This window comes from Leisingera sp. ABD4_442 (assembly GCF_056160905.1).
The window spans coordinates 1-51,194 of record NZ_JBSWYB010000033.1 but is presented as its reverse complement, the minus strand read 5'-3'; the positions used below and the strand labels follow the sequence as shown (position 1 = coordinate 51,194).

The window sequence follows — 51,194 nt, the reverse complement described above, 5'->3', positions numbered from 1 at the left end:
GCGGAGGGAGATTTCTCGTTTTGTTTCTGTTTTCCTTTTTTTTTTTTTTTTTTTCTGCTCTCCTCTCCTCCCCCCCCCCCCTGTGCCCAACCGGGACGGTGCATTCTTTGAATGTGCCGGAGCGGGCGGGAGCCGCCGCCCGCTTTGTGTTCCGCCCTGCTTCAGGCCTTGCGCAGGAAGACGGGTTTGTCCGGCTCCGAGATCTGCGGCTGGTAGGCATAGCCGCCGGCATCAAAATCCTTGAGGCTCTCTGCATCCGTCAGCCGGCCTTGGATGATGTAGCGCGCCATCGCGCCGCGGGCGCGTTTGGCATAGAAGCTCACCACTTTCGGCGTGCCGTTTTTGTCTTCCATGAACACCGGCGTGACCACCTGCGGCTTCAGTGCCGCCAGATCCACCGCGCCGAAATACTCCTGGCTGGCGCAGTTCACCAGCACCTCCGCACCCACGGTCTCAGCCTGCGCATTCAGGGCCTCGGAAATCCGGCTGCCCCAGAACTCATAAAGGTTCTTGCCGCGCGGGTTTTTCAGCCGCGACCCCATCTCCAGCCGGTAGGGCTGCATCGCGTCCAGCGGGCGCAGCACACCGTAAAGCCCTGACAGGATGCGGAAGTGTTCCTGCGCCCAGGCCATTTCGTCCGCATCCAAAGACCCGGCTTCCAGCCCCTGGTAGGTATCGCCGGCAAAGGCCAGCGCCGCCGGGCGGGTGGCGTCTGTCTTGGGGTCGGCCGCAAACTCCTGGAAACGGGTATGGTTCAGCTTGGCCAGATCCTCGCTGATGTGCATCAGCTTCATCAGACCCGCCACGGATTGCCCGCGCGCCACCTCCGCCAGTGCCACCGCGTCATCGTGCAGCGCGGGCCAGGTCATTTCCTGATCCCGTTCTGCCCAGTCCAGCTTCTTGGCTGGAGAGGTCACTACCAGCATTTCCTGCCCCCTCAGATTTCAGGCGTTGTTCTTGGCGCGACCCTAGCCCGCGCCGCGCAGGACGTCCAGAAACGCCGAGGCAAAACGTTCGGCGCGGCGCTCCCCTAACAGTCTTGTGATGCCCGCCTCGTCATCGCTGCGCATCTGCGCAACCTTGGCCAGCAGCGAGGCTGAACAGCTGAGCGGCTTCAGGGTGCCGCATTCGCCGCGGGCCAGTTGCGCCTGCACCTCAAGCAACCCGTCATAAACAGAGCCGGATTCGCGCCCTGCCAGCTTGCGCCTGGCAGGGTGCAGCTGCTCGGCAGCGCCGGTGATCACGCCCAGGAAATCATCGCCGTAGCGTTCCAGCTTCTTGGCGCCGACGCCGTTGATGCGGGCCATCTGGTCCAGCGTTTCCGGGCGCACCTCAGCCATCTCAATCAGAGTGCGGTCGGGGAAGATCACATAGGCCGGTACTTTCTGCGCCTCGGCCAGCGCCCGGCGCTTGGCCTTCAAGGCCGACAACAGCGGCGCGTCTTCTTCGGAGACCAGCGCCTTCACGGCCGGGCGGCGCTCCGCTGATTTGATGGTATCGCGGCGCAGGTCAATGGACTGCTCGCCGCGCAGGATCGGCAGGGCGGCTTCGGTAAAGCGCAGGGCGCCGTGGCGTTCCGGGTCGGGGCGCAACAGGTCGCGGCCCATCATCTGCCGGAATACCGCCTGCCACTGGCGCTTGCCGAGTTCCTTGCCGCAGCCGTAGACCGACAGTTCGTCATGGCGTTTGGCGCGGATGCGCTCGTTGTCGGCGCCCAGGAGGATGTCGATCAGATGGCCGGAGCCGAACCATTCCTCTGTCCGCAGAACCGCCGACAGCGCCTTCCTCACCACGGTAGTGCCGTCGAACACTTCGGCAGGCGTGTCGCAGAGGTCGCAATTGCCGCAGGGTTCCGCCTCCTCGCCGAAGTAGCCCAGCAGTTTCTGGCGGCGGCAGTGCAGCGCCTCGGCCAGGCCCAAGAGCGCATTCAGGCGCGCGTGGTCGGCGGCGCGGCGTTCGGGCGGGGCGAGGCCCTCGTCAATCTGGCTGCGGCGCAGGCGGATATCGTCGGGGCCGAACAGGGTGAGGGTTTCCGCAGGCGCCCCGTCGCGGCCAGCACGGCCGATTTCCTGATAATAGGCCTCGATGCTTTTCGGCAGGTCGGCGTGGGCGACCCAGCGGATGTCGGGCTTATCTATCCCCATGCCAAAGGCCACGGTGGCGACCACGATCAGCCCATCTTCGCGGGCGAAGCGGGTCTCGACGATGCGGCGGTCCTCAGCCTCCATGCCGCCGTGGTAGAAACAGGCGCTGTGACCTGCTTCGCGCAGGGCCGCTGACAGTGCTTCGGTCTTGGCGCGGGTGCCGCAGTAGACGATGCCGGATTGCCCTTTGCGGGCGGCGGCGAATTCCAGGATCTGGCGGCGCGGGCTGTCCTTGGCGCCAAAGGCCAGATGGATGTTGGGCCGGTCAAAGCCACGCAGAAAACTGCGGGGGGCCTCACCGTCGAACAGTTTCTGGACGATCTCTTCCTGGGTTTCCTGATCCGCAGTTGCGGTGAAGGCCGCCAGCGGTACGTCCAGGGCGCGGCGCAGCTCGCCGATGCGCAGGTAGTCAGGGCGGAAGTCATGGCCCCATTGGCTGACGCAATGCGCCTCATCCACCGCAATCAGGCTGACACCGATACGGCGCAGCATCCCCATGGCGGCACCGGAGGCAAGACGTTCGGGGGCCATGTAGAGGAGTTTCAGGCGCCCGGCCTCGATGGCTTCCCAGACCATTTCGGTCTCTTCGTCGGTATTGCCGGAGGTGAGCGCGCCTGCATTGACGCCGGCCTCCTGCAAGGCGCGGACCTGGTCGCGCATCAGGGCGATGAGGGGGGAGATCACCACGGTGATCCCGTCGCGCAGCAGCGCGGGCAGCTGGTAGCACAGGGATTTGCCGCCGCCGGTGGGCATGATTGCCAGCACGTTTTCCCCGGCGGTCACGGCATCGACGATTTCCTCCTGTCCGGGGCGGAAGGCGTCAAAGCCGAAAATCTCGCGCAGAATGGGAGTCGCGCCGCTGAGGGCGGTCATATCCGTCATGGGGGCGGAGGGCCTCGTGGTCAGTGCTGCTCTTCTTTGGCAGGCACAATCCCACAGGAGGCATTGGGCGGCAAGGCCCGCAGGTTAAAAGCCCGGCAGGAAATGCCGGGCCGGAGATTTTCAGATCAGTAGAACGCCGAGACGTTGTTCACCAGGATGATGCGCAGCGCGTAGACGCCGATCAGCACCACCAGCGGCGCAAGGTCCAGCCCGCCCATGTTGGGCATCAGCCGGCGCACCGGAGCATAGAGCGGTTCCAGGATCCGGTTCAGCCCGTACCAGATCTGCGCCACCAGTTGCTGGTGCAGGTTCAGCACCTGGAAATTGATCAGCCAGCTCATGATCACATGGGCAATGATGAAGAACCAGACAATGTCCAGGATCAGCATCAGGATTTGGAACAGCGATACCATCGGTATTTCCCTCTTTCGAACAGCCACACAGGTAAGCAGCCCGCAGGAAATACGCAAGGCTTCCGCGAGGTTGCGGTTGACGCGCTGTAAACCGGTGGCATCACGGGCACATGCCATCAAGGAGCCCGCGCCGATGTACCCGATTGTCCGCCTGATCAAGGATACCGTTCTGGCCAGCCGGATGGCGCCGCTGCCGATCACCGGCATGCATGTCTCCAGCCACATCTGCTGGCCCTGGGATCTGGACATGTGGATGGAGCTGAACAACGGCCGCACCATGACGCTGTATGATCTGGGGCGCACCATGCTGGCGCAGCGGGTCGGGCTGATCAAGGCGCTCCGGCAGAAACGCTGGGGGCTGACGGTGGCGGGATCTTCGGTGCGCTACCGCCGCCGCATCCGCGGATTCGAGAAGTTCGAGATGCGCAGCCGCACGGCGGGCTGGGACGAGAAATTCATCTATGTCGAACAATCCATGTGGAAGAAGAACGGCGATTGCGCCAGCCATGTGATGCTGCGCACCGCGGTGACGGACCGGAACGGCATCGTGCCGCCCGCCAAAGTGCTGGAGGCACTGGGGCAGGACGCGGAAACCTCGCCCGAGCTGCCCGGCTGGATCAGAGACTGGTGCGCGGCGGATGGCGGCCGGCCCTGGCCGCCGATGCAGGACGGGCTTGCCTAGGCCCCTGCCCGCCTGCCATACCTGAAGGCAACAAGAAAAAGAGGCCGGGTATGCAGCAGGTGTCCACGCGCAAGCGGATCTGGGGATGGTGGTTCTTTGACTGGGCCAGCCAGCCCTACCAGACGCTGCTGGTGACCTTTGTGTTCAGCCCGTTCTTTGCCGCTGTGGCCGCCGAGCATTTCATGGGCCAGGGCCTGGACAGCGAGGCCGCCAAGGCGCAGGCGCAGACCGTCTGGTCGATGTGCCTGACCATAACCGGGCTGATCATCGGTTTTGGCGCGCCGTTCCTGGGGGCGCTGGCGGATATCACCGGGCGGCGGCTGCCCTGGATCATGATGTTTTCGCTGATGTATCTGATTGGCGCCTGGGGGCTTTGGTTCATGGACCCGGGCGGCAGCAATCTGTGGTGGATGCTGGTCAGTTTCGGCTTTGGCTTCATCGGCGCAGAATTTGCGCTGATCTTTGTCAACGCGCAGCTGCCGACGCTGGCCAGCCGCGAGGATGTGGGCGATATCTCCGGCTCTGGCTTTGCCTTTGGCTACCTCGGCGGGGTGATCGCGCTGTTTACCATGCTCCTGTTGTTTGTTGAGCAGGGCACCGGCAAGACGCTGGTTGGCCTCAGCCCGGCCCTGGGCCTGGATGCGGAGGCCAAGGAAGGCACCCGTGCGGTCGGCCCCTTTACCGCGATCTGGTTTGCCGTCTTCATGATACCCTACTTCCTGTGGGTGAAGGACCGCGGCGCGACCGGGCGCAAGGCCAGCCTGGGCAAAGCCTGTCAGATGGTGGTCAAGCTGGTCGCGGGTCTGGGCAACCGGCTGAGCCTGGCAAGCTACCTCGGCTCCTCGATGATGTACCGCGATGCGCTCAACGGGCTTTACGGGTTCGGCGGTGTCTATGCCAAGCTGGTGCTGGGATGGGAGATCACCCAGATCGGCATCTTCGGCATTGTCGCTGCCTTTGCCGCCACCCTGTTCAGCTGGCTGGGCGGCAAGGCAGACCGGCGGTTCGGGCCGAAACCGGTGATCATCGCCTCGATCCTGATCCTGTCCCTGGTCTGCCTGGTGATTGTCTCCATGTCGCGGTATCAGATTTTCGGGGTGCCGCTTGCTGAGGGCTCCACCCTTCCGGACACGGTTTTCTTTGGCTGCGGCGTGCTGATTGGCGGCTTCGGCGGCATCCTGCAAGCGGCCAGCCGCAGCCTGATGGTGCGCCACACCAGCCCCAGAGACGCAACCGAGAGCTTTGGCCTATATGGCCTGTCCGGCCGCGCCACCGCGTTTTTGGCGCCCGCGCTGATCGGCGTTGCAACCACCGTGACCGGCAGCGCCCGGCTTGGTATCACGCCGGTGATCGGCCTGTTTCTGGTCGGATTGGTACTGTTATTCTGGGTTCAAGGAGAAGGAGATCAGGGTTGAGACTGTTACTTGCCATATGTTTAGCGGTTGCTGGGTTATCAGTTCCGGCAAGCGCGCAGACCCCAGCCAAGGCGCTGTTCGGGGCCAAGCCCAGCGCCTCGCAGCAGAAACCCGCGCCCTTCGGCTCCTACGCCAAGGGCTGTGTTGCAGGGGCTGAGCAGCTGCCCGAAACCGGCCCCACCTGGCAGGCGATGCGGCTCAGCCGCAACCGCAACTGGGGGCATCCGGCGGCCATTGATTTTGTGAAGGACCTCAGCCGCGTGGCCGCCAGGCAGCGCGGCTGGGAGGGGCTTTATATCGGTGACATCAGCCAGCCGCGCGGCGGGCCGATGCTGTCGGGCCACCGCAGCCACCAGATCGGTCTCGATATCGACATCTGGATGCGCCCGCCGGACCGGCTGAACCTCAGCCGCAATGCGCGGGAGAACATCTCCTCAATCTCCATGCGGCGGGCCAAGGGTGCCTACGTGAACAGCAGCTGGACCCGGGCCCACCACGAGATCCTCAAGGCCGCCGCGCAGGACAAGCGGGTGGCGCGGATTTTCGTCTTCCCGGGCGCCAAAGTGCAGATGTGCAATGACGAGAAAGGCAGCCGCAAATGGCTGCGCAAGATCCGGCCATGGTGGGGGCATCACTACCATTTCCATGTGCGGCTCAACTGCCCGCGCGGCGCCCGCGGCTGTGTTGATCAGGCGGCCCCGCCCAAAGGCGACGGCTGCGCCGATGCGCAGCAATGGGTGAACAACATCCTGAACCCGCCGCCGCCGAAACCGGTTGACCCGAACGCGCCAAAGCCTAAACCGAGACGGGATTACACCCTTTCGGACCTGCCCAAGCAATGCGCCGCCGTTCTGCAATCCAACTGATCCTGGCCCTGGCCGCTGCTGCCGGCCTGGCAGCGGCAGCTGTTGCCGCCAGCCGGCCAGGTGCGGCGGCCGGCAAGGCCGAGTATCTGGGCAGCTATACCTGGAGGCTGGACCTGCCCTGGTTCGGAGGCTTCTCGGCACTGAAAGTCACCGGCGGCGGCACCGCAATGCTGGTCTTGAGCGACCGCGCCACCCTGGTGGCAACGGAAATTCAGCGCCGCGGCGGCCTTATCGCCGGCATCACGGCGCAGCGGGCCCATGGGCTGCGCGCCTCGACCGGCAAAATGCTGCGGGGGTTCTCCGGCGACAGCGAAGGCCTGGCCGTCGCGCCGGACGGCTCCCGCTACATCTCCTTTGAGGGCGCCGCACGGGTGGCCCGCTACCTCCACCCAGAGGGCCGCGCCAAGGTGCTGCCGCGCCCCAAGGCCTTCCGCAAGCTGCCGCCAAACAAGTCGCTGGAAACCTTGGCGATCGACGCCCGCGGTTGGCTTTACACCCTGCCGGAGCGCGCCTTTGACAAACACGGGCAGATCCCGGTCTGGCGCTGGAACGGCCGCCGCTGGAGCCGGCCCTTCAACCTGCCGCCCAAGGGTAATTTCCTGCCGGTCGATGCGGATTTCGGCCCCGACGGGCGGTTCTACCTTCTGGAACGCGACCTGACCCTGCTGGGCTTCCGCAGCCGGCTGCGCCGATGGGACATCACCGGAGCCGGGCCAGAGAATGAAACCGTGCTGCTGCAGACCCGCGCCGGCACCCATGACAATCTAGAGGGCCTGTCGGTCTGGACCGACGGCAGCGGCCGCCTGCGCGCCACCATGGTGTCGGACGACAACTTCCTGGCGCTGCAGCGTACCGAACTGGTGGAGTACGCCCTGCCGCGCTGACCCGCGGGACCGCGCCGCGCCAGCGGCGCCCGGCCCAACCGCATGGGGGCATTCCCCGAATGCATCCGGCGCGGGCGGGAGCCCTCCCCCGGGCCTGAACGCCGATAGCCTGCCCGCACCAGGCCGAATACCCCTGGCCCGAAACTTGCAGCCCGGCCTGGACCGCGATAAAGGAGCCGGTCTTTTGCCCGCCCCGCGGCCCCGAAATAAACGGATCCAGCGCATGACCCGCTCGCATATTCCCGGCATTCTTGCCATGGCCGCAGTTGTGGTGGCCTCCAACATCCTGGTGCAGTTCCTGTTTGGCAACTGGCTGACCTGGGGTGCCTTCACCTATCCGGTGGCCTTCCTGGTCACCGATGTGATGAACCGCGTCTATGGCGCCGCAGCCGCGCGCAGGGTCGTGGCCGCGGGCTTTGTCACCGGGGTGATCTGCTCGCTGATCGGCACCCAGGTCATGCTGCAAGGCGACGGCTTCTCCTATCCGGCGGTAACGCTGCGCATCGCGCTTGGCTCCGGCCTCGCCTTCCTGACCGCGCAGATGCTGGACGTCGCCATCTTCTCTGCCCTGCGGGAGGGAAAATGGTGGCGGGCGCCGCTGGCCTCCACCCTGATCGGCTCCACCGTGGATACTGCGATTTTCTTCACCGTCGCCTTTTCCGCCTCGCTGGCCTGGATCGAACCGGGCAACGATACCTCCTGGGCCGGCGACATGCTGCCGCTGATCGGCCACGGCCCTGTGGTGCCCTATTGGGTGTCGCTCGCCTTTGCCGACTGGCTGGTGAAACTATCGCTGGCGCTGCTCGCGCTTGTGCCCTTCCGCATCATCGTGCGTAAGCTCTCCGTAAAGACCACATGATTTTGTTTTGACATTAACCGAATCTGTGGCAGGCTGGACTTACACGAAACATCAGAAAGGAGGTGCCCATTGTCTAGAGAAGCTATGGAGAGCAGTGCCGGAACAGTTCAGAAGGAGTGCGGCCGAGGCAGCCCTTGGTACGTATAGACCCCTGAATTGGTGCTGACCTAACCGGTGCACCTCCTATCATCTCGAAGGGCTGTTCCCCGCGTGTGGAACAGCCCTTTCGATTTTAAGACCGCTTTCCGCAAACCGCCGCAGCCATGATCCGCATCAACGAGCAAATCACCCTGCAGAACTGGGAAATGACCGAGAGCTTCATCCGCGCCTCGGGCCCCGGCGGGCAGAATGTGAACAAGGTGGCCACCGCCGTGGAGCTGCGGTTCGAGGCTGCGCGTTCGCCTGCGCTGGCGCCTGCGGTCAAATCCCGGCTGAAGCGGCTGGCGGGGCGGCGCTGGACCAAGGAAGGCGCGATCATCCTGCAGTGCGACGAGACGCGCTCCCAGCAAAGGAACCGCGAAATCGTGCGCGAACGGCTGGCGGAACTGGTGCGCAAGGCGCTGGTGACGCCCAAGCGGCGCATTGCCACCAAACCGACCCGCGGTTCGGTCAAGCGGCGGCTGGACGCCAAGAAGCAGCGCGGCGAATTGAAAGCGACGCGCGGTAAGATCGCCCCGGACTGACTTGGGATTGCGCCGCCGCCCGGAGCGTCCCATGCTGGCGTCAAACAGTTCGGGAGGGAAATCATGCGTCTGGACGGAAAAACCGCCATCGTGACCGGCGGCGCCTCGGGCTTTGGTGCGGGCATTGCGCGCAAGTTCCTGGCAGAAGGCGCCCGGGTGATGATTGCCGACATCAATGGCGCCGCGGCGGAGGCGATGGCGGCGGAGCTGGGCAGCAATGCTCTGGCTCAGGCAGTGGATGTTTCGGACCGGGCTTCGGTCGATGCCATGGCCAAGGCCGCGCTGGCCGCCTTCGGGCGCCTCGACATTCTGGTCAACAACGCAGGCGTCACCCATCTGCCCGCCCCGCTGGAGGAGATCAGCGAAGACGATTTCGACCGTGTGCTGGGCGTCAACGTCAAATCCGTCTACCTGACCGCCCGCGCACTGGTGCCGCATATGAAGGCCAACCATCGGGGCGCAATCCTGAATGTTGCCTCCACCGCCGGGGTGTCGCCGCGCCCCAACCTCAACTGGTACAATGCCTCCAAGGGCTGGATGATCACGGCCACCAAGACCATGGCGGTGGAGCTGGCGCCGCATGGGGTGCGGGTCAATGCGATCAACCCGGTGGCGGGGGAAACGCCGCTGCTGAAGTCGTTCATGGGCGAGGACACCCCGGAAATGCGCGCCAAGTTCCTTTCAACCATCCCGATCGGCCGCTTTTCAACACCGGAGGACATGGGAAATGCCGCCTGTTTCCTGTGCTCGGACGAGGCCAGCATGATCACTGGCGTCGCAATGGAAGTGGACGGCGGGCGCTGCATCTAGCCTCCCTGTTTTCATCTTTCCGGAAAATACTCCCGCCGGAGGCAGCGCGCGCCAGCGCGCTTTTATTGAGAAGGACATCCCGCCATGCTCCCCGGCCCCAGAAACCTGATCACCGACGTGCCCGGCCTGCTGGTCGGCAACGCACAGGACGCCGCGCTGAAATCCGGCACAACGGTGCTGACCGCGCAACAGCCCTTCACTGCTTCCGTGCAGGTGATGGGCGGCGCGCCGGGCACGCGGGAGACCGATCTGCTGGCGCCGGACAAATCGGTCGCCAGGATCGACGCGCTGGTGCTGTCGGGCGGCTCTGCCTTTGGGCTGGACGCCTGCTCCGGTGTGATGGATGCTCTGCATGGCGAGGGCAGAGGGTTTCCGGTTGGCCCCGCACGGGTGCCGCTGGTGCCCGGTGCGATTATTTTCGACCTGCTGAACGGCGGGGACAAGGATTGGGGCGAAAACCCCTACCGCACCTTGGGCCGGGCCGCGTTTGAAGCTGCGGCTGAGGATTTCGAGCTTGGCACCGCCGGCGCCGGCACTGGTGCGCTGACCGCGATGCTGAAGGGCGGGCTGGGATCAGCGTCATTGGTGCTGGAGAGCGGTGCCACGGTGGGCGCCTTGGCGGCAGCCAATCCGTTGGGCGCCGTCACCACCCCGGGGGAGCGGCATTTCTGGGCGGCGCCGTTTGAAATCGGCTATGAGTTCGGCGGCATCGGCCCCGACCCGGCTGCCGGGCTGGGCCGGAACCAGCCCAGCCGCAAGATTGAGGCCATGCAGAAATTGGGCAACACCCCGCTGCCGCCGGAGCGCGCCAATACCACCATTGCCATCGTTGCCACCGATGCGGCGCTGACCAAGGCGCAGTGCCAGCGGCTGGCCACGGCCGCCCATGACGGCATCGGCCGCGCCATCGTGCCTGCTCATTCCCCCGGCGACGGCGATCTGGTCTTTGCCGCCAGTACCGGCGCCAGGGCGCTGGCGGCCCCGGACGCAGAGCTGGGCCTGCTGTGCCATGCCGCCGCGCTGTGCCTGAGCCGTGCGATTGCCCGCGCAATCTATCATGCCCGCCCGCAGCCTGGCGATTTGCTGCCCTGCTGGACCGCCCCCTGAAACGCTGCGGCATCCTGCCGGAACTTTGATGCGCGTCAAACTGCCGGTTGACACTGCGGGCTATTGGATCATGAGTCACATCTGCCAACTCAAAACTGGAGCAAGCAATATGAAACCTCTTTTGACCGCCGCCATTTTCGGCCTCCTCGCCACCCCTGCCTTTGCCGAAGGCGATCCGGCAGCTGGCGAGAAGGGGTTCAACAAATGCAAGTCCTGCCACATGGTGGTGTCCGACGCAGGCGACGTAATCGTCAAGGGCGGCAAGACCGGCCCGAACCTGTGGGGCCTGGCAGGCCGTCAGGCGGGCACCGCCGAAGGCTTCAAATACGGCGCTGACCTGGTCGCAGCCGGCGAAGCAGGCCTGGTGTGGGACGAAGAGAAGTTCGTCGCCTTTGCCGCCGATCCCAAGAAGTTCCTGCGGGCCGAGACCGGCAACAGCAAGGCCAAGTCGAAAATGTCCTTCCGCCTGAAAAAGGGCGGCGAAGACATCTATGCCTTCCTGGCCAGTCATGGCCCTGCCCCGGCAGAGGAAGCCGCAACCGAGGAAGCCGCGGAAGCCGTCTCCGAATAAGCCGGCCTGCTGGTTTGAACATCACAAAGCCGCGGCATTTTCGCCGCGGCTTTTCGCGTAATTGCTTTCCGAATCTTCAGGCGTTAGCGGTAGGAGGCAGGCCATCGCAATTGCGGCAGGCCGCATATCGGAAACCCGCCACGGACACAGCATGAGCCATATGATCCCCGCCTGGGTGAACGGCGAATTGACCCCTGTCGACAAGCTGGCCGCGCATGAGCGCGGGCTGAAGCACAAGGCGGTGTCCGTCTTTGTGGTGAAAGGCGTGGAAATCCTGATGCAACGCCGGGCGATGGGCAAGTACCACACCCCCGGATTGTGGGCGAATACCTGCTGCACCCATCCGATGTGGGACGAGCAGCCATCGGCCTGTGCGGTGCGGCGTATGCGGGAGGAGCTGGGGCTCACCGGGCTTTACCCTGAATTCCGCCACCACCTGGAATACCGCGCCGACGTCGGCAATGGCCTGGTGGAGCATGAAGCGGTCGATGTGTTCCTGGCCCATGCGCACCGCCCCCCCAAGGTCGCCCCCAACCCTGAAGAGGTGATGGAGACCCGCTGGGTCGACTATCACGACCTGCTGGCCGAGGTGAGCCGCCATCCCGAACGGTTCACTCCCTGGCTGAAGATCTACCTGCACAATTACGCCGACGTGATCTTTGGCCCCGACCTGATCATCGCTGGCCGCCGCTGAGCCCCCTATCGACGCAGGCTTGCCCCTTGTTGCGCGCCGTGGTTATCTGCCCGCGCAAATAGGGAGTATACTTACCATGTCCATCCTGATCGCCGGCGGCGGCATTGCCGGGCTGACCCTGGGTCTGACGCTGCATCAGATCGGGGTGCCGTTCCACATCTTCGAGGCCGTGTGCGAACTGAAGCCGATGGGGGTTGGCATCAACCTGCAGCCCAATGCGGTGCGGGAACTGTTCGATCTGGGACTGGAGGCAGACCTGGACGCAATCGGCGTCCGGACCCGGCAACTGGGGTTCTACAGCAAGCTGGGCAAGACCATCTGGGAGGAGCCGCGCGGCACGGGCGCGGGCTATGCCTGGCCGCAATATTCGGTGCACCGGGGCGAATTGCAGATGATGCTCTGCAGGGTTCTGGCAGAACGTGCCGGGGCGGACTGCATTGAAACCGGTGCGCGGGCTGCTGGGTTTGAGAACATGGACGGCGCCGCCGCGCTGCATCTGGCGGACGGGCGGCGGATCGGGGGATCGCTGGTCATTGCAGCGGATGGCATCCACTCCGCCCTGCGCGCGCAGATGGTGCCGGACGAGGGCGCGCCCATCTGGAACGGCCGCATCCTGTGGCGGGCCACCACAAGGGCGCCCGAATTCAAGGGCGGCGCGGCGATGGCGATGATCGGCCATGACCAGCTGCGGCTGGTGGCCTATCCGATCTCGACGCCGGATGCCGACGGTTGCGTCACCATGAACTGGATCGCGGAAAAGAGCTTTGATCCCTCCGCGCCCTGGCGGAAGGAAGACTGGAACCGGCCCGCGGATATCCAGGAGTTCCTGCCGGATTTCGCCGACTGGCAGTTTGGCTGGGCCGACGTCCCGGCCCTGATCCGAGGGGCGGAGGCGGTCTATGAATACCCGATGGTGGACCGCGACCCGCTGGCGCGCTGGACATATGGCAACGTCACCCTGATCGGCGACGCCGCGCATCCGACCTATCCGGTGGGATCGAACGGCGCCAGCCAGGCCATTGTGGACGCGCGGGTGATTGGCGCCAAGCTGCTTGAGCACGGCATCAACGCAGCTGCGCTCAGGGCTTACGAGGCGGAAGTGCGCCCGGTGACAACGGCAGTGGGCCTGGCCAACCGCGCAGGCGGCGGGCCGGACGGGGTGCTGCAGCGCGTCGAGGATCTTTGCGGCGGCGACTTTGCGGACATCGGCGAGGTAATCCCCAAATCTGAACTGGCCGCCCATGCTGCCAAATACAAATCCATTGCGGGCTTCTCCATCGAAGAGCTGAACGCCCGCCCCGCAACCATCCAGGCAGGCGCCCGCGTCAGCTGAGGCCCCGCCCGTGGCCGGCCACGGGTCAAGGGCGGCACAGCCGCCGTGCCGCAGGCGCGGCTTTGCCAGGGCTCCGCCCCTTCGCAAGCGAAACGCTCCCCCGGAGCGTTTCCAGGCAGCTTGCTCACCCATGAAGCGCGGATGGCCGCAAACGGCGTGTTTATGGCCAGGCCTGCCCATAAACCGCCTCTTTGCAATAAAGAAAACGCCGCGCAAAGCGCGGCGACACGCCCAACTGTGAGGCGCATTCTGCGAATGCGGCGGAGCAGGCGGGAGTGCCCCGCCCTGTCCGATCCCGCAGCGGTCAGACCCCGATCACCGCCTGCACCGCGCGCTGCCAGCGGGCATAAGAGGCCTGCCGCGCGGCAGGCTGCATCAGCGGCACAAACTGGCGGTCGAGCTTCCAGGTATCCGCAAACCCCGTCTGATCCGGATAGATCCCGGCCCGCATCCCCGCCAGCCAAGCAGCGCCCAGCGCGGTGGTTTCCTGCATCACCGGGCGGTCGACGGCCGCGCCCAGGATGTCAGACAGGCTCTGCATGGTCCAGTCACTGGCACTCATACCGCCATCCACGCGCAAGGTCACGGTGTTGTGGCTGTCGTCCTCCCAATCGGCGCGCATCGCCTCATAGAGGTCGCGGGTCTGGTAGGCGACACTTTGCAACGCGGCGCGGGCAAACTCCGCCGGGCCGGAATTGCGGGTGAGGCCGAACATGCCGCCGCGGCATTCCGGCTCCCAATAGGGCGCCCCGAGGCCGGTGAAGGCGGGCACCAGGATCACGTCCTGACCCGGGTCGGCACGCAGCGCCAGCTCGCCGGACTCCGACGCCTGCTCGATAATGCCCAGCCCGTCGCGCAGCCATTGGACGGCGGCGCCGGCGATGAAGATCGAGCCTTCCAGTGCATAGGTCGGCTTGCCGTCCAGCTGATAGGCGATGGTGGTCAGCATACGGTTCTTGGAGACCACCGGCGCATCCCCGGTGTTCAAAAGCGCAAAACAGCCCGTGCCGTAGGTGGATTTCATCATCCCCGGCTGGAAACAGGCCTGACCGATGGTGGCCGCCTGCTGGTCACCGGCCACGCCCAGGATCGGGATTGCACCGCCCAGGATCTCCGGATCAGTGGTGCCAAAATCAGCGGCGCTGTCCTTGACCTCCGGCAGCATCTGTTGCGGCACATCCAGCAGATCGCTGATCGTGCGGCTCCAGCGGCCCTTGCGGATGTCATACATCAGCGTGCGCGCCGCGTTGGTGGCGTCGGTCACATGCGATGCGCCGCCGGTCAGGCGCCAGATCAGGAAGCTGTCGACGGTGCCGAACAGCAGATCGCCTGCCGCGGCGCGGCCGCGCGCGCCCGGAACGGTGTCGAGGATCCATTTCACCTTGGTGCCGGAGAAATAGGGATCGAGCAGCAGACCGGTGCGGTCGGTGACCATCTCCTCGTGCCCCGCCGTGCGCAGTTCCTCGCAGATGGCGGCGGTGCGGCGGTCCTGCCAGACGATGGCGTTATGAATGGCTTTGCCGCTGGACTTGTCCCAGACAACGATGGTTTCACGCTGGTTGGTGATGCCGATGCCGGCGATATCCGCGGCGGAGACATCCAGGTCCACCATCACCTGGCGGCAGACGGCAACAGTGGTTGACCAAATCTCTTCCGGATCATGCTCCACCCAGCCCGCTTGCGGGTAGTGCTGGGTGAACTCCTGCTGCGCGGTGCCTGCAACCTGCATGGCATCGTCAAACAGGATAGCCCGGGTCGAAGTGGTGCCCTGATCAATCGCCAGAATATAGGTCATCTACTGCCCTCCAGTCTCCTTTGACCGCGGACAATAAACGCAAATCCGGTACCGCTACCAGCCCTTACTAAGCGTTTAGTTCAGGAACTTCGATATTGTCGATCAGCCGGACGCCCTCCATCCAGGCAGCGGCCAGCAGCCGGGCGGGGCGGGAGGGCGTGTCCAGCGCCTCCAGCGTTTCGGCACAGCGCAGGTCGAAATACTCGACATCGCCAAAACCGGCATCCGCCAGCCCCTGCCGGGCAGCGGCTTCCAATGGCGCCCAGGGTTCGCCTGCCGAAGCCTTGGCGGCGGCCTCCCGCATCGCTGCGTTCAAGGCGGCCGCCTTGGCCAAAGCCGCATCAGACAAGAGCAAATTGCGCGAGGACATGGCGAGGCCCGAAGCCTCACGCACCGTTTCGCAGCCGACCACCTCGATCGGGATATCCAGATCGCGGGCCATGCGGGTGACCACCATCAGCTGCTGGTAGTCCTTCTGGCCAAAGAACGCCTTGTCGGCGCTGGTCTGCAGGAAGAGTTTGGCAACAACCGTTGCCACCCCGTCGAAATGGCCGGGGCGGAAGGGGCCCTCCATCACCGCGGTGATGCTGCCGCCGACCGAGACATTGGTGGCATAGCCGTCAGGATAAATCTGGTCCGGGTCCGGGCAATAGATCAGGTCGATGCCCAGATGCGCGAGTTTTTCGGCATCTTCGTTTTCGGTGCGCGGGTAGTTCGCCAAGTCTTCCGGTTTGTTGAACTGCTTGGGGTTCACGAAGATGGTCACGATCACCCGGTCGCAGACCTGTTTGGCAGCAGCAGCCAGCGACAGGTGGCCTGCGTGCAGCGCGCCCATGGTCGGCACCAGGCCGATGGTTTCGCCGTCGCGGCGCCATTCGGCTGTCTTGGCGCGCAGGTCGGACAGGCGGCGCAGGATCGGTGCGGTCATTTCGGAAGTCATCCTTTGGAGGGCGCCTGATCGGCAAAGACATGTTCGGCAGCGGGGAAGCTGCGGGCCCGCACCTCGGCCGCGTATTCGGCAATCGCAGCCTCAGCCAGCGGGCCAAGGTCGGCATAGCGTTTCACGAATTTCGGTTTGAAGGCGGTGAAGAAGCCCAGCATGTCGTCAACCACCAGGATCTGCCCATCGCAGCCCGCACTGGCGCCGATGCCAATTGTGGGGATGGCCACCTCGGCGGTGATCTTGTCGGCCAGCACTTGCGGCACCTTTTCCAGCACAACCGAGAACGCTCCGGCCTCAGCCACGGCGCGGGCATCGGCCAGCACGGCTTCGGCCTGCTCCTCGCGGCCCTGCACCTTGTAGCCGCCCAATGTGTTGATCGACTGCGGCGTCAGGCCGATATGCGCCATCACCGGGATGCCGCGCTTGACCAGGAAACGGATAGTCTCTGCCATCTCAACGCCACCTTCCAGCTTGACCGCGGCGCAGCCGGTCTCGGCCATCAGCCGGGCGGCATTGCGGAACGCCTGCTGCGGGCTTTCCTCGTAAGAGGCAAAGGGCATGTCGATGACCAGCATGGCCTTGTCCAGCCCGCGTGCCACCGCCTGGCCGTGCAGGATCATCATCTCCATGGTGACGGACAGGGTCGAGGTCAGCCCGTGCAGCACCATGCCGACGCTGTCGCCGACCAGCACAAAGTCGCAATGGGCGTCCATCAGCCGCGCCATCGGCGTGGTATAGGCGGTAAGGCTCACCAAAGGCGTGCCGCCCTTGCGGGCCCGGATGTCTTCGGCGTTGGGCGCCTGTTTCTTGGCTGTTGCGCTCATGGCTTCCTGTCCGCGGTTCCTTAAGTGCACACGGATTATCAATTAACGCCGCGTGCTTCCAGTGCGCGAAATGTCCCTAGCCCTTGATTACGCCCGGGAAAGCGGGAAACTCGTTTCCCATAAGCGCCGTTCCGGGCCCGAGTATAGCACATCAGGGAGTTTTCAAATGGCATTCAAATCATTCGTTCTTGCGGCGGGTTCCGCTCTGGCGCTGATGGCGGGCAGCGCCTGGGCCAAGGACAGCGTCACCATCGGCCTGCAGCTGGAGCCGCCGCATCTGGACCCGACCAGCGCTGCGGCGCAGGCCATCGACTCGGTGGTGTACAGCAACATCTTCGAAGGGCTGACCCGCTTCATGGGCGACGGGTCCGTGGTGCCGGGGCTGGCCGAGAGCTGGGAGATCTCCGGGGACGGCACCGTCTATACCTTCCGCTTGCGCACGGGCGTGACCTTCCACGACGGCAGCGCGATGGATGCGGAGGATGTGAAGTTCTCGCTCGACCGCGCCCGGGCCGAGGACAGCACCAACGCGCAGAAAGCGCTGTTTGCCGGGATCACATCAGTGGAAGCAATGGACCCGCAGACGGTGAAGGTCTCGCTGGATGGGCCAAACGGCAGCTTCCTGTTCAACCTGGCCTGGGGCGACGCGGTGATCGTGGCGCCTGAGAGCATCGGGGATATCAAGACAAACCCCATCGGCACCGGCGCCTATACCTTCCGGGAATGGGGGCAGGGCGACCGCATCACCCTGGCGCGCAATCCGGACTACTGGGGCGACCAGCCCGCCCTGGCCTCAGCCACCTTCAAGTTCATATCCGACCCCACCGCAGCCTTTGCCGCGATGATGGCTGAGGATATCGACGCCTTTGACAACTTCCCGGCGCCGGAGAACCTGCCGCAGTTCGACGCCGACCCGCGGTTCCAGGTACTGGTCGGCTCCACCGAAGGCGAGACGATCCTGTCGACCAACAACAAGCAGCCGCCGTTTGATGACCTGCGCGTGCGCCAGGCGGTGGCACATGCCATTGACCGCCAAGCTATCATCGACGGGGCGATGTTTGGTTACGGCACTCCCATCGGCACCCATTTCGCGCCGCACCACCCGGCCTACAAGGATCTGACCGGCGCGTCTGCCTATGATCCGGACAAGGCCAAGATGCTGCTGGCGGAGGCAGGATTCCCGGACGGGTTCGAAACCACCCTGCACCTGCCGCCGACGTCATACGCCCGCCGCGGCGGCGAGATCGTTGCCGCACAGCTGGCGGCGGTGGGGATCAAGGCCGAGATCATCAACGTCGAATGGGCGCAATGGCTGGAAACCGTGTTCCGCGGCAAGAGCTTTGGCCTGACCATCATCAGCCATACCGAGCCGATGGACATCGGCATCTACGCCCGGCCCGAGTATTATTTCCAGTATGACAGCAAACCGTTCCAAGGGCTGATGGCGCAACTGAACACCACCACCGATCCAGACGCCCGCACCGCGATCCTGCAAGAGGCGCAGGAGATGATCGCAGCGGATTACGTGAACGGCTACCTGTTCCAGCTGGCCAAGCTGGGCGTGGCCAAAGCCGGGTTGCAAGGGTTGTGGGAGAACGCGCCGACAGCCGCAATCGACCTCAACGCGCTCAGCTGGGCGGAGTAGCTTGACATTAGTGTCTTGCCCGGCGGCACCGCCGGGCAGCGCCCGCCCCTCCCCACAGGAGGGCGCTTCGCACCCACCCAGGGCCGGACGCTGCCCTCACCGCGTTACAAGCCCTGTCTAACCCGCAGATACTGCACACGCTCACGGATAACTTCTCTGACCTCCCCGCCGCGCGGCTGATCCCGCAGCGTGGTGAACCAATGCTCCGGCGGGTTGCGGCCCAGGCGGTTGCCGTTGAACTCCAGTTCGCGCAGGACCTTTTCGCCCGCCGCAGGCAGGCGGTCCAGCACGTCAAACCCGTTCAGCGTGGCCCAGACGCCGGTCCAGAGCCGCCCGACGGACCACGGGTTATAGCCGCCCCCGCCAAGCACCAGATAACGCGGCGCTATCCCCATCAGCGCCTGCACCACCGCCCAATGGGCGTTGTTCGACAGCTCCAGATGCGGCAGCGGGTCCTCTGACACTGCATCCGCCCCGCATTGCAGCACGATGGCATCCGGTTGAAACGCCTCCACTGCGGGCAGGATCAGCGCGTCGCGGATATGGGCCATCTCATCATCGTTGAAGCCGCGCGGCACCGGCAGGTTCAGGGCTGATCCGCCCGCATCATCGCTCAGCCTGCCGGTCTTGGGCCAGAGGTTTTCCTCATGCACCGAGATCATCAGAACGTCCGCATCGCCGGCAAAGCCATGCTCCACCCCGTCTGAATGATGGGCGTCGATGTCCACATAGGCGATCCGCTGCGCGCCGTAATGCCGCAGCGACAGCATCGCCAGGACGGGATCGTTCAGATAGCAAAACCCGTTGGCGCGGTCCGGCATCCCATGGTGAGTACCGCCTGCCGGGTTGTAGACAATGCCGCCATCCGCCAGCAGTTCGCCTGCCAGGATCGATCCGCCCGCGGCGGTGGCCGGACGGCGGAAGATTTCCGGGAAGACCGGATTTGAAATTGTGCCCAATTGGTGCCGCGCACGCACTTCTTCGCTCACCGCCTGCGCCGCCTCCGCAGCCTGCAGCGCCGCGACATATTCCGGCGTGTGCCAGGCAGTCAGCGCCGCAGGTTTGGCGCGGGGGGAATTCACATAGACCTCATCCGGCAGCCAGCCCAGCGCACGCGAGAGGTCCATCACGGTCGAAACCCGCGGCACCCGCAGCGGATGGGTGCGGCCATAAGACGAGCCGCGGTAGATTTCCGATCCGATGAACAGGGGGCGGGACAGCATGGCACAGTGATAGCTGGTTTCGGCCGGATGCCAAAGGGCATACCTCAACCCTTTGACGTTGCGCCTTTTTGCGTGCCCGGTCAGGTTTCCTTCTGTCGCCTACTAGACCCTTCCCCCGTCGGCTCCTAACGTGGCTTCCATGCTGCGTTATACCCTGAAACGCCTGGTGTCGCTGATCCTCAGCCTGGCCGTTGCCTCGCTGGTGATCTTCCTCGTGGTGGAGGTGGCGCCGGGCGATCCGGCTTCCTTCATGCTGGGGGTCAATGCGCAGCCCGATACCGTCGCCGCGCTGCGCACGGAGCTGGGGCTGGATCAGGGCAAGCTGGCCCGATACCTCAGCTGGGCGGCGGGCATGCTGAGCGGCGATTTCGGCACCTCCTACACCTACCGCACACCGGTTGCAGGGATGATCGCGGACCGGCTGTGGGTGTCGCTTCCGCTGGCGCTTTATGCGCTGACACTGTCGACCCTGATTGCCTTTCCCGCAGGCATCTACGCCGCCGCCCGGCGCGGCAAGCCGGGCGACATGGCGGTGATGGGCGCGACCCAGCTGGGCGTTGCGGTGCCGAACTTCTGGTTTGCGATGATGCTGGTGCTGATCTTTGCCATCAACCTGCGCTGGTTCGGGGCCGGCGGCTTTCCGGGCTGGGAGGCAGGCGTATGGGCCGGCCTCCATGCGCTCACCCTGCCCGCCATCGCGCTGGCGCTACCGCAGGCGGCGATCCTGACCCGCGTCATGCGCTCTGCCCTCCTGGACATCCTGGGCGAGGATTTCATGCGCACCGCCCGCGCCAAGGGGCTGACCCGGAATCAAGCGCTTTGGCGGCACGGGGTACGCAACGCGCTGATCCCGGTGCTGACCATCATCGGGCTGCAGTTCTCCTTCCTGCTGGCCGGCGCCATCATCATTGAACAGGTGTTCTACCTGCCCGGCCTTGGACGGCTGGTGTTCCAGGCGATTTCCTCGCGCGATCTGATCGTGGTGGAATCAGTAGTGATGCTTTTGGTCTTTGCCGTCATCACGGTGAATTTCCTGGTCGACCTTGCCTATGCGCTGGTCGACCCGCGCCTCAGGAGCCGGACATGACACGGAAACTTGGAAATCCAACTCTGTCTCTTGGCCCGGCAACGCCGGGCCGCGCCCTCCCCTCCCCCCGGGAGGGCGCTTCGCACCCACCCAGGCTCGGGCGCGCCCCTCAGTTCCTTGACATCGTTGAGGGCGAAAAGAAATGACCCGCAACCTGATCCTTGGCGCCGTGCTGTCCTCTCTGGTGCTGCTGGCGGCGGCGGTGTCGTTTGTGTGGACACCGTTTGACCACGCAGCGATGAACATCCCGGCCAAGCTGCAGATGCCAAACGCGCAGCACTGGCTGGGCACCGATCATTTCGGCCGCGACCTGATGTCGATGATCATGGTGGGTGCCCGCACCTCCATCGCCGTGGCGCTGGTGGCGGTTGGGATCGGCATGGGCGCAGGCGTGCCGCTGGGGCTGGCCGCTGCGGCGCGCAAAGGATCCTGGCTGGATGAATTGATCATGCGCGGCAACGATCTGGTCTTTGCCTTCCCCTCGCTGGTGATCGCCATCCTGATCACCGCCGTCCTGGGCGCCGGCGCCGTCAACGCCATTATCGCCATCGGCATCTTCAACATCCCCGTCTTTGCCCGCATCACCCGCGGCGCGGCGCTGTCCCTGTGGGAGCGGGAGTTCATCCTGGCCGCGCGGGTGGCGGGCAAGGGCGCGGCGCGGATCTCAGCCGAGCATATCCTGCCCAACGTGATGAACCTGCTGATCGTGCAGGGCACCATTCAATTTTCACTGGGCATTCTGGCAGAGGCGGGCCTCAGCTACGTCGGACTTGGCGCCCAGCCGCCCACCCCCAGCTGGGGGCGGATGCTGGCCGACGCCCAGACCATGGTCAGCTTTGCGCCGCATCTGGCGCTGGTCCCGGGCATGGCCATCATCCTGACGGTGCTGGGGCTGAACCTGCTGGGCGACGGCCTGCGCGACCACCTCGACCCGAAGCTGAGGGTGGCCCGCGCATGACCCTGTTCGATGTCACTAGCCTGTCGGTGAACATCGGCGCCTTTCAGGTGCTAAAGGACCTGTCCTTTCACGTTGATCCGGGTGAGATCGTGGCAGTGACCGGCGAGAGCGGCTCTGGCAAGTCGATGACCGCGCTGGCCATCATGCAGCTGCTGCCGGATCTGGCGGAGGCCAAGGGCTATATCACCCTGGAGGGCACCCAGCTGCTGGAGCAGTCCGAGGACCGCATGTGCGCCCTCCGCGGCCAGTCCATCGGCATGGTGTTTCAGGAGCCGATGACCGCGCTGAACCCAGTGAAGACCATTGGCGAACAGGTGATGGAAACGATCCTGATCCACAAGGCGATGCCGCGCGGGCAGGCCGAGGCCCGCGCGCGCGAAGTGCTGGAGCGGGTCGGCCTGCCTCAGGACCGTTTTCCGCTCAGCCGCTATCCGCATGAATTGTCAGGCGGCCAGCGCCAGCGGGTGGTCATCGCCATGGCCATCGCCCTGCGCCCGAAACTGCTGATCGCGGATGAGCCGACCACGGCGCTGGACGTGACCACCCAGGCGCAGATCCTGGCGCTGCTGAAGGATCTGGTGCAGGACTATGGCATGGGGCTGCTGATCATCACCCATGACCTGGCCGTGGTGGCAGATCTGGCCGACCGGATTGTGGTCATGCGCCACGGCGAGGTGGTGGAGACCGGACACACCGGCTGGCTCTTGCGCAACATGCGCCACCCCTACACGAAGATGCTGTTTGAGGCGTCAAACCATCAGGTGGCTCTGCCGGAACCGCCTGCCCCCGCTCCGCTACTGGAAGTCAGGAATGCGGTGCGCGACTACAAGACCCCGCGCCCGTCGCTGTTTGCCAAACCCGGCACATTCCGCGCCGTGAACAATGTCTCTTTCACCCTGAACCACGGTGAGCGGCTAGGCCTGGTGGGTGAGTCGGGCTGCGGAAAATCGACCCTAACAAAGGCGATTTTAGGATTGGAGCCGTTGCAAGGCGGGGAGATTCGTCTCGATGGCCAGCCTGTGACGACTCACCTTTCTCCCGCGATTCGGCGGAAAGTTCAGGTGGTATTCCAGGACCCCTACGGCAGCTTCAACCCGCGCCACCGGGTGGAGCGGCTGATCACCGAACCGTTCCATACGCTGCCTGATCCACCGGCTGGCACCGCACTCAGGGATTTGATTGCAGAGACCCTCACCGCCGTGGGCCTGTCGCCTGACGACGCGCAGAAATACATCCACCAATTCTCCGGCGGCCAACGCCAGCGCATCGCCATCGCCCGCGCCCTGATCACCCGGCCGGAGCTGATCATCTTCGACGAAGCGGTCTCAGCCCTCGATGTCTCGGTCCGCGCCCGCATCCTCGACCTGCTGGCAGAACTGTGTGACGCCTATTCGCTGACCTATCTGTTCATCAGCCACGACCTGAGCGTGGTGCGCACGATCACCGACCGCTGCCTGGTGATGAAACAGGGCGAAATCGTCGAGCAGGGCGAAACCGAAGCCGTGTTCAGCAATCCCCAGCACCCCTACACCCGCCAGCTGATCGCGGCAGCCCCGGTGCTGCCTGATCTCACCGATCCCGAAAGGAGCCCCCAGCATGTCTGACCCCCTCTGGTTCGATCCCGCGCTCTGCCTGATTGGCGGCAAGTGGCAACCCGCTGCCAGCCGCGAAACCCTGCCGCTGGTGAACCCGTCGGACGGCAGCGAAATCTGCCGGATCGCCCGCGGCGGCGCGGCGGATATCGAGGCCGCGGTGCTGGAAGCACAGGCGGCGCTGGACGGAGACTGGGGCCGCATGACGGCGCTGGAGCGGGGCCGTGTCCTGACCCGGATCGGCCAGTTCGTGCTGGAGCGGGTGGAGCTGCTGGCCGCGATTGAGGCGATGGACGTGGGCAAGCCGCTGACCCAGGCGCGGGCCGACGCGGTGGCGCTGGCGCGCTATTGCGAGTTCTACGGCGGCGCGGCGGACAAGGTGATGGGCGAGACCATCCCCTATCTGGACGGCTACACCGTCTATACCCTGCGGGAGCCGCATGGGGTGACGGGGCATGTCGTGCCCTGGAACTACCCGATGCAGATCATCGGGCGGTCTGTCGGCGCGGCGCTGGCAATGGGCAATGCCTGCGTGCTGAAACCCGCCGAGGAGGCTTGCCTGACGGCGCTGGCATTCGCCCATATCGCCATGGAGGCCGGGCTGCCCGCAGGTGCCCTGAACGTAGTGCCGGGACTGGGGGCAGAGGCCGGCGCGGCGCTGGCCGGGCATCCTGGCGTGCATCACATCTCCTTCACCGGGTCAGTGCGCACGGGCGCGCTGGTGCAGCAGGCAGCCGGCGCCAATGTGGTGCCGGTGACGCTGGAGCTGGGCGGCAAGTCCCCGCAGCTGGTGTTCGACGACGCCGATCTGGAAGCCGCGCTGCCGTTTCTGGTGAATGCGGGCATCCAGAACGCAGGGCAGACCTGTTCCGCCTCCTCGCGCATCCTGGTGCAGCGCGGGGTTTATGAGGATGTGCAGACGCGGATGGCAGCGGCCTATGACGCCCTGACCGTGGGGCCGGCAGCAGAGGACCTGCGGGTCGGGCCGCTGATTTCTGCCCGCCAAAAGCAGATTGTCGAGGACTATCTGAAGCAGGGCGCGGACCTGACGGTGGCGGCGCAGGGAACAATCGTGGAGCACGCGCCGAAAAGCGGCGCCTATGTGCGCCCCACCCTGTTTGCGGATGTGCCGGAGGATCATGTGCTGGCGCGCGAGGAGATCTTTGGCCCGGTGCAGGTGCTGATCCCGTTCGACACCGAAGACGAAGCCCTGCGGATCGCCAATGCCACCGACTATGGCCTGGTTGCCAGCGTCTGGACCCGCGACGGGGGGCGGCAGATGCGGCTGGCGAAGAAACTGAAAGCCGGCCAGGTGTTCCTCAACAACTACGGCGCCGGCGGCGGGGTGGAACTGCCGTTTGGCGGCGTCGGGAAATCCGGCCACGGGCGGGAAAAAGGCTTTGAGGCGCTTTACGGGTTCTCTCAGCTGAAGACCGTGGCGGCGCATCACGGCTAGTGTCTGAAAATAGGTCAGCCATTATGCCCAAATGTTTCGCGCGCGAAACAATTGGGCAGAAGCTCTGCCACAAATTGTATTACTTTGCAGACTACCCGGCGCAATACCGGCGAAGTGTTATCAAACGATTACCGCCTGCCGCTCCTGCTGGCCGACGCCGAAAACGCGCTTGTAGCGGGCGATTTCCTCCGCCGGACCCATCGCCTTTTCCGGGTTGTCGGACAGTTTCACCGTTGGCCGTCCGTTGGCCGCAACCGCCTTGCAGACCAGCGAGAACGGCGCCAGCGCGTCATCCGGCACCAGCTTGCGGAAGTCGTTGGTCAGCAGCGTGCCCCAGCCGAAGGAGACCTTGGTGCGGCCTGAGAACTGCGCGTGCAGGTCCTGGATCTGCTGCACATCGAGACCATCGGAAAAGATCACACGTTTCTCTGCCGGATCCTCACCGCGGTCCCTCCACCAGTTGATTGCCACCTCAGCGCCCTTGGCCGGGTCGCCGCTGTCGATGCGGATGCCGGTCCAGCCGGCCAGCCAGTCGGGCGCACGGTCGAGGAAGCCTTGGGTGCCATAGGTGTCGGGCAGGATGATGCGCAGGTTGCCGTCGTGCTCGTCATGCCAATCGGACAGCACGTCATAGGGGGCCTGCGCCAGTTCCGCGTCGCTTTCGGCCAGCGCGGAATAGACCATCGGCAGCTCATGGGCATTGGTGCCGATCGCCTCCACCTCGCGGCGCATGGCAATGAGGCAGTTGGAGGTGCCGGTGAATTTCTCGCCCAGCCCCTCGATCATCGCCTGCACGCACCAGTCCTGCCACAGGAAGGAGTGGCGGCGGCGGGTGCCGAAATCGGCAATCGTCAACCCGTCCACCTCGCGCAGGCGCTCGATCTTTTCCCAGACCCGGGTCATGGCGCGGGCATAAAGCACCTGCAGCTCGAACCGGCCCATGCTGTTGATCACCGCGCGGCTGCGCAGCTCCATCAGCACAGCCAGTGCCGGAATTTCCCACAGCATCACCTCGTGCCACTTGCCCTCGAACGTCAACTCATACTGATCGCCCTTGCGCTCCAGATGGTAAGGCGGCAGGCGCAGGCCCTCGAACCACTCCATGAAATCCGGGCGGAACATCTGCCGCTTGCCATAGAAGGTGTTGCCGCGCAGCCAGGTGCTTTCGCCGCGGCTGAGCGACAGCGAGCGGATATGGTCCAGCTGTTCGCGCAGCTCTCCCTCCTCGATCAATTTCGCCAGCGGCACATGCGCCGAACGGTTGATCAGCGAGAAGGTCACCGTGGTGTCAGGCTTGTTGCGGAACACCGACTGGCACATCAGAAGCTTGTAGAAATCCGTGTCGATCAGCGACCGGACAATCGGATCAATCTTCCATTTGTGATTGTAGACGCGGGTTGCGATATCCACCGGCGGCCTCGTGCATTGGGGTCACTGATTGATAGGACAGCCCGCTGGCAGGAGCAAAGGAAATCAGCCCGCGCGGCGCGCCTGTGCCTGCGGGGCCAGCCGGCCCAGCAATTGCAGCAGCTTATCCCGGCTGACGGGTTTGCTCATGAAATCATCCATGCCGGCAGCCAGGCAGGCCTTGCGGTCGGAGTCAAAGGCGTTGGCGGTCAGCGCCACGATTGCGGGCTGCGGGCGGGACAGGGCGCGGATTGCACGGGTGGCTTCCAGCCCGTCCATTTCCGGCATCGACATGTCCATCAGAATGATATCTGGCGAAAAATTTTCGAACTGCGCCACCGCCTCGCGGCCATTCAGGGCAAACGCGAGTTCGACTGGCGCGGATTGCAGGAATTTCTCGATCAGCACCCGGTTTACGGCGTTGTCTTCTGCCACCAGCACCCGCAGCCCGTCCAGCGCGGGCGGGCAGTCCGGTTGCGGCGGAGGAGGCGCGGCCTCAGCGGCCTGGCCGGTCTCTGCCTGCGATGGCTGCAGGCACAGGCGGACCGTGAAACAGGAGCCGCGGCCCAGCTCGGACGTGACGGAAATGCTGCCGCCCATAGCCTCCGCCAAGCGGCGGGAGATAGCAAGGCCCAGGCCGGTGCCGCCAAAGCGCCGGCTGATCGCGGCATCCGCCTGCGAGAACCGGTCGAACACCTTGTCCAGTTTATCCCCGGCGATACCGATGCCGGTATCGGCAACCGAGAACGTCAGATCATGGCCGCCGCCGGCCGGTTCCGCGTCCAGCGTCACCAGCACCCGGCCCCGGTCGGTAAATTTGATGGCATTGCCCGCAAGGTTCATCAGGATCTGCCGGATCCGCCGGTCATCACCCCAAATCTGCGCCGGCACCTGCGGGGTGATGACGAGCGCAAGCTCCAGCCCCTTGGCATCCGCCTGCGCCTGCAGCAGGCGGACGGTTTCCTCAAAACAGCTGCGGGGGTCGAAGTTCGTCTTGCTGAGGGCCAGTTCCTCAGCGTCCATTTTCGAGAAGTCGAGCACATCGTTGATCAGAGCCAGCAGGGTATCAGCCGAGCTGAGGATGGTGCCGGCGTACAGCTCTTGCTCCTTGGTGAGGCCGCTGTCGCGCAGCAGCTGCGCCATGCCGATCACCCCGTTCATCGGGGTACGGATTTCGTGGCTCATGGTGGCCAGGAAATCCGCCTTGGCGCGGGCGCCCTCCTCTGCGGCGATGCGGGCCTGCTCCAGCTGCTGGGCGTGTTCCTTAGCAGCGCTGATGTCACGCTCCACCGCGATCAGGGTTTCCAGCTCTCCGGCGGCATTCAGCATTGGCACCTGGCTGGTCTCGATCCAGACCAGCCGCCCGTCCTTTCGGCGGTTGCAAATTTCAACCCGCACCGGGCGCGCATGGCGGACACTGTCCTGCAGCAGGCGGATGGTTTCCGGATCCGTCTCGCCGCTGTTCAGAAGATCCCCGGGCAGCTGGCCCGCCGCCTCCTCGAAAGAATAGCCGGTCAGGCGGGTAAAACTGTCGTTGACCCAGGTTATCCGCCCCTCCCGGTCCATCAGCATCACGCTGTCATTGGCATTTTTGGCGACCAGCGCCAGGCGTTTTGCCTCCATCTGCTGCTCGGTCAGCCGGGCATAGGCGCCTTCAAGCTCCTGCTGCTGCAGCGCCTGGGCCAGCATGTTGCTGCGGGTGCGGCCAAAACTGCGCATGACGAAGACAAGAAACCAGAAGAACGATGCATAAAGCACCAGAAGCCCGGCCAAGTGCAGATTGTACATGGAGGCCAGAACCGGGGTTTCCACGATTTCAACCGCCAGGAAGGCAACCGGCAGCACCGCGAATGTGACGAGTTTCACAATGACTGCACGCGGATGATACGGCAGCACAAGCCCGGCGTTGATCGCCGATCCGGCCAGCAGGCCGACGGTGAACAGCGGCTCGTTATGATTGTGGGGCAGCAGCGATGGCATTTCGACCCAGAAGGGCGCCGAAGCCGCGGCGCTGAGTGTCAGAGCGTGAAAGAAGGCGGTCAACGCGGTCAGCCGCCGTAACCCCTGTTCGCTCATCCCGCGGCGGATCAGGGTGTCTGCTTTGCGCAACACCAGGCAGTCGGCGGTATCGCCGGCAACCGCCAGGCCAAAGGCCAGCAGCGCAAAGAACGGCGGAACCACCAGCCCAAGCGCGGCAAAAGCAAGAACCATGAAAAGCTGGCGCGCCCAGAACGCACGGACACGGCCGCGGCAATAGCGCAGAAGCAGCTCCAGCGCGCCATACCGCTTGTAATAATTGGCCAGTGGGCCGGATTGCGCCCCGTCCGCAGTCTCCATCAGTCAGCCTTGCCGTTCAGGTTACGGCACAGCATAGCAAAACGTGTGTTAATTTTTTGCCTCCTCGCCTCAGGATTGCAAATGCACGCCTGCGCTCTCCATGTTTTTCAGTGCCTTTTTTAGTGACCCATCCAGATCAATGGCGCGGCAGGCGGCCAGTTCGACCGTCACCGCGAAGCCAAGCCGCGCCGCATCCAGCGCAGTGAAGGCGACGCAGAAATCTGTGGCCAGCCCGGCCAGGGTCAGGTGTGTGATGCCGCGGTTGCGCAAGTATCCCTCCAGCCCGGTTGGCGTGGTCTGATCATTTTCGAAAAAGCCAGAGTAGCTGTCTATGCCTGCCCGGAACCCTTTGCGGATGATGAGATCGCCATCGGTGCGCAGATCCTTGTGAAACGCCGCACCGTCAGATCCCTGGACGCAGTGATCCGGCCACAGGACCTGGGTGCCATAGGGCATTACCACTGTTTCAAACGGTGCCTTGCCCGGATGCGCAGAGGCAAAGGAGGAATGCCCCGCCGGATGCCAGTCCTGGGTCAGGATCACGGTATCGAACTGGTCCATCATCACATTGATGGAGGCCACGATCTCATCCCCGCCCGGAACAGCCAAGGCGCCCCCGGGGCAGAAATCGTTTTGCACATCGACAACAATCATGGCCTGGGACATGGGCTGCTCCTTTGCTGGCTTACACAATATGTAGCGGTGGCAAACGGGCTTGGGAACTGCTGCTTGGGCCTAATCGTGCGATAGAGCGGAAATCATGCATTCCGGACCTACTTTAACGGGGCGGGGCGGCGGGGCTTGCCCTTGAAAACCGCGCGCCGGGGTTCTAAGGGCGGGTCATGTACACGATTGCTGCCCTCTATCATTTCACCCGTTTCCCCGATCCCGCCGCGATCAAGCCGGCGCTGCTGGACCTGTGCCAGGCGCAGGACGTCAAAGGCTCCTTGCTGCTGGCGCAGGAGGGGATCAATGGCACCATTGCAGGCCCGCGGGCAGGCATTGACGCGGTGCTGGCGCATATCAAGGCGCTGCCCGGCTGTGCGGGGCTGGAATGGAAAGAGGCCACCGCCACTGAGCCGCCCTTTGGCAAGATGAAGGTGCGGCTGAAGAAAGAGATCGTGACCATGGGCCAGCCGGATGTGAATCCCCTGGCCTCTGTCGGCCACTACGTTGAGCCCGGGGAGTGGAACGACCTAATCCGGCAGGATGATGTGGTGCTGATCGACACCCGCAACGATTACGAGGTGGCCATCGGCACCTTTGAGGGTGCGATCGACCCCAAGACCGAGAGCTTCCGCGACTTCCCCGCCTGGTGGGAGGAGAACAAGGACCGTTTCCACAACAAGCGGGTTGCGATGTTCTGCACCGGCGGCATCCGCTGCGAGAAATCCACCAACTACCTGCTGGGCCAGGGGGTGGAGGATGTCTATCACCTGAAGGGCGGCATCCTGCGCTATCTGGAGGAAATGCCCGCCGAGAGCAGCACCTGGGAAGGCGAATGCTTTGTCTTTGATAACCGGGTGTCGGTCGGCCACGGGCTGGTGGAAGGCCCGCATGAACTGTGCCACGGCTGCCGCCGCCCGATCCTGCCGGAGGACAAGGCGCGGCCCGAGTTCGAGCAGGGCGTCAGCTGCCACCTGTGCATTGATCAGACCTCGGAAGAGGACAAGGCGCGGTTCCGCGAGCGGCAAAAGCAGATGAAGCTGGCGCGGGAGCGCGGCGAGGATCATCTGGGCAGCATCCCGCTGTAAACCTACTCTTTCAGCCCAGCCGCAACGGTAGGTTCGCGCCCGGTCCCGAGGGTGGGCTCGGTGCCGCCTGGGGCGTGGTGTCAGACAAACGCCAACCATTCAGCCTGTTGCAACCGCAGTTGCATTCGCGCCCGCCCTGGGGGGCGGGGCCGGGCGCGAACCGGATCGCAGGCGATCCGGGGACGTATTCAGCGCATCAACAATAAAAACAGGCCGCTGCCCGTTAGGACAGCGGCCTTTTCTATTGTGTGCAAGGCTGGCAGCGTCAGTCGCTGCTCAGGCCCAGGTAGCTGCGGGTGCTGGCCAGCAGGCCCTCGCCATGGGCCGGGGCCGGTGCCAGCAGGCCTGCGTGATCTTCGCCTTCAGCTGCGGCCATGTCGGGCAGCTGGTGGGCGATGCCCTTGTGGCAGTTGATGCAGGTCTTCTCGCCGGTGAACAGGAAGCGCTCATGCGCATCCGCGGCCCGCTTGGACTGGCGGGTGATGTCCATCGACTCATCCGAGTGGCAGTTGCGGCATTCCAGCGAGTCATTCGCCTCCAGCCGCGCCCATTCATGCTGCGCCAGTTCCAGCCGGTGCTCCAGGAATTTCTCCCGCGTGTTGATGGTGCCGAAGATCTTGCCCCAGACCTCCTTGGAGGCCTGCATCTTGCGGGCGATCTTGTTGGTCCAATTGTGCGGCACGTGGCAGTCCGGGCAGGACGCGCGGACGCCGGAGCGGTTGGAATAGTGGATCGTCGGCTTCAGCTCCTCGAACACGTTGTCGCGCATTTCGTGGCAGCTGGTGCAGAAGGCCTCGGTGTTGGTGACTTCAAGCGCGGTGTTGAAACCGCCCCAGAAGATGATCCCCATCACAAAGCCGCCCATGGTCAGAAAGCCGAGCGAGAAATAGGCGCTGGGACGCCTGATGATCCACCAGAGCCGTTTGATGAAACCCCACATCAGTCCGCCCCGCCCTGCTGCGAGTGCACGTAGTCGAGCACCTTGTCCACATCGACGAACTCATTCTCGACCAAGGGCCGGGCGTTGGTCTGCACCACGTGGCACTGGTTGCAGAAGTAGCGCCGCGGGCTCACCGCACCGAGGGTCTGGCCCTCGCGGTTCATGAAGTGGGTGACCGAGATCATCGGCGCCTGGCTGACCTCCACCGCGGTGCGGCTGTGGCAGGTCAGGCATTTGTTCGAGTTCAGATCGACCTGGTAGTTGTCGGTCTTATGCGGGATCAGCGGCGGCTGATCCGGGTAGTTGCGCACCTGGCGGATGTCAGTGTTGACGATGCCGGGGATCTGGGTTGCTTCGCCCTCTTGGTCCAGCGGCGCAGTGTTGCGCAGCGTGGCGACCTGGTTCTGGGCGAAGGCTGCTGTGGCCATAAAAACCGGAACAGCCAGGATAGCGAGACGGAGATGTTTCATGACGGGCCTCACACTGCTTCGATACGGACTGCGCATTTTTTAAAGTCCGTCTGTTTCGAGATCGGATCGGTGGCATCCAGCGTGACCTTGTTGATCAGCCGGCGCGCATCGAACCAGGGCACAAAGACCAGGCCTTTGGGCGGTTTGTTGCGGCCGCGGGTTTCCACCCGGGTGCGCATCTCTCCACGGCGCGAGATGATCTTCACCTCGGTGCCGCGCCGGAAGCCCATTGCCTTGGCATCATCCGGGTGCATATAGCACAGCGCGTCGGGAACAGCCTGATACAGCTCGGGCACCCGCTGGGTCATCGAGCCGGAGTGCCAGTGCTCCAGCACGCGGCCGGTGGCCAGCCACATCGGGTATTCCTCGTCCGGGCTTTCAGCAGGCGGCTCGTAAGGCAGCGCAAAGATCACCGCCTTGCCATCGGGCTTGCCGTAGAACTCGTAATCCGAACCCGGGGTCACATAGGGGTCGGAGCCTTCCTTGAAGCGCCACTGGGTTTCCTTGCCGTCCACAACAGGCCAGCGCAGGCCGCGGACCTCGTGGTAACGGTCGAAGGGCGCCAGATCGTGTGCCTTGCCGCGGCCGAATTCGGCGTATTCCTCGAACAGGCCTTTCTGGATGTAGAAGCCAAAGTCCTCGGATTCGTGGTTGCCGTATTCTTTGGCCTTTTCAGACAGCTCGAACTGGTCGACCTTGCCGTTGGCAAACAGAACCTCGAACAGGGTCTTGCCCTTGTATTCAGGGTTGGCGTCCAGGATTTCGGCCGGCCAGACCTCATCGGTGGTGAAGCGCTTGGAAAATTCCGCCAGCTGCCAGAGGTCGGATTTCGACTCGCCCGGCGCGTTGACCAGCTGATACCAGAACTGGGTGCGGCGCTCAGCGTTGCCATAGGCGCCTTCCTTCTCGACCCACATGGCGGCCGGCAGGATCAGGTCGGCGGCTTCTGCTGTCACCGTCGGATAGGCGTCCGACACCACGATGAAGTTGTCGGGGTTGCGGTAGCCCGGCAGCCCTTCCTCCATCATGTTGGGGGCGGCCTGCATGTTGTTGTTCACCTGCACCCAGTAGCAGTTGATCTTGCCGTCCTTCAGGTCGCGGTTCTGCTTCACCGCGTGGGAGCCGACCCAGCCCGGAATGGTGCCCTCGGGCAGTTTCCAGATCTTTTCGGCATAGGCGCGGTGTTCCGGGTTCTTGACCACCATGTCGGCGGGCAGGCGGTGCGAGAAGGTGCCCACCTCGCGCGCGGTGCCGCAGGCCGAGGGCTGGCCGGTCAGCGAGAACGGCGAGTTGCCGGGAGTGGAGATTTTACCGGTCAGCAGGTGGATGTTGTAGAGCAGGTTGTTCACCCAGACACCGCGGGTGTGCTGGTTGGTGCCCATGGTCCAGAGCGACATCACCTTGGTGTTCGGATCGGCGTAGAGCTTGGCGATCTTCTCCAGGGTTTCAGCCGGAACGCCGGACATTTCCTCAGTTTTTTCCAGCGTGTACTCGGAGACGAACTCGGCGAACTCCTCAAAGCTCATCGGCTCGGAGCCGCCTGCCTTGCCGGCATTCTCAGCCGCCTGCTCCAGCGGATGCTCAGGGCGCAGGCCATAGCCGATATCGGTATTGCCGCGGCGGAAGTTGACGTGCTTGCCGACGAAGTCCTTATGCACTGCATCATTCTGGATGATGTAGTTGGCGATGTAGTTCAGGATCACCAGGTCGGAATGCGGGGTGAACACTGCCGGGATATCGGCCAGATCAAAGCTGCGGTGGGTGAAGGTCGACAGCACCGCGACCTTGACGTGCGGGTGGCTGAAGCGGCGGTCGGTGATGCGGGTCCACAGGATCGGGTGCATCTCCGCCATGTTGGAACCCCAGAGCACGAAGGCGTCGGCGTTCTCGAAGTCGTCATAGCAGCCCATCGGCTCGTCGATGCCGAAGGTGCGCATGAAGCCGCCCACGGCCGAGGCCATGCAGTGGCGCGCGTTGGGGTCGATGTTGTTGGAGCGGAAGCCCGCCTTCATCAGCTTGGAGGCCGCATAGCCTTCCCAGACGGTCCACTGGCCGGAGCCAAACATGCCGATACCCTCGGGGCCTTTTTCGGCCAGGGTCTTCTTCCACTTCTCGGCCATGATATCGAAGGCTTCATCCCACGAGACCGGGGTGAATTCGCCGTTCTTGTCGTATTCGCCGTTGGTCTTACGCAGCAAAGGCGTGGTCAGACGGTCGGCGCCATACATGATCTTCGACAGGAAGTAGCCCTTGACGCAGTTCAGGCCGCGGTTGACCTCTGCCTGGGTGTCGCCGTGGGTGGCGACGACACGGCCGGCCTTGGTGGCAACCATGATCGAGCAGCCGGTGCCGCAGAAGCGGCAGGCTGCCTTGGACCATTTGAGTTCAGTCACATTGGCGTCGGTTACAAGGTTCTGCGCTGCCGCGGGGATCGGCAGCCCGGCAGCAAGCGCCGCGGCTGCAGCGGCCTGCGCCTTGATGGCGTCACGGCGTGTAATTCCGGTCATTGGGGGGTTCCTTCTTCAAGGGCGAGGTCCTGGGCATCGCAGGTCTGATGGAAGACAAGCGCCGCGCTGGCGACACCGTCGAGGAGCTGGATTTTGGCCAGGGCATCGCCAATGGCACGATCACTGTCCGCTTCGAACAAAACGACAATTTTGCCCGAGGGATCACTTTGCGAAATCTCGGCGTTGGGCATGGCTTTGATGGTTTCCAGAACGGCCTCCATGCAGGCCGGGTTGCTGCGCACCAGCAGACTGGAAATATGAAGCTCTTCAGTCACGCGGGGCTCCTTTGCTGGCGGGGATCGCGGAGTGCGATCGCGTTGTTCGGACAGGTTGCAAGACAGGCGCCGCAGCCGGTGCAGGCCTCAGCGTCGGTTTGGATGGCGCCCATTGGACGGACCGACAGATCCATGCGCAGGGCGCGCGGGTCGCAGATGTCGGTGCACAGCTGGCAGGTGATGCCGGCGGACAGCAGGCAACTGCTGCCGATCTCCACTGTCACCGGCCAAGGAGCGGGCTGCTGCAGATCGAACACCGGCTCAGGGCAGGCCTCGGCACAGGCGTGGCAGAACGTGCATTCGCCGCCGCGGAAATTGATCCGCGGGCGGTTCCGGCTGTCGAATTCGATGATTTGTTCCGGGCACGCCTCCACGCAGGCATTGCAGCTGGTGCAATGTTGCTGCACCCGGTCCTCATCCGTCCAGGGCGGACGGAATTCCGGGTCCGGGCGGGCGACCCTGCCGGTCAGGAAGGCGCGCCGCGATGGTTCTGTGCTGGCATGTGCTGGCATCGGCCTGGACCCTTATCCTGCGGGCGGCCCCAGGAAGATCTGGGAGATCCAGATGATCAGGCCGTATCCGCCGACGATTCCCACTGCGAGAACGGGGGCCAGGATGACAGCGAGAAACAGGAAAGTGTTCCGTTCCTCGGCTTTGCTTGGCTGTTCGGACATGATGTCCTCCTTGGCTCAGATAAACGTAGTGCGCCAAGCCAGGAGGAACAGCACCGCCTCTGATTCCAAGTTCCCTGCCAGCTGCACTTAGCTGGCCGGAGAATGCGAAGGACAGCCGCCTTGTACTTTGATCTGAATCATTTCCCGGGCAGTTGATTTGGAAAAACTAAATATTCAAAAAATCGAAAGTGAAAATAGCTTTGGCATCAACCTGTTCTAGGGCCGGTTCTTGCAATTTCTGAAACTTGCGACACCGGCTGCGGCCTGCAGCAAAGAAATACCAATTTCAGATGTCATGCTGTTTATTGAAGTGATTGCCATTGCCTGCGGTTTCTAAGCCCGTGATTGCGCTGAGGTTTCAATTGCAGGCCAGACTTGCTGGATCAGCCGGTCGGGTTTCACCAACGAACTGGGCTGGGAGGTCTATCTGCTGCCTGATACGGATATCCCGGCCATCGGCGACAAAATCATGGAGGTAGGCGCGGCCTTCGATATCCTGCTGACCGGCACACCTGTTTTCCGCGCCCGGAGGATCGAGGCCGGCCTGCTGACTGCCGGATCCGATTTCGGAGCGGAGACCACACCTTTCGACGCTGGCCTTGGCGCATTCGTTGAGTTCGATGAGGCGGCTGATGAGATGGAACAATAGCTGACCCCCGGTTTGTGCGAAGGGGAAATAGCCAAGCTCGTCGAGGATCAGGAAGTCGAGGCGGCACAGCAGATCTGCCGTGCGTCCCTGTCGGTCGGCGCGGGCTTCCGCATCGAGTTTGTTCACCAGGTCCACAACGTTGAAGAAGCGCCCCCGTCTGCCGCGGCGGATGCACGCCCGGACGATGCTGACGGCCAAGTGGGATTTGCCAGTCCCTGTCGCGGCCAACGAAGATCGTGTCTACCGCCGTCTTCGCGTCCATTGTCCTCGGACCAATGGCGGACAATTCCCGCTGTCGTAGATCCTGCGCGTGCAGGCCCCGCCGAAGAAGGCGAAGGCCTTGTCATGGGCATCGAACACCATCTCCTGCGTCTCGCGCGGATAGGCCCGGACAAACAGCATGCGGCTGCGGCAGAGCCGGGCATGCGCCACCTTCACAGTGGTGGTCGCACCGTCGATCACGACAATCTCGTGGCTCCAGTCAAATTGGTAGGCCTCGCCCGGATCGAAAATCTGCGGGACATAGGCGGCCGCGGCGGCCTCTTGTTCTTCCTTGGACCACGTGGCCGCGCAACGCCGAACAGCGTCATAGCCGCCGTCATATCCAAGGGCTCTCAGTTCTTCGAAGATCCGGATGCGGGTTAACCGCTCGCGCTTTGGCTTCCTCGCATTCGCCGCCAACATCTCTTCGAGCTTTTCCATGGCCCGATCTTTGGCAGAGGCTGAACGCGGCGTTCGTAGGTTGCTTCCGTCACACCAGACCGGATCACCTTCCGCACCGTATTCCGCGATACCCGCATTTCCCGGCAGATTTGCTTGATCGGCTTCCTGTCCTGAAAAAACGCCCGCCGGATCTTTGCTATCGTCTCCACGACCAACATCCCACTCTATGCTCCCGATAACTTCGGGGGCATCATTCACATTAAGTGTAAGGGGGTCATTTTTGGACGCCGGTTACCCCGTTACGGGGTCAAAGTTGCATGCCTGTTCACTGTCGGCAATATATGTATGTTTGGGCCGGGATGATGACGCGCGCAGCGTGATAAACGAGTTTCTGGCGGAAGAACCTAGTTACAGCATCACTGAGATGCGGTCCTACCTAGACCGCGAATTCGCAGTAAAGGAGCCCTTGGAACAATGGTACTCTGACCTGCGCGCAGCGGGAATGCCCGATTAGGCTCGATTGTTACTTGCTGTACTTGCGAAAACCTCTAGATGGCCGATGACCGCTGAGGGCTCACCTAAGCCTAACCTCTGTACCGTCTTACAAACGCCTGCTTGATTACCGCTGCTGGCGCCTAAGCGTTTACGCCCAATATTCCGCTGCCAGCGGAACCTGCATTGATGGGTCCCATGACAGAGCATCTTCAGGATCACAATGCATCTGGGGTGCATAAAGTTCTGGGTTGTCCGCTGTTCCGACCCAAAAATACATAACGTCGCTGTCGTTGCGCTTGTACCCGATCTGTGAACCGCACCGGGAACAATGGGCTCGCTGCGCCTTGTCAGAGGAAGCAAACCAGGTTGGTTCGCGATCAGTGAATTTGACATCCTCCAGAAGGATGGAAACCCAGGGTGCGGCGAAGCTTCCTGTCGACTTGCGGCACATCCCGCAGTGGCAAATTCCGGTCTTTCTCGCAGGTTTTTGAGATTCATACCGAACAGCCCCGCAAAGGCATCCGCCAGACAGTGGTGTTGTTTCGCGAGTCATCTCATGTCTCCCCTCCTGATGAGAAGATCCTAGATACCAGCCGGCACAGTGGCAAACGACGAAAACTCGTGCTATAGATTAGAAAATCTAACCAGTAAAAATGGCCCGCCGATTACCGCCACTGAACCATCTGCGCACGTTCGAAGCTGCCGCGCGTCACCTTTCGTTCCGTTCTGCTGCTGAAGAATTGAACGTTACCCACGCCGCTGTGTCGCACCAAATCCGTGCGCTTGAAGAACGTTTCGGAACCCAACTTTTCAATCGCGTTCCCCGCGGTGTCAGATTGACCGAGGACGCAGCAGCTCTCGCAGCCGTTTTGACCCAAGCGCTTGACGAAATAGACGCAGGGGTTAGGGGCTTCCAATCCAAGGGGCTTGGCGGCACTGTCCGGATCAGCGCGGTGCCATGGTATGTCTCACGCGTCCTCCTGCCGAATATTGACGAGCTTTACAGAGATTACCCTGAACTGAAAGTCGAATTCGACTTCTCGTACGAACTCGCGGATTTTCAAACCGGCGGACTTGATGCAGCTCTTCGCCACGGGCTTGGCAGGTGGCCCGGGCTGACAACAATCCGGATCCACTGTGACTTGCTTGCTCCTTTGTGCGGTCCGGCACTGGTAGAAGGGCGCAACCTTCCCCTGACACCGGAAGAGATTGCGCAGCTGCCTCTAACGGCAGCGCGGGGGTATGAACACGTCTGGACGGATTGGTTCGATGCCGTCGGTCGTCCCGAGCTGAAACCAGACAATATTATGATTTTCGACAATCGCGCGCTGGCCACCGAGTTCGCAGGAACCGGCAACGGAGTATCCTTGTCCGATGCGCCGACTGATCAGGACGACCTCAAATCAGGCCGGTTGGTGCGCCTGCATCCAACTGCGATACGGCAAGATACCGGTTCGCACCTTGTTTTCCCTGAAACACCATTCGAAGATCCCCGTTTATTGCGGATCGCTGAGTGGATGCAGGCAAGTTTCGCCAAACTGCCCACGAAGTAGTGTTTAAATTCGCAAGACACTGCAGCCGAGGAGATTCTTGCGTTTCTTGAAGGGCGGCCGAGTAAGTGTCGAAGTGGGCGTTGAATGTCCGCTCTGCGCCCAAGTAACGTGCTGCGCGGGCGAAGGTCTCGCGAACGATGGGAGACAGCATAGGGCTCTATCTGTCCCCCACAGAGTTTTCCTCGCAGACACTGTGCGCGCCTAGTGTCCGCAGACAGTCAGTCATTGCGACCGACATTCGTCATTGCACACATCAATCTATCGACGACATCAACTGCGCCTTGATAGCCGACTTTAAGCCCGTCCAGACCAACCGAGGCGTGAAGAATGACGGGCGCCGGCGTTGTCTTCGGCTCCTGATCAAACCAGTTCTCAAAATCTCTGACATCACGATCAGAGCCGCTCTTGACCAGCATCGCAAGGATATGATCGTGCGGTTCTTGCCAAAGGTTTCAAAGGTTACACAACTGCGACCGGTACGTCGGTCAGTGCCGGGTAATCTGTGTAGCCCTTTTTGTCACCGCTGTAGAGAGCCGCCGGATCCAGCTCATTCAGCGGTGCGCCCTTCTCCAGCCGGTCAACCAGGTCCGGGTTTGAAATGAACGGCCGTCCGAAGGCCACCAGATCCACGGCTCCGGTTTCGACCGCCTCGACCGCCATGTTGCGATCATAGGCATTATTGCCCATTTTCACACCGTCAAACAGGTCATAGAGCGCCTTCAGATCGCCGCCTTCATGCGGCTTCCACTAGGATCAAAGGCACAATCAAACTGCAGATGTGCCCGGTAACGGGTGCCAGCGATATCAACCTCAGCCTCTGCTCCATCGGCGTGGTCCAGATGCACATAGGCCAGCGCAATCGGTTTGCCGACCCGGTAGCCGAAAGAGGCCGTGGTGGTGTGCCCCACGATCTTGCCGCCTGCATAAACCGGCTCGTGCCCCAGCGGCACCGCGTTCTCATCCTCGATAATCACCGTCATCAGCACCCGCTTGGCCTCTTTGCGCCGCCCGGCCAGCGCCTCGGAGCCGATGAAGCTCTTCTTCTTGGAGACCAGCATGTCCAGCCCCGCCTCCACCGGGCTGGTATCGCTGTCCAGCTCATGCCCCATCGCGGCAAAGCCCTTCTCTACCCGCATCGAGGTCTGCGCTAACATCCCCGCAGGCACCGCCCCGGCGGCCGTCAGCGCGGCATAGACCTTCGAGGCATTCTCGGCCTTCATGGTCAATTCCCAGCCAGCCTCGCCCACATAAGACATCCGCACAGCCCGAACATGGCAGCCCGCCACATGCGCGGGGCCAACCTTGAAGTAGCCCAGTTCGTTCAGCTCCGGCGCGCCGCACTCTGCAATGATCCGCGCCGCCTCAGGCCCCATCAGACCCAGCACTGCATAATCTTCGGTGCTGTCAGTCAGAGTCACGTCAAAGCCCTCAGAATGACGCGTGAACCAGGCAAAGTCACGCTTAATCGCATTGGTGCCCACAAACAGCCGATAGTGGTCTTCTGCAATCCGGTGCGCGGTGATGTCGCTTTCATAGGTCCCGCGCGCATTCAGCACCGCGGTATAAATCGCGCTGCCCGCCGCCTTGGCCATGTTCGAAGCACAAGTGTGCTGCAGAAAGGCTTCGGCATCCGGCCCCTGCACCTCAATCTTGCCAAAGGGCGAGGCGTCAAACACGGCGGCCTTCTCATGCGCCGCCATCACCTCTGCCTTCACATTCTCAAACCAGTCCGGCTTGCCGAATGTCATCCGCGGCTCGGCGGTCTTGCCGAAATACAGCGGCCGCTCCCAGCCATAGACTTGGGTGAAATGCGCGCCCGCCGCCTTGTACTCAGCCTCCAGCGGCAAGGCGCGCAAACCCCGGGCCGTTGAGAGCTGCCGCCCCGGATACGCAATCTCATAATGGGTGCCCAGGATCTCCGGCGCACGCGCCATCAGATGCTCCAGACTGTTGTAAACAGGGGCAAACCGCTTGGCATCCGCCTCGCCCAGATCATAGGCGGTGTGCCCGTGCACGATGCAGTGCGCCAGATTCATGCCCGCGCCGCCGCCCGACGCCAGACCAACCGAGTTCATGCCGCAGCCCAGGAACAATCCCTTGGTCTCCGCGGTCTCACCCAGCATGAACATGCCATCGGGGGTAAAGCTCTCCGGGCCGTTCAGCAGCATCTTCACTTCGGCCGTCTCCAGCGCGGGCAGCCGGTGCAGCGCGTTCATCATCATCGGCTCGAAATGCTCCCAATCCTCAGGCAGCAGGCCGAATTCAAAGCTTTCGTCCAGTACGCCCGGCTTGATCGGCTTGCCCATTGGCTCAAAGCAACCCACCAGCAGCCCGCCGCTGTCGTCGCGGATATAGAGATGGTTGTCGTGGTCGCTGAGCGTCGGCGTGTTGCCGGTGATGCCATCAATCGGCTTGGTCAGCAGATAGAAATGCTCACAGGCCAGCGCGGGTACTTCGGCCCCGGCCATGGCGCCGACTTCCCGCGACCACAGGCCGGTGCACAGCGCAATCGCATCGCACATCACGGTGCCCTGCGTGGTCTCGACGCCAACAACCTTGCCGTTCTCAGTCAGGATGGCGTTAACACCGGTGTTCTCGAAGATCTTCGCACCCAGACCCTTGGCCGCCTTCACCAGCGCCGCGCAGACATCCGACGGCGACACCCGCCCGTCATCCGGCGACCAGACCGCGCCAATCACGTCTTCCGCATTCATCAGCGGCCAGCGTTCCCTGGCCTCCTCCGCACTCACCGACTGCGCCCGCACACCATAGGCCTGGGCCAGCGCCTCCTGCCGCTTGATGTGGGTCATCCGGTCCGGGTTGGTGGCAATCGACAGGCTGCCCTTCTGGATCCATCCCACCGACTGGCCGGTCTCTTGCTCCAGCCGCGAGTAGAGATCCACCGAATACTGGATCATCCGGGTCAGGTTCTGCGAATGGCGCAGCGCCCGCACTTGCGCCGCCGAATGCCAGGTGGTGCCGCTGGTCAGCTTGTTGCGCTCCAGAAGGATCGCATCGCTTACCCCCATCTGGGCCAAGTGGTACAGCGTCGAGCACCCCATGATGCCGCCGCCAATGACAACGACCGAGGCGTGGGAAGGAAGGGACATGGGCCTGTCTTTCTCTAAAACTCAGATTTGCGCCAGATTGCCCTCTCCACGCGTGTTTTCAATTTGCCAATCTAAGAACATTCGTTCTTATTGAGATATGGACAAAAACCGCAAAGCCCGCCTCCTCGCCGATCTCAAAGCCGCCATTGGCGGCCTGCCGCCGCGGCTCAAAGTGATCGCCAAGTACATCATCGACAACCCCGGCGACTTCGGCATGGACCCGATCCGCGTCTCGGCCGAGAAAATCGGGGTCAGTCCCAACTCACTGGTCCGGCTGGCCCAGAAGATGGGGTTTGACGGGTTCGAGCCGTTCCGCGATCCGTTCCGCCATGCCCTGGTGACTGAGCGCGAGGACCAGATGGGCGCCGACTGGATTGCCCAGCTGGACGGCGGCGACAGCCTGGCCCAGACCCAAGGGAGGCTGGCCCGGAACGAGACCAATATCGTTTCACGCTCTTTGCGGATGATGTCGCAGGAGCGGATTGAGACCGCGCTGCGCTGCATGACCGAAGCGCGCAATTGCTATGTGACCGCCACCCGCTCCAGCTATGCGATGGCCTATTACTTCCACTACGTCGGCCGCATGGCCCTGCCTGGCCTGCAACTGATCCCGCGCCACATGGGATCGGCAGTGGATGAGTTGATCAGCGCCAATGAGCAGGACTGCCTGATCGCCATCACATTCGCCCCCTACTCTGCCGAGACCATCCAGTCGCTGCGCTATGCCCGCAGCCGCGGGGCCAAGCTGATCGTGATTTCCGACAGCGAGGTGGTCGCGCCGCAGATCGACCCCGATGTCGTCTTCCCGATCACCACCCAGTCTCACCACTATTTCGGCTGCTACGGCGGTGCGATGGCGGTTCTGGAGTGCCTGCTGGGCCACCTCGTGGCCCTTGGCGGCGAAGAGGCCCAGCAACGGATTGCCGACTACGAGGCCACCCGCGAAGACAGCGGCGCCTATTACAAAGCCGGGCGCACGCCCCGCATCCGAAACTAGCCAATGGGCCTCACGCAACAGCAGGTTCGCGCCCGGTCCCGAGGGTGGGCGCTTCACCGCTTGGCGCGAGGACGTGCTCACCCCAATACGCTTAAACACATCCTGCTCTGGCAGTATTTCGCGCCCGCCCTGGGGGGCGGGGCCGGGCGCGAACCGGATCGCATGCGATCCGGCAAAGGTTAGAGACCCAATTTTTCTAAGCCGACAGAACACTGATCCGGTAGTCGTCCAGCCGGTCCTTGAGGAACGTGTAGTCCCGCCGCGCCTTGGCCTGGGTTTCGCGATCCAGGGTGATCAGGCGGAACTCCTCGGCGGTCTGAGCAAATTCCACCGGCGGGGTGTTTTCGTCCTGCCACGGCAGACAGAACAGCGAGTTGCCATAGGTCTCCCCGGCCCGGTTCAGCGACAGGAAGAACACCTGGTTTTCCAGCGCCCGGGCAATCGCAAAGGGATGCCAGGTATGAAAGCTCTCATCCCGGTAATAGGCTCCGCAATGCAGGATCGCATCGACCCCGTGGTCCACCACCAAGGTGCGCGCCAGTTCAGGGATGCGGATGTCGTAGCAGATGATCGGCGCCAGGCGGAAGCCGTTGACCTCAAACACAAACAGATGGCTGCCGCGGTTGAAGTACTCTTTCTCCATCGAAGCGCCGTACTGCGCCAGATGCAGTTTGTCGTAATGACCGGCCAGTTCCCCGTCCGGGCCCACCACGCCGATGCTGATGAAGGGGCCGCCCTCGCCCGCCCGGGCAAACCCGTAGGAGACATGCACGCCATGATCCTGCGCCACTTGCCGCCAGGCCTGGAAAGAGGCGCCGTCCAGCGGCTCGGCAATCTCATCCAGCCGGGCAAAGGTGTCGCGGGCATAGTCAATGCTCGACAATTCCGGCAGCACCACCAGATCCACCTTGCCGTCCGCCGCCTCCAGCTGAGCCCGCACCTTGGCCGCCGAGGCCGCCAGATGCGCATTGCGCTCCGCCGCGCTGGTCATCGGCGGGATGCTGATCTGGCAGGCCAGAAGGGTCAGGGACTCGGGGACGGTCATGGCTCAGGCTTTCTTGTTTTTCCAGTATTCGTTCATGCGCAGCCGGTCGGCCTCAATCCGCTCGATCCGCTCCACCACACCGCTGGGCTGGCCAATGGTGAAAAAGCCGATCAGCGCCTCGATCAGCACCGTGGTTCCGACATATGATTCAAAGAACAGCGGGCTGCGGTTGGGCCCCAACAGCACGTAATCGGCTTCCAGTGCGATGGGGGAGGCCGGGCTGTCGGTGATCGCAATCACCTTGGCACCACGCTCCCGCGCCAGCATCGCCAGCTCAATCGCGGCCCGCGCGCAGGGCTGCTGGCTGACGGCAATCATCACGTCGCCTGCGCCGATGTCGGCAACCGGATCGGCAAACACCCCACCCTCGCCGCGCACCAGCCGCACTTTGCTGCTGGCCATGCCGCCGATGTAATGGGCATAGGCCGAGAAACTGGCCGAGGCCTGCATCCCAACCATATAGACCTGCCCGGCGTCGTTCAGCACTTCGGCCACGCTGGCGAAATAGTCCGGGTCGATTGAATCGAAGATCGCTGTCAGGTTGCCAATGGTGGAGTTGCGGAAATCCTCCCACACCTCCCGTGCGGCTTGATCACCGCCGGACTTCTGCAGGCTTTCGGCCCGCAAGTGATATTCGCTGATGTCGTTCTGCTGCACCTGCTTGCGGTAGACCTCGCGCAGCTCGCTGTAGGTCTCAAACCCCAATGCCTTAGCCAGGCGCGAGAAATTTGGCAGCGACACGCCCGCATTCCCGGCCACCTGCCGCATCGACAAGGTCGCGATATCGCCCGGATGCTCAAGCATATAGGTCGCCGCCACCTTCAGCGCGCGCGGGAGCTGCGGAAACAGCTCCTTCAGCCTGTCGCTTACGTGAAGGTAGGTATTCATGCCGGCCGGCGTCTCCTGTTGCATCCAAGGCTCCCCTGCAAGTCCAAAGGGTGCAGCCCGATCCATTCGATACACCCCGCTGCAAAAGATTTTACATTTGCAATCTTTGCAACGGGGAAGTTCTGAAACCCGGGCGGCGAGGGGGATCATCTTGCCGCCCGGGTACGGCTCAGCGGCTCAGCAGCACATCCGGCAGCCAGAGCGACAGCTGAGGAACAAAGGTGGTCAGCGCCAGTGTCGGCAGCCAGGCGCAGAAGATGAACAGAAGCGTCGGCCCCAGCATCTTGCCCACCGGTGTCTCGGTCACCTGCGCACCCAGGTACAGGAGCGGCGCGGTCGGCGGCGTGACATTTGCCATCCCCAGGTTCACCCCCAGAATTGCGGCAAAATGGATCGGATCGACCCCGACATCGCGAACGATGGGCAACAAGAGCGGCGTCGCCAGCAGCAGTCCCGAGATATCGTCCATCAGCATCCCGATCAGGATCATCACCAGGTTGACCATTAAGAGGATCACAATCGGGTTCTCCGAGACCGAGAACACGAGGTCACGGGCGATATTGGGAATGTCTTCGAAGATCAGGAAGCGCGAGACGATCAGCACCATGAAGATCATCGTCATTACGACGCCGATAGTGATACCCGCACCCGTCAGCGTCTCCATCAGCCCTCGCCAGGTGAGGCCACGGTAAACATAGATCGCAATCGGAATTGAATACACCACCGCCACACCCGCGGCTTCGGTCGGGGTCATGATGCCGCCATAGATACCGCCTAGAATGATCAAGGGCATCAGCAGCGCCGGCATCGCCTGGCGGGTCTGCAGCTTGAACTGCGGCGCAAAATCCACCGGCTTTTCAGTGGTTTTGATGTCTTTGTACTTGCGCAGGGCAAACTGATTGGTGGCGATCAGCAGGATGATCAGAATGATTCCCGGAAAGACGGTCGACAGAAACGCCTTCAGCACCGACTGCTGCGCCACCCAAGCATAGAGGATATGCGAGGAGCTGGGCGGGATCAGCAAGCCCAAGGGGCTGGCGCTGACGATCAGGGCTGCGGACAGGCCATCCGGGTAATTCGCCTTGCGCAGATGCGGCATCATGATGCCGCCAATGCAGGTGAGCGTCGCATTGGCACTGCCAGAGATCGACCCGAAAATGCCCGAGGCAACCACCGCGGCCGCAGATAGCCCGCCCTTGATATGGCCAATAAACAGCTCCGCCAGCGCCACCAGCGGTGCGGCGATCTTGCCCTTCTCCATGATCGCACCGGAGATCATGAACAGCGGAATCGCCAGAAGAACCAGCGTGTTCATCTTCCAATAGCCCGCAGGCAGGTAACCGGTGATGTCATGGCCGCCGGTCATGGCGAGAAACAGCAGGACCGCGCCAAAGGAGATGTAGACGCTGACACCCAGCAACAGCAGGCCGCAGATGATGACAATACTGCCAAAGATGATCATGCGTCGTCCTCCTCGGGGCGGGGCGCGTGATAGGCGTCAGGCCCATCGATGAGATGCAGCACGAAGTAGATCGCGTTGAAGAGGGTCATGAAGGCAAAGCCGGTCATGATCGCGGCACGGGGGAAAACGGCCGGGATTTTCAGCGCCGTGGTGCGCTCCCACAGCGGATAGGCGAGGATCTCGCTCTCCACCGCCAGATAGCACCAGTAGACGATATAGGCGCCGATAACGATCTCAATCAGGTAGACAAGGATGCCCCGCGCCCAGGCCAGTTTGCCGTCGCCCAGCACCACACCGAGGATGTCGGCGTTGACATGGGACTTCTTTTCGCCAGCCAGCGCTGCGCCAAAGAAGAAGGTCCAGAAGCTGATCGCCAGCAGCCATTCCTCATAAGCAAACAGATTGCCGGCAAAGCCATAGCGGATGATCACTACAGCCAGAAAAGTTAGAGCCATCAACAGGCCACCCGCGGCCACAAACAGGCGCATGAACCGCAACGCCGCCCGCAGCGGGGCGGCTGCGCCATGCGGCAGTCTTTCGGTAATCTCGCTCATCAGCCCTCCCCCTTTCGCCATGGCGGCAAAAGGCCGGCAGCACAGGTTGCCGCCGGCCCGGTCCTTGGATTATTCCGCGGTCAGACGGTCCAGCGTGTCCTGGCCGATGGTGTCGACCATGGTCGGCCAGATGTTTTCACGCACCCAGGCGGCCATCGCAGCCTGCTCTTCGTCGTTCAGAGCCAGGATTTCATAGCCCTTCTCCTGCAGCAGCTCGCCGAACTTGGCGTCGTTCTCGCGGTTGTAGGCAAAGAAGTCATCCGACGCCTTGGTAAAGGCGGCCTGCACGGCCGCGCGCTGCGCGTCGTCCAGCTTGGCCCAGGTCTTCTCAGAGGCGTAGTAAGAGGTCAGCTCGGAGACCGAGTTGTACTGGACGTAGTATTTGCCCACATCCGACTGCGCAAAGATCGAGTAGGTCGCCGATTTGGTGCAGCAGATCGCACCGTCCACAATGCCGGATTGCAGCGCCGGGAAGATGTCGCCCCAGGCCATGGTGGTTGCCTGGAAGCCCAGCCCCTCGACCATGTTCTTCACCACCGGCGAGGACCAGACGCGGATGTTCATGTCCTTTGAACCCAGAACGTTCCAGTTTTCCGGCTTCTTGTTGGCAACGATGCCGGTGAAACCTTCGGGATTGTTGGCCAGCAGGCGCAGGCCCAGCTCGTTCAGGCGCTCCTGCAGGATCTGGTTAAACGGGCTGTCCATGTTGCGCATGATGCTGTCCATCTCGTCGAAGTTGTTGACGAGGAACGGCATCGACAGGAACTCCAGCCGCGGGTCCTTGTGGCTGTAGATGAAGGCAGCGGTGAAGTCGATGTTGCCGCGGATGGTGTCTTCCATCAGTGCTTCACCTGACCCCAGCTGGTTGGCCGGGAACAGCGACACCTTGAGGCCCACATCAGCCGCTTCGATATCCGCCTTGATCTGCTCCATCATCTTGGTGCCGGGATGATCCACCGGGAAGGTGCCTGCAAATTTCAGGCGCATGTCGGCAGCAGAGGCCAGTGTGGCTACAGACAGTGCCAAGGCGCCTGCCAGGCCTATACGCCCCAGGGTTTTTCCAAATTTAAGTGATTTGAGCATGTTTCCCTCCCTTGCCCAGGTCATCGGTTGCATCCGCATCAGTGGTTGAAACAGCTGAAGCGTCGGAGCCGTTTCCACTGGCAGAGATGCTGCCGCGGCGGCCGGCACGGGAACCCTAAGAGAAGCATTGTATCATTTGCAATATTTTTTTGTATTTTTTTTCATTTGATCTAACATTAGAACCACCGCTCGGCGGACACAGCCCACCATGCTCCGGGTAACACGCTAAAATTAAACGCACAGGCATGCCTCTAATCAGATGAATTTGCCGCGATACTCCAGTTCACCGAGAGCTTGAGGATCAGCTTTCTACGGCCTGCCTGCAGGCCGAGGACCAGCATGCTGCGTCGCCGCAAGACAGCTACGTGCCCAATTTTCCGAGCGAGCAGGTGCAGCACTATGCAGCTCCTGCGAAACCGCGGGAGTAATGTCGGCCAAAGGCGACGCCCACCGCTCCGGCTATCGCCGTGGTGCAGCTTTCGCATTTGGGACTTTCGTGCACCGCACAGCGTTCTTCTGGACCTGTCGCGGTTTGATGCCGCTCCATTGATAGCATTCATTGCTCCAAAGGAGACGAGCTAAGGGAACGAGACGGCCGAACGAATTCCGCGCTGATGCGGTGCGGATCGCACTGACCAGCGGACCGACACGCAAACGGGTGGCGTCTGACTTGGGCGTTGGCGTGCCGCAGCCACAGGCTATGACGTGTTGCTAGTGACGCTGGATGTGCCCGCGCCAGCACGCCGCGCTCACGACCTGCGCAACGCTCTGAAGTTTCCGTTCCGCTTTGATCTCCGCAAGCTCTGGCAGATGACCTGCAGCCCGGCCTGGAGCCTCGCGAATCTGCACCACCGCTTGCGACATGGAATGATGTCTTTTGCTAACCTCACGCCTTATATCGATCCCAGCGGGGCAAATGCGCTCAAGGTGATCGAAAGCCTTTCCACCCCAGCCACAACCAAACGGCTGAGCACGATACGCCAGCAAGTAGATGTCGGCTGGCTTCCCTGTAGCCACTTTTCGATTTGAACAGACCCGCCTGCAAGGCAGGATGGCCGATGCGATGAAGACACGCCAACGCCGAGCCGCCCGTTCAAAACCAACCACCCAACCCGCAGAACTATGGGCGGATACCGCAAAACTATGGGGTATCCGCAGTGCTATAGGGAAACCTACAAAGCCTGTAGGATCGCCCATAAAGTTGCGCCACGCTCACTGATTTTATTGACAAATTTCTAAGGCGCTCGCCTATAATACTGTGCGCCACTTGCGCATAGTTTTGCACTTTTTGCCCATAGTTTTGCGCGATCAGCGTAACTGTCGCTCGAATGAGTGGTGCAAGCTTCCCAGAATCAACTGTGACGCAGTTTTCCTCCACGCATGGGGCACCAGTTGTTGCAAAGTACAACCCAAAAGCTTCACCGCGCCTCTCCACTGAGACCTGAATTGACGGCGAGTACCCAAACACCAGCGAAGCATCTAGGAAGAACAAGCTTGGGCCAGCCATTCTCAACGATCACACTAATCAAGAAGTCACCCACAGCATACTAATAGCCTCCCTGCCGCCGCGGGCCATCTCTCCTCTTCGTGCTTGCATTCGTGCTTTCGCCATTGGAAAGTTACAGACACTTTCTAATTTTTGTCGGTAACACTCGTTGCTTCAGGGGGTTGAACCTTGGTCGAATGGCTGCCTGTGTCACTCCAGACGCTTTATGCTGATATGGTCGACCGCAGTTGGGGTAGCTCTTACGGAGAGTTGCTCGAAGCTGGCGGCACGCCTTACAAGAGATCCGTGAAGGGTCGCGATTATTGGTATTTCAAGACCTCTTCTGCTGGAACAGGTTCACGTAAAGACCTCTATCTTGGCCCCGACACCAGCACTGTGCGTCAGCGAGTGGATGAATTGCGCGATCTCAAGCGCATCCGCAAGGACCGCATCTCTATGATCCGAGCGCTTAGAGCGGCAGGCTTACCGGCGCCAGACGCTTTAAGTGGCAAAGTTCTTTCGGCCCTCTCTGAAGCGGGCGTATTCCGTCTGCAAGCCGTTGTCGTTGGCACCCTCGCGTTCCAGACCTACGGTCCGATGCTGGGTGTTCGCTTCAACAAGAAGGTTGCTCAGACTTTCAATTCCGCCGATCTCCACTCAATTTCTATCTACGCGGATAATCATATCAAGGGCGATCTTCTGTCCCACTTGCACCGTGTAGACGAGAGATTTCGACTTGTACCTCAAGCGTTCGACAGCACGGAGCCCCTGAAATATGTGCTCGGCACTGAAACTCAGGAAGAGTTCTCTGTCTATATCCTGCGCCACCTAGCGGGCTCTAAGCGCCGCGGCCGTGGCGCAGAGCGAAAAGCGATCCAGGGTGATGATGAGATCCTCCATTATCTGGGTTTCCTCATCAAAGGGGAAATCAACGCAGTTGCCCTCCACGGTATCGGTGTTCCGGTCAACGTGCCTGCGCCGGAGCGTTACGCAGTGCATAAGCTTATCGCTTCCCAAATGCGCATCGGTACTGCTCAAAGCCAGACCAAGGCGCACAAAGATCTGGCTCAAGCCCAGGAGCTCATCGAAGTGCTGCTCGAAGATCGGCCATTCGAGCTTCAGGATGTTTGGAACGAGGCTCTTCAACAGGGACCGAAGTGGTCAGAGAATCTGCTCCAGGCTGCCGATACGATTGATGGTGACATCAAAGAGCGCCTGCTGGCCCTCACCGAGGTGGAAATTAGGTGAAATTTCCAATCCTGCTGAAAGATACCTCTATTTCTTTCAGCAGCCAAAGCCTGGCGTACACCTGGTATGCAACGGCACTCGGGACCTACCAGACATTCGCTGCAAACGCAGCAGAGACCTTCCTGCGCATCCGCTTTCCACGCAGACAGCCGAAATCTGCATGACGCTGGCGGACAAACAGTGCAGTACCAAACAGCCAGCAGAGATCACTTTCTAAGGCGGTCCCTAGTAATTTCGATTGCCATACCCAATGTTAGTAATAGCCAGTGGTTACTTGTGCCTCATCACGAGTTAGAAGCTGGCCTTGGGAAGCTGAATACCAAGAAATCTTTCACTGACATGGTCGCTTAGGTGTCTGGCGAGTGCTTAGGGATCCAGCCCACCCATTGGAGTGGAGGCTATATGCCCATGACCGAGCCTACCAAAGAAAAAGTAGTTTCTGAGCATGCCCTCGGAGACGAGCCACGTGAGCGTCGCTGCCTTCGTTGCAAGAACGTGTTTTGGAGTGAATGGTTCGGTGAACGGATCTGCCGAAAATGCAAAAAAACAAATGAATGGCGAGACGCTGTTTCCACAAGATCCCCAGTGCCAGGCCGCCGTTGACCGTGTCTAGCGACTATTTTTCATCCTTCCTGCCAAACGGGAAATTTTGTTGAAAAACTCTGACTTGATCGGGATGCATGTGGCTGATTCAATTCCGGCATTGAGCGGGAGGATCGGCGATGATGGGA

General features: G+C 62.6%; 48 protein-coding genes and 2 pseudogenes. 23 read left to right on the top strand and 27 right to left on the bottom strand.

What is annotated here, in order from left to right; translation table 11 throughout:
• Positions 1-161 precede the first annotated feature (161 nt).
• The 3 genes from yaaA to ACXAHG_RS18965 form a co-directional block, all read right to left on the bottom strand.
• Positions 162-926, bottom strand: coding sequence for a peroxide stress protein YaaA (gene yaaA / locus ACXAHG_RS18975; protein ID WP_475059848.1), 765 nt, complete (start codon positions 924-926; stop codon positions 162-164).
• A gap of 42 nt (positions 927-968) precedes the next feature.
• The gene (gene recQ, locus ACXAHG_RS18970; RefSeq protein ID WP_475039850.1) at positions 969-3,026 is read right to left on the bottom strand and encodes a DNA helicase RecQ; all 2,058 of its coding nucleotides are present in this window, start codon (positions 3,024-3,026) and stop codon (positions 969-971) included.
• A 125-nt stretch (positions 3,027-3,151) separates the two neighbouring features.
• Positions 3,152-3,439 (bottom strand): YggT family protein, encoded by a 288-nt coding sequence (locus ACXAHG_RS18965; protein ID WP_475039852.1) that lies wholly within the window; start codon positions 3,437-3,439, stop codon positions 3,152-3,154.
• 133 nt (positions 3,440-3,572) lie between these two features.
• Between ACXAHG_RS18965 and ACXAHG_RS18960 the strand changes: the two genes are divergently transcribed.
• From ACXAHG_RS18960 to ACXAHG_RS18910, 11 genes are all read left to right on the top strand, one after another.
• Positions 3,573-4,121, top strand: a complete 549-nt coding sequence (locus tag ACXAHG_RS18960) for an acyl-CoA thioesterase (protein ID WP_475039853.1) — start codon at positions 3,573-3,575, stop codon at positions 4,119-4,121.
• Positions 4,122-4,138: 17 nt separating this feature from the next.
• Positions 4,139-5,536 (top strand): MFS transporter, encoded by a 1,398-nt coding sequence (locus tag ACXAHG_RS18955; RefSeq protein ID WP_475059853.1) that lies wholly within the window; start codon positions 4,139-4,141, stop codon positions 5,534-5,536.
• Positions 5,533-6,402, top strand: a complete 870-nt coding sequence (gene mepA, locus ACXAHG_RS18950) for a penicillin-insensitive murein endopeptidase (protein WP_475039855.1) — start codon at positions 5,533-5,535, stop codon at positions 6,400-6,402. The genes ACXAHG_RS18955 and mepA overlap by 4 nt, the downstream gene beginning before the upstream one ends.
• Positions 6,375-7,286: an esterase-like activity of phytase family protein gene (locus ACXAHG_RS18945; RefSeq protein ID WP_475059845.1), complete on the top strand. Its 912-nt coding sequence runs from the start codon at positions 6,375-6,377 to the stop codon at positions 7,284-7,286. The genes mepA and ACXAHG_RS18945 overlap by 28 nt, the downstream gene beginning before the upstream one ends.
• A 223-nt stretch (positions 7,287-7,509) precedes the next feature.
• Positions 7,510-8,145 carry a queuosine precursor transporter gene (locus ACXAHG_RS18940; RefSeq protein WP_475059842.1) on the top strand — a complete coding sequence of 212 codons (636 nt, stop codon included), beginning with the start codon at positions 7,510-7,512 and terminating at the stop codon, positions 8,143-8,145.
• A gap of 263 nt (positions 8,146-8,408) precedes the next feature.
• Entirely contained in the window at positions 8,409-8,828 is a 420-nt protein-coding gene (gene arfB / locus ACXAHG_RS18935) for an alternative ribosome rescue aminoacyl-tRNA hydrolase ArfB (protein WP_475059840.1), read from the top strand.
• A gap of 63 nt (positions 8,829-8,891) precedes the next feature.
• The gene (locus tag ACXAHG_RS18930) at positions 8,892-9,638 is read left to right on the top strand and encodes an SDR family oxidoreductase (RefSeq protein WP_475059837.1); all 747 of its coding nucleotides are present in this window, start codon (positions 8,892-8,894) and stop codon (positions 9,636-9,638) included.
• 84 nt (positions 9,639-9,722) lie between these two features.
• Positions 9,723-10,745 (top strand): P1 family peptidase, encoded by a 1,023-nt coding sequence (locus ACXAHG_RS18925; RefSeq protein WP_475059834.1) that lies wholly within the window; start codon positions 9,723-9,725, stop codon positions 10,743-10,745.
• 109 nt (positions 10,746-10,854) lie between these two features.
• A complete protein-coding gene (locus ACXAHG_RS18920) occupies positions 10,855-11,316 on the top strand; it encodes a c-type cytochrome (protein WP_475059831.1) in 462 nt (153 codons plus the stop codon).
• 151 nt (positions 11,317-11,467) lie between these two features.
• The gene (gene idi, locus ACXAHG_RS18915; protein WP_475039866.1) at positions 11,468-12,010 is read left to right on the top strand and encodes an isopentenyl-diphosphate Delta-isomerase; all 543 of its coding nucleotides are present in this window, start codon (positions 11,468-11,470) and stop codon (positions 12,008-12,010) included.
• Positions 12,011-12,086: 76 nt separating this feature from the next.
• Positions 12,087-13,343: a flavin-dependent oxidoreductase gene (locus ACXAHG_RS18910; RefSeq protein WP_475059829.1), complete on the top strand. Its 1,257-nt coding sequence runs from the start codon at positions 12,087-12,089 to the stop codon at positions 13,341-13,343.
• Between the two features lie 304 nt (positions 13,344-13,647).
• Here the strand turns inward: ACXAHG_RS18910 and glpK are convergent, their stop codons facing one another.
• The 3 genes from glpK to panB all read right to left on the bottom strand — a co-directional run bounded on the left by glpK (position 13,648) and on the right by panB (position 16,905).
• On the bottom strand, positions 13,648-15,138 hold the full coding sequence (gene glpK / locus ACXAHG_RS18905; protein WP_475059827.1) for a glycerol kinase GlpK: 1,491 nt from the start codon (positions 15,136-15,138) through the stop codon (positions 13,648-13,650).
• Between the two features lie 67 nt (positions 15,139-15,205).
• Positions 15,206-16,066 (bottom strand): pantoate--beta-alanine ligase, encoded by an 861-nt coding sequence (gene panC / locus ACXAHG_RS18900; RefSeq protein ID WP_475059824.1) that lies wholly within the window; start codon positions 16,064-16,066, stop codon positions 15,206-15,208.
• Positions 16,067-16,074: 8 nt separating this feature from the next.
• Complete coding sequence (panB, locus tag ACXAHG_RS18895; RefSeq protein WP_475059822.1) at positions 16,075-16,905, bottom strand: 3-methyl-2-oxobutanoate hydroxymethyltransferase; 831 nt, start codon at positions 16,903-16,905, stop codon at positions 16,075-16,077.
• 166 nt (positions 16,906-17,071) lie between these two features.
• Here panB and ACXAHG_RS18890 point away from each other — a divergent pair, with 166 nt between their 5' ends.
• Positions 17,072-18,550, top strand: coding sequence for an ABC transporter substrate-binding protein (locus ACXAHG_RS18890; protein WP_475059820.1), 1,479 nt, complete (start codon positions 17,072-17,074; stop codon positions 18,548-18,550).
• Positions 18,551-18,654: 104 nt separating this feature from the next.
• Here the strand turns inward: ACXAHG_RS18890 and ACXAHG_RS18885 are convergent, their stop codons facing one another.
• Positions 18,655-19,773, bottom strand: coding sequence for an acetoin utilization protein AcuC (locus ACXAHG_RS18885; protein WP_475059818.1), 1,119 nt, complete (start codon positions 19,771-19,773; stop codon positions 18,655-18,657).
• Positions 19,774-19,912: 139 nt separating this feature from the next.
• Between ACXAHG_RS18885 and ACXAHG_RS18880 the strand changes: the two genes are divergently transcribed.
• The 4 genes from ACXAHG_RS18880 (at position 19,913) to ACXAHG_RS18865 (ending at position 24,866) form a co-directional block, all read left to right on the top strand.
• Positions 19,913-20,860: an ABC transporter permease gene (locus tag ACXAHG_RS18880; RefSeq protein WP_475039873.1), complete on the top strand. Its 948-nt coding sequence runs from the start codon at positions 19,913-19,915 to the stop codon at positions 20,858-20,860.
• 142 nt (positions 20,861-21,002) lie between these two features.
• The gene (locus ACXAHG_RS18875; protein WP_475059815.1) at positions 21,003-21,818 is read left to right on the top strand and encodes an ABC transporter permease; all 816 of its coding nucleotides are present in this window, start codon (positions 21,003-21,005) and stop codon (positions 21,816-21,818) included.
• A complete protein-coding gene (locus ACXAHG_RS18870; protein ID WP_475059813.1) occupies positions 21,815-23,422 on the top strand; it encodes an ABC transporter ATP-binding protein in 1,608 nt (535 codons plus the stop codon). The genes ACXAHG_RS18875 and ACXAHG_RS18870 overlap by 4 nt, the downstream gene beginning before the upstream one ends.
• Positions 23,415-24,866 carry an aldehyde dehydrogenase family protein gene (locus ACXAHG_RS18865; protein WP_475059810.1) on the top strand — a complete coding sequence of 484 codons (1,452 nt, stop codon included), beginning with the start codon at positions 23,415-23,417 and terminating at the stop codon, positions 24,864-24,866. The genes ACXAHG_RS18870 and ACXAHG_RS18865 overlap by 8 nt, the downstream gene beginning before the upstream one ends.
• A gap of 120 nt (positions 24,867-24,986) precedes the next feature.
• Here ACXAHG_RS18865 and pncB read toward each other — a convergent pair whose 3' ends face one another.
• From pncB to pncA, 3 genes are all read right to left on the bottom strand, one after another.
• Complete coding sequence (gene pncB / locus ACXAHG_RS18860) at positions 24,987-26,276, bottom strand: nicotinate phosphoribosyltransferase (protein ID WP_475059808.1); 1,290 nt, start codon at positions 26,274-26,276, stop codon at positions 24,987-24,989.
• Positions 26,277-26,339: 63 nt separating this feature from the next.
• A complete protein-coding gene (locus ACXAHG_RS18855; protein ID WP_475059805.1) occupies positions 26,340-28,610 on the bottom strand; it encodes an ATP-binding protein in 2,271 nt (756 codons plus the stop codon).
• Between the two features lie 69 nt (positions 28,611-28,679).
• Positions 28,680-29,276: a bifunctional nicotinamidase/pyrazinamidase gene (pncA, locus tag ACXAHG_RS18850; RefSeq protein WP_475059803.1), complete on the bottom strand. Its 597-nt coding sequence runs from the start codon at positions 29,274-29,276 to the stop codon at positions 28,680-28,682.
• Between the two features lie 176 nt (positions 29,277-29,452).
• Between pncA and trhO the strand changes: the two genes are divergently transcribed.
• A complete protein-coding gene (gene trhO, locus ACXAHG_RS18845; protein ID WP_475059800.1) occupies positions 29,453-30,364 on the top strand; it encodes an oxygen-dependent tRNA uridine(34) hydroxylase TrhO in 912 nt (303 codons plus the stop codon).
• Between the two features lie 265 nt (positions 30,365-30,629).
• Here trhO and ACXAHG_RS18840 read toward each other — a convergent pair whose 3' ends face one another.
• Genes ACXAHG_RS18840 through napE form a run of 6 tightly spaced genes read right to left on the bottom strand, consistent with a single transcriptional unit; the run spans position 30,630 to position 35,230 of the window.
• Complete coding sequence (locus tag ACXAHG_RS18840) at positions 30,630-31,304, bottom strand: NapC/NirT family cytochrome c (protein WP_475059798.1); 675 nt, start codon at positions 31,302-31,304, stop codon at positions 30,630-30,632.
• On the bottom strand, positions 31,304-31,774 hold the full coding sequence (locus ACXAHG_RS18835) for a nitrate reductase cytochrome c-type subunit (protein WP_475039882.1): 471 nt from the start codon (positions 31,772-31,774) through the stop codon (positions 31,304-31,306). The genes ACXAHG_RS18840 and ACXAHG_RS18835 overlap by 1 nt, the downstream gene beginning before the upstream one ends.
• A gap of 8 nt (positions 31,775-31,782) precedes the next feature.
• A complete protein-coding gene (napA, locus tag ACXAHG_RS18830) occupies positions 31,783-34,281 on the bottom strand; it encodes a nitrate reductase catalytic subunit NapA (RefSeq protein ID WP_475059796.1) in 2,499 nt (832 codons plus the stop codon).
• A complete protein-coding gene (locus ACXAHG_RS18825) occupies positions 34,278-34,556 on the bottom strand; it encodes a chaperone NapD (RefSeq protein ID WP_475039884.1) in 279 nt (92 codons plus the stop codon). Before ACXAHG_RS18825 ends, napA begins: the two co-directional genes overlap by 4 nt.
• Entirely contained in the window at positions 34,553-35,068 is a 516-nt protein-coding gene (gene napF / locus ACXAHG_RS18820) for a ferredoxin-type protein NapF (RefSeq protein ID WP_475039885.1), read from the bottom strand. The genes ACXAHG_RS18825 and napF overlap by 4 nt, the downstream gene beginning before the upstream one ends.
• 12 nt (positions 35,069-35,080) lie before the next feature.
• Positions 35,081-35,230, bottom strand: coding sequence for a periplasmic nitrate reductase, NapE protein (gene napE, locus ACXAHG_RS18815; protein ID WP_264211627.1), 150 nt, complete (start codon positions 35,228-35,230; stop codon positions 35,081-35,083).
• Between the two features lie 361 nt (positions 35,231-35,591).
• Between napE and ACXAHG_RS18810 the strand changes: the two genes are divergently transcribed.
• A complete protein-coding gene (locus ACXAHG_RS18810; RefSeq protein WP_475059850.1) occupies positions 35,592-35,879 on the top strand; it encodes a hypothetical protein in 288 nt (95 codons plus the stop codon).
• Here the strand turns inward: ACXAHG_RS18810 and ACXAHG_RS18805 are convergent.
• The 3 genes and pseudogenes from ACXAHG_RS18805 to ACXAHG_RS18795 all read right to left on the bottom strand — a co-directional run.
• Positions 35,847-36,098, bottom strand: a pseudogene (locus tag ACXAHG_RS18805) (ATP-binding protein); the annotation flags it as partial. The gene ACXAHG_RS18810 and the pseudogene ACXAHG_RS18805 sit on opposite strands and share 33 nt — an antisense overlap.
• Positions 36,094-36,760, bottom strand: a pseudogene (gene istA / locus ACXAHG_RS18800) (IS21 family transposase); the annotation flags it as partial. The pseudogenes ACXAHG_RS18805 and istA, both read right to left, overlap by 5 nt.
• A 425-nt stretch (positions 36,761-37,185) precedes the next feature.
• Positions 37,186-37,590 (bottom strand): GFA family protein, encoded by a 405-nt coding sequence (locus tag ACXAHG_RS18795; protein WP_475039886.1) that lies wholly within the window; start codon positions 37,588-37,590, stop codon positions 37,186-37,188.
• Between the two features lie 100 nt (positions 37,591-37,690).
• Between ACXAHG_RS18795 and ACXAHG_RS18790 the strand changes: the two genes are divergently transcribed.
• Positions 37,691-38,590, top strand: a complete 900-nt coding sequence (locus ACXAHG_RS18790) for a LysR family transcriptional regulator (RefSeq protein WP_475039887.1) — start codon at positions 37,691-37,693, stop codon at positions 38,588-38,590.
• A 218-nt stretch (positions 38,591-38,808) separates the two neighbouring features.
• Here ACXAHG_RS18790 and ACXAHG_RS18785 read toward each other — a convergent pair whose 3' ends face one another.
• From ACXAHG_RS18785 to ACXAHG_RS18775, 3 genes are read right to left on the bottom strand one after another with little or no spacing between them, the layout of a single operon-like run.
• Positions 38,809-39,006 (bottom strand): hypothetical protein, encoded by a 198-nt coding sequence (locus tag ACXAHG_RS18785; protein ID WP_475059793.1) that lies wholly within the window; start codon positions 39,004-39,006, stop codon positions 38,809-38,811.
• A 43-nt stretch (positions 39,007-39,049) separates the two neighbouring features.
• Positions 39,050-39,277: an oxidoreductase gene (locus ACXAHG_RS18780; protein ID WP_475039889.1), complete on the bottom strand. Its 228-nt coding sequence runs from the start codon at positions 39,275-39,277 to the stop codon at positions 39,050-39,052.
• Between the two features lie 32 nt (positions 39,278-39,309).
• Entirely contained in the window at positions 39,310-41,700 is a 2,391-nt protein-coding gene (locus tag ACXAHG_RS18775) for a GcvT family protein (RefSeq protein WP_475059791.1), read from the bottom strand.
• A gap of 97 nt (positions 41,701-41,797) precedes the next feature.
• Here ACXAHG_RS18775 and ACXAHG_RS18770 point away from each other — a divergent pair, with 97 nt between their 5' ends.
• On the top strand, positions 41,798-42,697 hold the full coding sequence (locus tag ACXAHG_RS18770; protein WP_475039891.1) for a MurR/RpiR family transcriptional regulator: 900 nt from the start codon (positions 41,798-41,800) through the stop codon (positions 42,695-42,697).
• 196 nt (positions 42,698-42,893) lie between these two features.
• Here the strand turns inward: ACXAHG_RS18770 and ACXAHG_RS18765 are convergent, their stop codons facing one another.
• The 5 genes from ACXAHG_RS18765 to dctP form a co-directional block, all read right to left on the bottom strand.
• Entirely contained in the window at positions 42,894-43,742 is an 849-nt protein-coding gene (locus tag ACXAHG_RS18765; protein WP_475059789.1) for a carbon-nitrogen hydrolase family protein, read from the bottom strand.
• 3 nt (positions 43,743-43,745) lie between these two features.
• Entirely contained in the window at positions 43,746-44,630 is an 885-nt protein-coding gene (locus tag ACXAHG_RS18760; protein ID WP_475039893.1) for a MurR/RpiR family transcriptional regulator, read from the bottom strand.
• Positions 44,631-44,799: 169 nt separating this feature from the next.
• The gene (locus ACXAHG_RS18755; protein WP_475059786.1) at positions 44,800-46,092 is read right to left on the bottom strand and encodes a TRAP transporter large permease; all 1,293 of its coding nucleotides are present in this window, start codon (positions 46,090-46,092) and stop codon (positions 44,800-44,802) included.
• Positions 46,089-46,646: a TRAP transporter small permease gene (locus ACXAHG_RS18750; protein ID WP_475059784.1), complete on the bottom strand. Its 558-nt coding sequence runs from the start codon at positions 46,644-46,646 to the stop codon at positions 46,089-46,091. Before ACXAHG_RS18750 ends, ACXAHG_RS18755 begins: the two co-directional genes overlap by 4 nt.
• A gap of 69 nt (positions 46,647-46,715) precedes the next feature.
• Positions 46,716-47,729 carry a TRAP transporter substrate-binding protein DctP gene (gene dctP / locus ACXAHG_RS18745; RefSeq protein WP_475039896.1) on the bottom strand — a complete coding sequence of 338 codons (1,014 nt, stop codon included), beginning with the start codon at positions 47,727-47,729 and terminating at the stop codon, positions 46,716-46,718.
• A gap of 714 nt (positions 47,730-48,443) precedes the next feature.
• Here dctP and ACXAHG_RS18740 point away from each other — a divergent pair.
• The 3 genes from ACXAHG_RS18740 (at position 48,444) to ACXAHG_RS18730 (ending at position 50,627) form a co-directional block, all read left to right on the top strand.
• On the top strand, positions 48,444-48,758 hold the full coding sequence (locus ACXAHG_RS18740; protein ID WP_475039897.1) for an alpha-hydroxy-acid oxidizing protein: 315 nt from the start codon (positions 48,444-48,446) through the stop codon (positions 48,756-48,758).
• 646 nt (positions 48,759-49,404) lie between these two features.
• A complete protein-coding gene (locus ACXAHG_RS18735) occupies positions 49,405-50,463 on the top strand; it encodes a GSU2403 family nucleotidyltransferase fold protein (protein ID WP_475059782.1) in 1,059 nt (352 codons plus the stop codon).
• Positions 50,460-50,627, top strand: coding sequence for a hypothetical protein (locus tag ACXAHG_RS18730; RefSeq protein WP_475059779.1), 168 nt, complete (start codon positions 50,460-50,462; stop codon positions 50,625-50,627). Before ACXAHG_RS18735 ends, ACXAHG_RS18730 begins: the two co-directional genes overlap by 4 nt.
• The last annotated feature ends 567 nt before the right edge of the window (positions 50,628-51,194 follow it).

Bases quoted from the DNA above. Each gene is read 5' to 3' on its own strand.
- yaaA (WP_475059848.1), bottom strand. From the start codon at position 926: ATGCTGGTAGTGACCTCTCCAGCCAAGAAGCTGGACTGGGCAGAACGG.
- recQ (WP_475039850.1), bottom strand. From the start codon at position 3,026: ATGACGGATATGACCGCCCTCAGCGGCGCGACTCCCATTCTGCGCGAG.
- ACXAHG_RS18965 (WP_475039852.1), bottom strand. From the start codon at position 3,439: ATGGTATCGCTGTTCCAAATCCTGATGCTGATCCTGGACATTGTCTGG.
- ACXAHG_RS18960 (WP_475039853.1), top strand. From the start codon at position 3,573: ATGTACCCGATTGTCCGCCTGATCAAGGATACCGTTCTGGCCAGCCGG.
- ACXAHG_RS18945 (WP_475059845.1), top strand. From the start codon at position 6,375: ATGCGCCGCCGTTCTGCAATCCAACTGATCCTGGCCCTGGCCGCTGCT.
- ACXAHG_RS18940 (WP_475059842.1), top strand. From the start codon at position 7,510: ATGACCCGCTCGCATATTCCCGGCATTCTTGCCATGGCCGCAGTTGTG.
- arfB (WP_475059840.1), top strand. From the start codon at position 8,409: ATGATCCGCATCAACGAGCAAATCACCCTGCAGAACTGGGAAATGACC.
- ACXAHG_RS18930 (WP_475059837.1), top strand. From the start codon at position 8,892: ATGCGTCTGGACGGAAAAACCGCCATCGTGACCGGCGGCGCCTCGGGC.
- ACXAHG_RS18925 (WP_475059834.1), top strand. From the start codon at position 9,723: ATGCTCCCCGGCCCCAGAAACCTGATCACCGACGTGCCCGGCCTGCTG.
- ACXAHG_RS18920 (WP_475059831.1), top strand. From the start codon at position 10,855: ATGAAACCTCTTTTGACCGCCGCCATTTTCGGCCTCCTCGCCACCCCT.
- idi (WP_475039866.1), top strand. From the start codon at position 11,468: ATGAGCCATATGATCCCCGCCTGGGTGAACGGCGAATTGACCCCTGTC.
- ACXAHG_RS18910 (WP_475059829.1), top strand. From the start codon at position 12,087: ATGTCCATCCTGATCGCCGGCGGCGGCATTGCCGGGCTGACCCTGGGT.
- glpK (WP_475059827.1), bottom strand. From the start codon at position 15,138: ATGACCTATATTCTGGCGATTGATCAGGGCACCACTTCGACCCGGGCT.
- panC (WP_475059824.1), bottom strand. From the start codon at position 16,066: ATGACCGCACCGATCCTGCGCCGCCTGTCCGACCTGCGCGCCAAGACA.
- panB (WP_475059822.1), bottom strand. From the start codon at position 16,905: ATGAGCGCAACAGCCAAGAAACAGGCGCCCAACGCCGAAGACATCCGG.
- ACXAHG_RS18890 (WP_475059820.1), top strand. From the start codon at position 17,072: ATGGCATTCAAATCATTCGTTCTTGCGGCGGGTTCCGCTCTGGCGCTG.
- ACXAHG_RS18885 (WP_475059818.1), bottom strand. From the start codon at position 19,773: ATGCTGTCCCGCCCCCTGTTCATCGGATCGGAAATCTACCGCGGCTCG.
- ACXAHG_RS18880 (WP_475039873.1), top strand. From the start codon at position 19,913: ATGCTGCGTTATACCCTGAAACGCCTGGTGTCGCTGATCCTCAGCCTG.
- ACXAHG_RS18875 (WP_475059815.1), top strand. From the start codon at position 21,003: ATGACCCGCAACCTGATCCTTGGCGCCGTGCTGTCCTCTCTGGTGCTG.
- ACXAHG_RS18870 (WP_475059813.1), top strand. From the start codon at position 21,815: ATGACCCTGTTCGATGTCACTAGCCTGTCGGTGAACATCGGCGCCTTT.
- ACXAHG_RS18865 (WP_475059810.1), top strand. From the start codon at position 23,415: ATGTCTGACCCCCTCTGGTTCGATCCCGCGCTCTGCCTGATTGGCGGC.
- ACXAHG_RS18855 (WP_475059805.1), bottom strand. From the start codon at position 28,610: ATGGAGACTGCGGACGGGGCGCAATCCGGCCCACTGGCCAATTATTAC.
- pncA (WP_475059803.1), bottom strand. From the start codon at position 29,276: ATGTCCCAGGCCATGATTGTTGTCGATGTGCAAAACGATTTCTGCCCC.
- trhO (WP_475059800.1), top strand. From the start codon at position 29,453: ATGTACACGATTGCTGCCCTCTATCATTTCACCCGTTTCCCCGATCCC.
- ACXAHG_RS18840 (WP_475059798.1), bottom strand. From the start codon at position 31,304: ATGTGGGGTTTCATCAAACGGCTCTGGTGGATCATCAGGCGTCCCAGC.
- ACXAHG_RS18835 (WP_475039882.1), bottom strand. From the start codon at position 31,774: ATGAAACATCTCCGTCTCGCTATCCTGGCTGTTCCGGTTTTTATGGCC.
- napA (WP_475059796.1), bottom strand. From the start codon at position 34,281: ATGACCGGAATTACACGCCGTGACGCCATCAAGGCGCAGGCCGCTGCA.
- napF (WP_475039885.1), bottom strand. From the start codon at position 35,068: ATGCCAGCACATGCCAGCACAGAACCATCGCGGCGCGCCTTCCTGACC.
- napE (WP_264211627.1), bottom strand. From the start codon at position 35,230: ATGTCCGAACAGCCAAGCAAAGCCGAGGAACGGAACACTTTCCTGTTT.
- ACXAHG_RS18795 (WP_475039886.1), bottom strand. From the start codon at position 37,590: ATGACTCGCGAAACAACACCACTGTCTGGCGGATGCCTTTGCGGGGCT.
- ACXAHG_RS18790 (WP_475039887.1), top strand. From the start codon at position 37,691: ATGGCCCGCCGATTACCGCCACTGAACCATCTGCGCACGTTCGAAGCT.
- ACXAHG_RS18785 (WP_475059793.1), bottom strand. From the start codon at position 39,006: ATGCTGGTCAAGAGCGGCTCTGATCGTGATGTCAGAGATTTTGAGAAC.
- ACXAHG_RS18780 (WP_475039889.1), bottom strand. From the start codon at position 39,277: ATGGGCAATAATGCCTATGATCGCAACATGGCGGTCGAGGCGGTCGAA.
- ACXAHG_RS18775 (WP_475059791.1), bottom strand. From the start codon at position 41,700: ATGTCCCTTCCTTCCCACGCCTCGGTCGTTGTCATTGGCGGCGGCATC.
- ACXAHG_RS18770 (WP_475039891.1), top strand. From the start codon at position 41,798: ATGGACAAAAACCGCAAAGCCCGCCTCCTCGCCGATCTCAAAGCCGCC.
- ACXAHG_RS18765 (WP_475059789.1), bottom strand. From the start codon at position 43,742: ATGACCGTCCCCGAGTCCCTGACCCTTCTGGCCTGCCAGATCAGCATC.
- ACXAHG_RS18760 (WP_475039893.1), bottom strand. From the start codon at position 44,630: ATGAATACCTACCTTCACGTAAGCGACAGGCTGAAGGAGCTGTTTCCG.
- ACXAHG_RS18755 (WP_475059786.1), bottom strand. From the start codon at position 46,092: ATGATCATCTTTGGCAGTATTGTCATCATCTGCGGCCTGCTGTTGCTG.
- ACXAHG_RS18750 (WP_475059784.1), bottom strand. From the start codon at position 46,646: ATGAGCGAGATTACCGAAAGACTGCCGCATGGCGCAGCCGCCCCGCTG.
- dctP (WP_475039896.1), bottom strand. From the start codon at position 47,729: ATGCTCAAATCACTTAAATTTGGAAAAACCCTGGGGCGTATAGGCCTG.